This window comes from Nonomuraea sp. NPDC049421, from assembly GCF_040677005.1.
Taxonomy (GTDB): Bacteria; Actinomycetota; Actinomycetes; order Streptosporangiales; family Streptosporangiaceae; genus Nonomuraea; species Nonomuraea salmonea.
Genome location: NZ_JBFAQA010000001.1, coordinates 471,495 through 527,970 on the forward strand (window position 1 = coordinate 471,495; position 56,476 = coordinate 527,970).

The window sequence follows — 56,476 nt, forward strand, 5'->3', positions numbered from 1 at the left end:
CGCGACGCCCATGACGAGCGCGGCGCCGGTGATCCAGATGGGCTTCCTGACCCGGGTGGTGAACCAGAGCGCGACCGTGGCCGCCACCACCGCGATCGCGACGGAGACGCCGACGAGCACGCGGTCGTAGGAGACGTGGGCGGACATGTTCATCGCGTACATGCCGAGGTAGTGCATGGAGGCCACGCCGAGCCCCGTGAGCAGGCCGCCGCCCAGCAGCGCCGGCCACCGGCCGCCGCCGTAGGAGACGAGGAACAGGCCGGTGCCGACGACCACGATGGCGACCAGGGCGGAGGCCGCGGTCAGCCAGACGTCGTACTTGATCTGGGTGCCCTCCACCTGGAAGCCCATCATGGCGATGAAGTGCATGACCCAGATCCCCGTGCCGCCGATGGAGACGGCCGCGCCCAGCAGCCAGCGCACGCGTGCTCCGCCGCGTGAAGCGTGCGCCTGCGCGGTCAGCCGCAGCCCGAGCATCGAGCCCATGCAGGACATGACGTAGGCGAGCAGCGGTGTGAGCAGTCCGTAGGTGAAGTGATCCACAGCGGAGGTCATCTATCGGTCCTTGCGATTTAGGGATTCCCGGAGTTTGCCATCCCGGATGTCCTATTCGCATGGATATTGCAACTATCTGTCAAATCGCGCTGTCGGAAACATGAGAACTGCTCATAACTCTCCGGGGTGCAGGTTCCGCGCAGAGTGAGGGCAGAGTGAGGGCAGAGCGATGGCAGAGCGATGGCAGGGCGAGGGCAGGGCGAGGGCAGGGCGAGGGCAGGGCGAGGGCAGGGCGAGGGCAGGGCGAGGACGGTGAGGAGGGCGCGGCGCGGACTAAACTCGATGGGTCGCGACGTTGCCATCAACGGCCGCGTTCCCCATCTTCCCCGGAGGTTTCACCATGACGATGTCCGCCCTGGGCGAGCCGTGCGTTCTGCTCAAGCTGGGCGAGATCGTCCTCAAGGGCAAGAATCGCGAGCTGTTCGAACGCCGCCTCATCGGCAACATCCGTGACGCGCTCCAGAGCGTCGGCATCCAGGTCGACGTCCGCAGGCGGCACGGCGTGGTCGCGATCTTCCTGCCCAAGGGCGCCACCGCCGAGCAGGCCGACGCCGTCGCGGAGCGGGTCGCCGACGTGCCAGGACTGGTCTGGATCCACCGCGCCTGGCGGGTCGCCAAAGACCCCGACACCGTGCTCAAGGCCGGTCTTGAGCTGGCCGGCGAGAGCGAGGCGGCCAAGCGCGGCGCCCCCTTCGCGGTCCGCTCCCGCCGCCGCGACAAGCGCTTCCCGCTCAGCTCCAACGAGCTCGACCGGTTCGTCGGCGGCGCCATCAACGACGAGTACAACCTGCCCGTCGATCTCAAGAACCCCGAGCTGACCATCTTCATCGAGGTCGACAGGGACGAGGTGTTCGTCTTCACCGGCGGCATCCCCGGTCAGGGCGGCCTGCCGGTCGGCAGCAGCGGGCGGGCGCTCGTGCTCATGTCGGGCGGCATCGACTCGCCGGTGGCCGCCTACCGCATGATGCGGCGCGGGCTCCACGTCGACTTCCTGCACTTCTCCGGCATCCCGTTCACCACTTCCGAGTCGATCTACAAGGCGTACGCGCTGGTCAAGAAGCTCGACCGGTTCCAGGGCAAGTCGCGCCTGTGGGTGGTGCCGTTCGGCAAGGCGCAGCAGTCGATCCGCACCTCCGGCCAGGACCGCCTGGCCGTGATCGCGCAGCGGCGGCTCATGCTCAAGACCGCCGAAGAGGTCGCCCACCGCATCCGCGCCGCCGCGCTGATCACCGGCGACGCGCTCGGTCAGGTGTCGTCCCAGACGCTGGCCAACATCACCGCCCAGGACAACGCCGTCGACCTGCCGATCCTGCGGCCCCTCGTCGGGTGGGACAAGACGGAGATCATGGCCGAGGCCCGGCGCATCGGCACGCTCGAGATCTCCGAGCTGCCCGACGAGGACTGCTGCTCGCTGCTCGCGCCCAAGCGGGCCGAGACCCGGGCCAAGATCGAGGACCTCAAGCAGATCGAGAAGCGGCTCGACGCCGAGGAGCTGTGCGTCCAGCTCGCCGACTCCATCCAGGAGTACACGCTCTAAGGTCCAGGAGTACGCGCTCCGAGCCGCTCCCCGGGTCCCGCGGTGGCGGGGCCCGGGATCGCTCGGCGGGGCGTCAGGCGGTGGCCGTTGCCCGGCCTGGCGTCAGGCGATGGCTGCGGCGGAGATAGCGCCGGTGACCGTCAGGCGGTGACTTCAGGCGGTGACCGTCAGGCGGTCGCTGTCAGGCGGTCGCTGTCAGGCGGTGGCCGGGGTGGCGGTGGCGGCGGCCGTCCTGCCGAGCAGCGGCGGGAAGTCCGTCATGATCTGGGCGAGCTCGCCCAGGTCGGTGTCCACGAGCGCCTGCGGGCCGTCGCAGAGGGCCTGCTCGGGCTGCGGATGCACGTCGATGATCACGCCGTCCGCGCCCACGGCGACGGCCGCCCTGGTCAGCGGCAGCACCAGGTCGCGCCGCCCGCCCGAGTGCGACGGGTCGACGATGACCGGCAGGTGCGACAGCCGCTGCGCCACCGGCACCGCCGACACGTCGAGCGTGTTGCGGGTGGCCGTCTCGAACGTCCTGACGCCCCGCTCGCACAGCACGATGTCGAGGTTGCCGCGCTGCGCGATGTACTCGGCGGCCATCAGCCACTCCTCGATGGTGGCCGTCATGCCGCGCTTGAGCATCACCGGCCGCCCGGCCGCACCGACCGCCTGCAACAGCGCGAAGTTCTGCATGTTGCGGGTGCCGACCTGCAGCATGTCGGCGTAGGAGGCCACCAGCTCGACGTCGCGGGCGTCCACGACCTCCGTGACGATCGGCAGCCCCGTCTCCTCGCGCACGTCCGCCAGGATGCGCAGCCCCTTCTCACCGAGGCCCTGGAAGGCGTACGGGGAGGTGCGCGGCTTGAACGCACCGCCGCGCAGCAGCACCGCGCCGGCCGCCTGCGCCATCCGCGCCGCGTCGAGCGTCTGCCGGTGCGTCTCCACCGCGCACGGTCCCGCGATCAGCGTCACGGTGTCGGGACCGATGGGCACGCCGCCCACGTGCACGGTGGAACGTTCCGGATGATTCTCCCTGCTCACCAGCTTGTACGGCGTCGAGACCCGCATGACGTCCCGCACCCCGCCCATGCCGCGCAGGGCGGCGGCGTCGAGCTGCGTCACGTCGCCGACCAGGCCGACGATCGTCCTGCGCACGCCCTTGCTGACGAACGCCTCCACCCCGGCCGCCTCGACGACCGACACGATCGCCGCGAGATCGTCCGCGGTGGCCTCAGGGCCCATCACGATCACCATGTTGCCGCTCTCCTTCTCCGGAAAACACGAAAGGCCCCGGGTCCTTGAGGACCCGGGGCCTTTCGTTCGCCTGTCTGCTAGTGCAGCGTCAGATGGCGAACGGACTCGGGTCCGTCGCCATACCAAAACAGGAACGCTGCACGCATAGCCCTAAACGATAGCGCACCGCACCCGCTGCCGAGGCACGCGACGGCCGATGGCAGGATGGCCACGAGACGCGAGAGCGGTGAAGGGAGTGTTCGTGGAGGAGTCGCGCCTGCCTCCAGGCCAGTACGTCCCACGCGGCAGGCCCGTGATCCACTACGGCCGCGTGCCCGCGTTCAAGCCGGAGAGCTGGGACTTCCGGGTGTTCGGCGCGACCGCGTCGGGCGAGGAGCACTGCTTCACCTGGCCGGAGTTCGAGCGGCTGCCCCGTGACACGCGGGTCGAGGACTTCCACTGCGTCACCAAGTTCTCGCTCATGGCCAACGAATGGCGCGGCGTCACCCCGGCCACGGTCATGGCGGCCGCCCCGCCCGACCCCGGCGTGCGCCACGTCATGATCTGGGCCGAGTACGGCTACAGCGCCAACCTGCGCATGTCCGACTTCACCGCGCCAGGCACGCTGTTCGCCATGGAGTACGACGAGAAGCCGCTCAGCGCCGACCGCGGCTTCCCCGTGCGCATCGTGGTACCCCACCTGTACGCGTGGAAGAGCGTCAAGTGGGTGCGCGGCATCGAATACCTGCTGGAGGACCGCCGCGGATTCTGGGAGGAGCGCGGCTACCACAACGTCGCCGACCCGTGGCGCGAGCAGCGCTACTCCTACCAGGAAGAACCCGGCGAAGGTCCCGACTGACTTCACGCTCCGTTCGTCCCCGTACACCCTGCGTTTGCGGCTACGGTTTCCCGCATGCTGACCACCGCGTGCGTGGGGCTGGCCTGCCTGTCCTTCCTCCTGGGCCACGCGCTCGCCCGCCGCCGCCAGGCGCCGCCGCGCAGGACGGATGCGGCGACGTTCGCCACGCTGCACGTCGCCGCGATGGCCGCCCCCGCCCTGCGCGCGGGGCTCGACCGCGACTCCGCCGGCAAGGCCGTACGCCACCTGCACACTCTCCTCGGCACCAGAGCCGTCGCCCTCACCTCGGCGGACGCCGTGCTGGCCGTCGAAGGGCCGGGCGCCGATCGCGTGCTCGGCCACGCCACCGCCGCGCTGGCCGCCGGGCGGGCCCAGGTCTTCCCCGACGAGCCGTACGCGGCGGTCGTGGTGCCGCTGACCGTGGACGGCACGGTCGTCGGCACGCTGGCCGCCTTCGACGACGAGGTGAGCGCGGCGCTCGTGCGTACCGTCACCGAGGTCGCCGGCTGGGTGTCCGGCCAGCTGGAGCTCGCCGAGCTGGCCGCGTCGCGGCAGCGCGCGATGGAGGCCGAGATGCGTGCCCTGCGCGCCCAGATCTCGCCGCACTTCGTCTACAACGCGCTCACCACGATCGCCTCGTTCGTGCGGACGAACCCGCGGCGGGCCCGCGAGCTGCTGCTCGACTTCGCCGACTTCTCCCGTTACGCGCTGCGCCGCGCCCACGACTTCACCACCCTGGCCGACGAGCTGACCTGCGTCGACCGCTACCTGTTGCTGGAGCGCGCCCGCTTCGGTGACAAGCTGCGCTTCAGCATGCAGGTGGCGCCCGAGGTGCTGCCGGTGCCGGTGCCGTTCCTGTGCCTGCAGCCGCTCGTCGAGAACGCCATCAAGCACGGCATGCGCGGCCGCGGCGGCCCCGGCGAGGTGCGGGTGGTGGTGCGCGACGCCGGACCCGAGGCGCACATCACGGTCGAGGACGACGGCGCCGGCATGGACCCCGAGTGTGCCCGCCGCATGCTGGACGAGGACCCGGCCCGCGAGGGCAGCGGCATCGGCCTGGCCAACGTGGACCTGCGCATGCGGCAGATCTACGGCGACGGCTACGGGCTGGTCGTCGAGACCGCGCTGGGAGCGGGCACGAAGGTGCGGCTGCGGGTCCCCAAGTCTCTTTCTGTGGTCGAATGATTACGCTATGCTGACGTGTCTCTTGTGACCTCTGCTTTCATACGACAGCGTGGTGGACATGCTGAGAGTGCTGGCCGTCGACGACGAAGTGCCTGCTCTGGAGGAGCTCGCCTACCTGTTGCGCCAGGACGACCGCATCGAGCACGTCACGACCGCGGCCGACGGCGTCACGGCGCTGCAGGACATGGTGCAGATGATCGGCGGCGGCGAGCGGCTCGACGGGGTGTTCCTCGACATCCGGATGCCCGGCCTCGACGGGCTCGACCTCGCCCGGCTGGTCGGCGGTTTCCCCAGCCCGCCCCGGCTGGTCTTCGTCACCGCCCACGAGGAGTGCGCGGTGCAGGCGTTCGAGCTTGAGGCCGTCGACTACCTCCTCAAACCGGTCAGGGCCGAGCGTCTGTCGGAGGCCGTGCGGCGGCTTGAGGCGGCCACCTGTCCCGCGCCCGAGCCGGGGCAGGACGACGTGATCCCGGTCGAGCTGGGCGGGCGCACCCGGTTCGTGCCGCAGCAGGCGGTCTGGTTCGCCGAGGCCAAAGGTGACTACGTACGCCTGCACACCGTCGACGGCAGCTACCTCGTCCGCATGTCGCTGGCCGCTCTGGAGCGGCGCTGGTCGGACGCCGGGTTCATCCGCATCCACCGCAGCACGCTCGTCTCGGGGCGGCACGTCAGCGAGTTGCGCTTCGAGGGCGGCCGGGTGACGCTCACCGTGGGCACCGAGACCCTCCAGGTCAGCAGACGCCACAGCCGCCAGGTCCGCGACCAGCTCGTCCGCCACCACCGCGGCGCGCTCCAGTAAGGGCCCTTCGGCTCAGGCGGGCGGAGCGGTCGCGGTGGGCGTGATCGCCGGTGGGGGTGTGATGGGGGCGGTCGGGTCGGGGGAGCGGGCGGGCGTGAAGCCGGGGGTGTCAGCATCGTGTCCCGTGGGCGTTGCGGCGTGCGGCGCCGGCGCGGTGATGGTAATGATTTCCCTGGTCACCATGGGTCGGCCGGCGCGGGGGCTGGGTTGGGTGATTGTCAGGATGCATCTCCCCGGGTGACTTGCGGGCCCCCCTTGCTACCGTTCGTCGCGCCTGGATGACCGCTGGTCGTGTGACCACTCTCCGTATGGCGATGACTACAGACCGCTCAACGAGCTGTACGTGAACAGGGTTTCCCCCACAAGATCGCAACCGTAGTGTTTCGGCATCGGAAGCCATCCCGGCGCATCGGGAGGGACGAGCCGGGGGGCTCACGACAGGCTCGATGCGCCGGCTTCACCGGCGACGCGCAGGTCGCCACGGCGGCCGGGCCCTTGACCGGGGGGTAGGGCCCGACACGCCGGATCCGTGAAGGGGCGCCCGCGTGGCCGCGATTCTGGGCCCCGCGATCCGGCACGCGGGGGCGGCCGCATCGCGCGAACGGGCGCCCCTGTCACGGCCACCCCCTCCCGGGCGCGCCTATCGCGGCTACCACTCGCCCGGGCGCCTTATCCCGTTACACCCACCCCACGCCCTCAGACGGCCTCTCAGGGGTCAGCCGTCGCGGAGTTTCTTCAGCAGGGCGATGTCCTCGGCGTGTTTCGGGGCCTTGCCCGGAGTCTCGATGCAGATCGGGACGCCGGCGACCGCCGGGTGGCGCATCAGGTCGGCGAAGGGCTGGATGCCGATGTGGCCGGCGCCGATGTTCTCGTGGCGGTCCTTCTTCGAGCCGCACACGTCCTTCGAGTCGTTGGCGTGGACGAGCTTGAGCCGGCCGGGCGCGATCGCGTGGAGCGCGTCGAACGTCTCCTGCACCCCGCCCTCGGCGGCGAGGTCGTGGCCGGCGGCGAAGGCGTGGCAGGTGTCGAGGCAGACCCCGGCCCTGGGATGCCAGTCGAGGGTGGCGAGATAGGGCTCGAGGTCCTGGACGGTGGCGCACAACATGGCGCCCTGACCGGCCATCGGCTCGAGCAGCAGGTCGGGCCCGCCCTCGGGGATCTCGTCGAGCAGCGGCAGCAGATGCTCATGGAGCTGGCGCATCGCGTCGTCGCGCGGCTGCGTGACCGCCGAGCCGGTGTGCACGACCACGCCGCGCGCGCCGGTCTCGGCCCCGCGCCGCAACGTGTGGCGCACGATCGCGACGGAGTTGGCCAGCGTCTCGGGGCTGGGCGAGCCGAAGTTGACGAGATAGGGCAGGTGGATGAACGTGGGCACGCCGGAGGCGGCGAGCGCCGCGTCCTGGTCGGGCTTGCCTTCGGTGAGCGCCCAGCCACGCGGGTTGGTGACGAACACCTGGATCATCTCGGCGCCGATCTCGGCCATGTAGGACAGCCCGCCTTTGGCCAGGCCGCCCGTGACGGACACGTGCCCGCCGATCAGGGATGTTGGGGTCATGATGGCACCCAGTTTAGGGCCGCCGGCCGACACTTCCGCAGATCAGCGCCACCGCGCACGACCAGGCCCCGGCGATTGGAGCATGACACGAAAAGTGCCCGGGTTCGTGGCCGTGAGTTGGGAGTTCTGGCGGATGGACCGGGCACGGAACCGCTGTGTGTACTTCTGCTATGGCCGACCGACTCGCGAGCTTCAACGCCCGGCCCAGGGCCGAGGCCGTGGCCGACCTGCTCACCTGCTGCGCCTCCCCGGTCTTCGCCGGTGAGGTGGCGGGGCGCAGGCCGTACGGGGACCTCGACGAGCTGCTGGACGCCGCGAGCACGGCCGTGCGGGACCTCGGCTGGGACGAGGTGCTGCGGGCGCTGAGCGCCCACCCCCGCATCGGCGAGCGGCCGAAGGGGGAGGGGAGGGAGGCGTCCTGGTCGCGGCAGGAGCAGTCGGGCGTGCCCGACGCCATGCGCGCCGCGCTGGCCGGCGCCAACAGCGCCTACGAGCGCCGCTTCGGCCACGTCTACCTGGTCTGCGCCACCGGCCTAACCGGCGCGCAGCTGCTGGCCAGGCTGGAGGAGCGGCTGGCCAACGACGAGGAACGCGAGCGCGAGGTCGTCCGCGCCGAGCTGGCCGCGATCGCCCGGCTGCGGCTGGCCAAGCTGATGAAGGAGGGGGCATGAGCCTGTCCACCCACGTGCTCGACGCGGTCACCGGCCGGCCCGCCGCGGGCCTGCGCGTACGTCTCGAACAGGACGGCCGGGTGCTGGCCGAGGGCCGCACCGACGACGACGGCCGCATCAAGGGCTGGAACCCGGGCGCCGGCGTGCACCGGATCGTCTTCGACACCGGGTCGTACCTGGCGGACACGTTCTACCCCGAGGTCGTCGTCACCTTCACCGTCAGGGACCCGGCCGCGCACCACCATGTGCCGCTGCTGCTCAGCCCGTATGCCTACAGCACGTACAGAGGGAGCTAGATGGCCGTCAAGCTCGGCGTCAACCGCTACGGAAAGGCGGAGACGAGGCTCGTCCACGTGGTCAGGGACGGCCCCGTCCACCACCTCAAGGACGTCAACGTCAGCATGTCCCTGTCGGGCGACATGGAGGCCGTGCACCTGACCGGTGACAACGCCGCCGTGCTGCCCACCGACACGCAGAAGAACACCGTCTACGCCTTCGCCAGGAAGCACGGGGTGGGCCAGATCGAGGCGTTCGCGCAGCGGCTGGCCAGGCACTTCGTGGCGTCCCAGCCGGCCGTCAGGCATGCCAGGGTGGAGATCGAGGAGTACGCCTGGCGGCGGCAGGGCCCCCACTCGTTCGTCCGCGACGGCACCGAGGTGCGCACCTGCCTGGTCCACCACGACGAGGACGGCCGCACCACGGTCGTGTCGGGCCTGAAGGACCTGGTGCTGCTCAACACGACCGGCTCGGAGTTCCACGGCTTCGCGGTCGACGAGTACACCACGCTGCCGCCGACCACCGACCGCGTCCTCGCCACCGCCGTCACCGCCCGGTGGCGGCACGACGGCGACACCCCTTCGTACGCGACGTCGTACGGCGAGGTCAGGCAGGCCCTGCTGGACGCCTTCGCGCACACCCACAGCCGCTCGCTGCAGCAGACCCTGTACGCCATGGGCGAGCGCGCGATCACCACCTGCCAGTTGATCTGCGAGGTCCGCCTGGCCCTGCCCAACAAGCATCACTTCGCGGTGGACCTGTCGCCGTTCGGCCTGGACAACGACAACGAGGTCTTCCACGCCGCCGACCGTCCTTACGGGCTCATCGAGGGCAGTGTGCTGCGTGCGGACGCACCCGACGCCGGATTCGCCTGGGAGTAGACACCGATGGACTTCTTGCGCCCCACGACGTGGGAGGAGGCGCTGGCCGCCAAGGCGGACCGGCCCGACACGGTGCCCATCCAGGGCGGCACCGACGTGATGGTGGAGATCAACTTCGGCGTGCGCAGGCCGCCCGCGCTGCTCGATCTCACCGGGGTGGCCGAGCTGCGGGACTGGTCGATGACCGGGGGCATGTGCCGGCTGGGGGCCGGGGTGCCGTACGCGGTGGTCGTCGACCGGCTCGGCGACGTGCTGCCGGGGCTCGCGCAGGCCGCGCGCACGGTCGGCTCGCCGCAGATCCGCAACCGCGGCTCGGTCGGCGGGAACCTGGGCGCGGCCTCGCCGGCGGGCGACAGCCATCCGCCGCTGCTGGCCGCGGGCGCGGTGGTCGAGGTGGAGTCGCGCGAGCGCGGCGTGCGGATGATCCCGGCCACCGAGTTCTACCTGGGCGTCAAGCGCAGCGCGCTGGAGCAGGACGAGCTGATCAGGGCCGTGCACGTGCCGCCCGCCACGGGACCCCAGTACTTCTCCAAGGTCGGCACCCGCAACGCCATGGTGATCGCGGTGTGCTCGTTCGCGATCGCGCTGCACCCGGGGGAGCGGCGGGTCGGCACCGGGCTCGGCTCGGCCGCGCCCACCCCGCGCCGCGCGCTGGAGGCCGAGGAGCTGCTGGCCGCCGAGCTGGACTGGGAGTCGCCGCTCGATCCGGCGCTGGCCAGGCGGTTCGGCGAGCTGTGCGCGCGGGCCGCCGCCCCGATCGACGACGTCCGCGGCAGCGCCGCCTACCGGGTGCACGCCATCGGCGTGCTGGCCCGCCGCACGCTCGCCTGGGCGTGGACCGACCATCTGGGAAAGAGGGCCGCCTGATGCGCGTCACGTTCACCGTCAACGGCCGCGAGGAGATCGCCGAGGACGTCTGGGAGGGCGAGAGCCTGCTGTACGTGCTGCGCGAGCGCCTCGGCCTGCCCGGCTCCAAGAACGCCTGCGAGCAGGGCGAGTGCGGCTCCTGCACGGTCTACCTCGACGACGTGCCGGTCTGCTCCTGCCTGGTCGCGGCCGGGCAGGCGGAGGGGCGGCAGGTCCGTACGGTGGAGGGCCTGGCCGACGGCGACCGGCTCGACCCGGTGCAGGAGGCGTTCGCGGAGAGCGGGGCCGTGCAGTGCGGCTTCTGCACGCCCGGGCTCATCGTCCAGGCCCACGACCTGCTCGAACGCGTGCCGCGCCCGTCCGACGCGGAGATCAGGGAGGCGCTGGCGGGCAACCTGTGCCGGTGCACGGGCTACGAGAAGATCCTCGACGCGGTACGCCTGGCAGCCGGGCGCAAGGCGGCGCCGTGACGCTGATCATCGAGAACGTCCACATCGCCCCCGTCTCCGGCCCCGAGATCCCGTCCGGCTTCCTCAGGATCGACGGCGACACGATCACCGAGCTGGGCCCCGGTCAGGCACCCGACGTGCCCGGCGCCGAGCGCGTCGACGGCGCGGGCTGCCTGGCCACCCCAGGACTGGTCAACACCCACCACCACCTCTACCAGTGGGCCTCGCAGGGCCTGGCGCAGGACGCCACCTTGTTCGAGTGGCTCGGGGCGCTCTATGAGGTGTGGGCCGCGATGGACGCCGAGGTCGTCGAGGGCGCCGCCACCGCCGCGCTCGGCTGGCTGGCGCTGTCGGGCTGCACCACCTCCAGCGACCACCACTACATCTTCCCCAAGGGCAGGGGCGACCTGCTCGCCGCCGAGATCGAGGCCGCCCGCGCGATCGGGCTGCGCTTCCACCCGGCGCGCGGCTCCATGGACCGGGGACGCTCGCAGGGCGGGCTGCCGCCGGACGTCGTGGTCGAGGAGCTGGACGACATCCTGGCCGCCACCGCCGAGGCCGTGGACGCCTACCACGACCCGTCGCGCTCCTCCATGCTGCGGGTGGCGGTCGCGCCGTGCTCGCCGTTCTCCGCCAGCGGCGCGCTGATGACCGAGTCCGCCGCGCTGGCCAGGGACAAGGGCGTACGCCTGCACACCCACCTCGCCGAGACCCTCGACGAGGACGAGCACTGCCTGGAGCAGTTCGGGCTGCGGCCCGTCGACTACATGGAGAAGCTGGGCTGGCTCGGGCCCGACGTGTGGCTCGCCCACGCCGTGCACCTGAGCGACACCGACATCGCCAAGCTCGCCGCCACCCGTACCGGGACCGCCCACTGCCCCTCGTCCAACGGGCGGCTCGGCGCGGGCGTCGCGCGCGTCTCCGAGATGCTCCGGCAGGGCGCGAACGTCGGGCTCGGCGTGGACGGCAGCGCCTCGTCCGAGCTGACCCCGATGGCCGGGGAGATGCGCCAGGCGCTGCTGTTCCAGCGGGCCCGCTACGGGCCGCAGGCCCTGACCGCGCGGCAGGCGCTGGGGCTCGCCACGCTGGGCGGCGCGCGCAACCTCGGCAGGCAGGACGAGCTGGGCACGCTGGAGCCGGGCAAGCTGGCCGACGTGGTGCTGTGGCGGGCCGGCGGGCCGTTCCACGCCGCCGTCACCGACCCGGTCTGCGCGCTCGTCTTCGGGCCTCCGCCGCCGGTGGAGCTGGTGCTGGTGGGCGGCCGTACGGTGGTCGCCGGCGGCGAGCTGCGCACGGTCGCGCAGGACGCGGCAGGACGGGCGGGCGCCGATGCGCACCGGCGGCTGCTGCGGCTGGCCGGGGAGCGCGGTGTCAACGCCGCCCGGCAGGTGCACGGGGACTAGTGTGGAGATATCCGGACGAACAGGAAAGGCGGTCCCGTGTCGGCGGAATCCCCAGACGAGCGGCTGGCGCAGCTCAAGAGCACCTTCGCGGCCATCGACACCGACGGCGACGGCTACATCACCGAGGCCGAGCTGAAGCGGCACTTCCCCGACCTGCCCGCGGAGGCGCTCGGGGCGATGAGCCAGGAGGCCGACTACGACCAGGACGGCCGCTACTCCCTGGAGGAGTTCATCCGCACGCTCTCCTGACAGACAGGCTCCCGCCCGCCCGGTGTGTCAGGGCAGGGGCGGCAGGCCCTGATGGAACCGGCTTCCCCCGGCGCGTGAGGTGGGCAGGGCGGGATGTGATGATGAGTCACGCCTTCCTGCCCGCTCGCACCGGGCAGGAAGGCGTGTTCAGCACATTGTTCATCATCAGGCGGGAGTTCGTAGTGGTTCAGCACGTTCTAGTAGCCCCCGACAAATTCAAGGGGTCACTGACGGCCGCCGAGGTCGCCTCTCACGTCTCGGCGGGGCTGGGCGTGCCGACGGTCGAGCTGCCGGTCGCCGACGGCGGCGACGGCACCGTGGACGCCGCCGTGGCCGCCGGCTACAGCCGGATCACGATCGAGGTCACCGGCCCGACGGGGCAGCGGGTGCCCGCCTCGTACGCCTGGCAGCCCACCGGCACCGCCGTGGTCGAGCTGGCCGAGGCGTCCGGGTTGCGCCGCCTGCCGGGCGGCCTCGAACCGCTGACCGCCACCAGCCGCGGCACCGGCGAGCTGATCGCCGACGCCGTACGCCGCGGCGCCAAGCGCGTCGTGCTCGGCCTCGGCGGCAGCGCCTGCACCGACGGCGGCGCCGGACTGGCCCAGGCGCTCGGCGCCCGCCTCATCGACGCTGAGGGCGATGACCTGCCCCCCGGCGGCGCCGCGCTCAAGCGGCTCGACCGCATCGACATGTCCGGCTTCCTCGACGTCTCCGGTGTGGAGTTCGTGGTCGCGAGCGACGTGGACAACCCGCTGCTCGGCCCGCACGGCGCCGCCGCCGTCTACGGCCCCCAGAAGGGCGCCACGCCCGGCGACGTCGCGACCCTGGAGGCGGGACTGGCCCGCCTGGCCGCCGTCGCCACCGCCACCCACGGCCTGGTGGGCGCGGTCGAGCACGACGACGTCCCGCGCGCGATGGGCGTCGCGGGGGCGCCGGGGGCGGGTGCGGCCGGCGGGGTCGGGTTCGCGGCGCTCGCCTTCCTGCACGCCGAGCTGCGGCCGGGCATCGACTACCTGCTCGACCTGCTCGGGTTCGCCGGACACGTCGAAGGGGCCCGGCTGGTGATCACGGGGGAGGGCTCGCTGGACGAGCAGACCCTGCGCGGCAAGGCCCCGGCGGGCGTCGCGCGGGCGGCCGCGCGGGCGGGCGTGCCGGTGGTGGCCGTCTGCGGGCGCACCACGCTCTCCGAGGCCGACCTGAAGAGCGCGGGCATCGAGGCCGCGTACGCGCTGACCGACCTCGAGCCCGACACCGGCCGCTGCATGGCCGAGGCGGGCCCGCTGCTCGAACGCCTCGCGGCCAGGATCGCCGCCGAGCGGCTCCCGGAGGGCGAATGACACCGTACGACCTGGTCGTCCGATCCCGCAGGACCGTCACGCCCGAGGGCGAGCGGGCCGCGGCCGTCGCCGTACGCGGGGAGCGGATCGCCGCCCTGCACGACTACACCGCGCCGCTGGAGGCCGCCGAGGACGTCGACCTGCGCGACCTGGCGCTGCTGCCCGGCCTGGTCGACAGCCACGTCCACGTCAACGAGCCGGGCCGCACCCACTGGGAGGGCTTCGACTCCGCCACCAGGGCCGCCGCCGCGGGAGGCGTCACGACGATCGTGGACATGCCGCTCAACAGCCTGCCGCCCACGGTCAGCGCCGAGGCGCTGGAGGTCAAGCTGCGGGCCGCCGAAGGGCAGTGCCACGTGGACACCGCGTTCTGGGGCGGCGCCGTGCCAGGCAACCTCAAGGACCTGCGGCCGCTGCACGAGCGCGGGGTGCGCGGGTTCAAGTGCTTCCTGTCGCCGTCGGGGGTCGACGAGTTCCCGCCGCTGGGCGCGGGCGAGCTGCGCGCGGCGCTGACGGAGGTCGCCGGGTTCGGCGGGCTGATGGTGGTGCACGCCGAGGACCCCGCGCTGCTGGGCGAGCCCGGCGGGCCCGGCTACCGGGCGTTCCTCGACTCCCGCCCCGGCGCCGCCGAGCGCAGCGCCGTCGAGCGCGTCGTGCGGCTGGCCGCCGAGACCGGCTGCCGGGTGCACGTCCTGCACGTCTCCAGCGCCGAATGCCTCGACGTGCTGGAGGCGGCCAGGGCCGAGGGGGTCCCGGTCTCGGCGGAGACCTGCCCCCACTACCTGACGCTGGCGGCCGAGCAGGTGCCCGAGGGGGAGACGGCGTACAAGTGCTGCCCGCCCATCCGCTCCGGGCACAACCGCGACCTGCTCTGGGACGGCCTGGCCAGGGGCGTGCTGAGCTGCGTGGTGTCCGACCACTCGCCGTCCACCGCCGACCTCAAGGTGCCCGACTTCGCCGCCGCGTGGGGCGGCATCGCCTCCCTGCAGCTCGGGCTGGCCGCCGTCTGGACCGAGGCCGCGCGCAGGGGCCACCCGCTTTCTGACGTGGCCCGCTGGATGTCGGCGGCCCCCGCCGAGCTGGCCGCGCTGCCCGGCAAGGGCGCGATCGCGGCCGGGAACGACGCCGACCTCGTGGCGTTCGACCCCGAGGCCGACACCCTGATCGACGCCGCCCGCCTGCACCACAAGAACCCCGTCACCCCCTACCACGGCCGCACACTCAAGGGCGCCGTCCTGACCACCTGGCTGCGCGGCCGGCCGGTGGACGGCGCGCCGCACGGACGATTCCTGCTGGGAGCGCGATAGATGGACGACATCACCCGCCTGCCCGACCTGGCCCTGCGCACGTACGGCGGCTCGGTGGTGGCCGCGAGCGACGAGTCGTTCGCCGAGAAGGAGAGCCTGATCAGGCCGGGACGCCCCGGCTTCCTGCCGGAGACGTTCGGGAACAAGGGGCAGGTGTACGACGGCTGGGAGACCCGCCGCCGCCGCGAGCCCGGCCACGACTGGGCGCTGGTACGCCTCGGGCTGCCCGGCGTGATCCGCGGCGTGGTGATCGACACGGCCTGGTTCAAGGGCAACTATCCGCCCCGGGCGTCCGTCGAGGCCACGTCGGTGGCGGGGCATCCGTCGCCGGCCGAGGTACGCGCCGCGCCCTGGACCGAGATCGTGCCGCTGTCCGACCTCAAGGGCGACGCCGAGCACCTCTTCCCGGTGACCGACGACGCCCGCTACACCCACGTACGGCTGAACATCCACCCTGACGGCGGCGTCGCCCGGCTGCGCGTGCACGGCGAGGTACGTCCAGACCTGTCCCTCCACGACGGCCTCGGCATCGACCTCGCCGCGCTGGCCAACGGCGGCCTGGTCACCGCCTGCTCCGACGAGTTCTACTCCGCGCCCAACAACGTCATCGCCCCCGGCCTGGCCCGCCACCAGGCGGAGGGCTGGGAGACCGCGCGGCGGCGCGACGGAGGCAACGACTGGATCGTCATCAGGCTGGCCGGGCGCGGCGTCGTCAGGCTCGCCGAGATCGACACCACCAACCTGCTGTTCAACGCGCCGGGCGCGGTCGCGCTCACCGGGCTCGACGGCGACCGCGAGGTGGAGCTGCTGCCGAGGACGCGCCTGCAGCCCGACACGCCGCACCGCTTCCGCCTCGGCGCCGACACGCCGGTCACGCACGTGCGCGTGGACATCTACCCGGACGGCGGCCTGGCCCGCGTCCGCCTGCACGGCCACCTGGCCTGATGCCCAGGGCTCTGCGGGGCCCGCTTATGAGCGCCGATCCTCGCCGGGGGGAACGGTGGTCACTGCCAGAGGATGACCGTGCTGCCCGGCGGGCGCTCGCTGTTGGGCAGCGGCCGCTGGAACTGCACCACGCCGCCGTTGCCCAGCCGCTGCACCCGCACCCGGAACCCCAGCGCCTCCAGCTCCGACTTGGCGTCGTTGACGTTCTTGCCGATCACCCCGGGCACCATCGCGAACTGCTGGTCGTCGCGCGCCTCGTTGTCGCCCCTGAACCAGTCGAGGAACGGCGTCTGGCAGCGCGCCACCGTGATCATCACGGGCGCGCCCTTGTCGACCTCGGACTTGGCCTTCGGGGTCTGGGCGATGACCGTGCACGGCTCGGCGTCGTCGTCGACCTCGTTGACCTGCACCTGGAAGCCCTGCGAGCTGAGGAAGCCGGCCGCCTCGTCCTTCGGCATGCCGTTGACGTCGGGCATGGTGAGCCCGGCGCTGACGAAGATGTTGACCTTCGCGCTCTTCTTGATCTTCTCGCCGACCTGCGGCGAGGTGCGGATCACCTTGTCGCGCTCGACCTGCTGGTTGGCCTGCCGCTTGACGCTGCCGACGGTCAGCCCGGCCTTGGCGATGGCGGCGCGGGCGTCGTTGCCGTTCATGCCCGTGACGTTGGGCACCACGATGCGCTCGGGGCCGAGCGAGAGCGTCAGCGTGACCGTCGAGCCCTTGTCGAGCTCGGTGTCGGCCACCGGGTCGCTGCTCAGCACCAGGCCCTCGGCCATCTTCTCGTCGTACTGGCTCTCGCCCTTGCGCACCTTCAGCCCGGCGCCGACGAGGTCCTTCTCGGCCAGCGCCAGGTCCTTGCCGACCAGGTCGGGCACCTTCACCTGCTCGGGCAGCGAGAAGTACCACCCGGTCAGGCCCACCGCGACGACCATCACCACGGCCAGGACCGCCAGGAACCAGCTCGGCCGGAACCGGCGCTTCTCCGGCAGCTCGGCCCGCGGCTGGATCATCGTGTGGGCCGGCGCCGCCTGCGGCACCGACGGGGCCGAGGCGGCGAACGGGATGGGCCCCGACGCCGGCTGCGCGTGATAGGCCGCCGTGCTTGGGCCCGTGCCGGGCGGGTTTGTCATACGCGGCAGCACGCGGTGGGCCTCCACCGCCGCCACCAGCATCGCGGTCGCGTCGGCGGGACGGTCGTGCGGCTCGCGGGCGGTCGCGCTCGCCACCAGCGTGTCGATCAGCGGCGGCACGTCGGGATAGACCGAGGACGGCGCGGGCACGGTGTCGTGGACGTGGCGGTAGGCCACCGACATCGGGGTCTCGCCGTCGTAGGGCTGCTGCCCGGTCACCAGCTCGAACAGCATGATGCCGGCGGCGTAGACGTCGCTGCGCACGTCGGCGGCGCCGGTCATCACCTGCTCGGGCGCCATGTAGCCGATCGTGCCGATCAGCACGCCGGTGCGGGTCTGGTTGGTCGCCTCGATCGCCCTGGCCAGGCCGAAGTCGACGACCTTGACCCGGCCGTCGTCGGTCATCAGGACGTTCTCGGGCTTGACGTCGCGGTGCACCATGCCGGCCTGGTGGGCCGCGCCCAGGGCGGCCAGCACCGGGATGAGGATCTCCAGCGCCTCGCGGGCCGGCAGCCGGCCGCGCTCGCGCAGGATGTCGCGCAGGGTGCGGCCAGGGACGTATTCCATCGACAGGTAGACGACGTCGTTGTCGGTGCCCTGGTCGAAGACGTGCACCACGTTGGGGTGTGACAGGCTGGCGACCGACTTCGCCTCGCCGATGAACCTTCTGACGAACGCCGGGTCCTCGGCGAGCGAGCGGTGCATGACCTTCAGCGCGACGGTCCGGTCGAGCCGGACGTCCAGCGCGAGGTAGACGGTCGCCATACCGCCCCGGGCGATCCGGCCCTCGATGCGGTAACGCCCATCGAGGAGCCGCCCGACCAGGGGGTCCGCAGTCGTCGTGTCCACCCCGCTGAGTTTACGGGCGTTTTGCCACCGGCATGGCCCTAGCGCCCGAAACCGATGCGGAGACGTTCCCGTCCCGTGTGTAACGGCGATGCGGCAGTGGCCCCGGCGTGTCGCCGGGGCGCATGGTGACGCCGATGCCGCCGCCCGCCTGTATCGCTCCGGATCCGGGCGGGCGGCTCAGGGGGTCATCGGTGAGGAGGCCTCGGCGTAGCGGCGGCGCGGGATGCGGCCCGCCTGGGCCGCCTGCCGCCCGGCCACCACCGCGCCCTTCATGGCCGCCGCCATCAGGTCGGGCCGCTGCGCCCGCGTCACGGCCGTGGCCAGCAGCACGGCGTCACAGCCCAGCTCCATCGCCAGCGCGGCGTCGCTCGCCGTACCGATGCCGGCGTCGAGGATCACCGGGACGGACGCCGCCTCCACGATCAGCTCGATGTTGTGCGGGTTGCGGATGCCGAGCCCCGAGCCGATCGGCGCGCCGAGCGGCATCACGGCCGCGCATCCGGCCTGCTCCAGCCGCCGGGCCAGCGCCGGGTCGTCCCCGATGTACGGCAGCACCACGAACCCGTCGGCCACCAGCCGCTCCGCCGCGTCGAACGTCTCGATCGGGTCGGGCAGCAGCGTGCGCTCGTCGGCGATCACTTCGAGCTTGACCCAGTTCGTGCCCAGGGCCTCCCTGGCCAGCCGGGCCGTCAGCACGGCGTCGCCCGCGGTGAAGCAGCCCGCCGTGTTGGGCAGCACCTTGATGCCGCGCGCACGCAGCACGTCGAGCACCGAACCCCGGGCCGCGGGGTCGAGCCGCCGCATCGCCACCGTGGTCAGCTCGGTGCCGGACGCCGCCAGCGCCTGGTCCAGCACCTCCAGCGAAGGGGCGCCGCCGGTGCCCATGATGAGCCGGGAGGAGAACTTCTCGCCGGCGATGATCAGCTCATCCACCTTGCACCGCCGTCAGCACCTCCACGCGGTCACGGTCGCTGAGCGCCGTCGTCTCCCAGGCGCCGCGGGTGACCACCTCGTCGTTCACGGCCACGGCCACTCCGGTGGTGGCCGTCGTCAGCGTACGTACGGCCTGCGCCACGGTGGTGCCGTCGGCCAGCTCGTGCGCGGATCCGTTGATGGTAATAATCATGAAATTTCCCGAAATCTCCCCGGCGAGCACAGGGCCGCCAGCTCGCTCTCCTCGCCCATCAGGATGGCCGCCGTCAGCGGGGCCATCAGCACCCCGCCCCGGTGATGTCCCGTCGCGTACGTCAGCCCCGGCGTCCTCCCGGGACCGATCAACGGCAGGTTGTCGGGCGTGCCGGGACGCAGCCCCGCCACCACGTCGGCGACCTCCAGCTCGGTGACGCCGGGCACCAGCTCCCTGGCGTCGCGCAGCAGCTCGTACAGGCCGCCCGCGGTCACCCTCGTGTCGTAGCCCAGTTCCTCCTGGGTGGCGCCGACCACCAGCTCGCCGTCGCCCCGGGGGACGAGGTAGACCGGCGAGCCGTGGACGGTGCCGCGTACGCAGCGGGTGAGCAGCGGCTGCGGCGAGCGCAGGCGCATGATCTGACCCTTGACCGGCCGCACCGGCACCTCCGCCAGCTCACCGCTCCACGCCCCGGCCGCCAGCACCACCCGCTCGGCCGCCAGCACCTCACCTCCGGCTCGTCCTTCCGTGGCGGCGAGAGGTGCGGAACCGCGGCCTTCGGCAGGCACGGCGGGCGGCCCGGCGAGGCGGACACCGGTGACGGCGCCGTCCGTGCGGACCAGCTCGCTCACGCGGGCCCGCACGATGGGGACGCCGCGCCGCTCCAGGGCGGTCAGCAGCGCCGCCGTCACCCGGCGCGGGTTCACCCACGCGTCGCCCGGTGCCAGCAGCCCGCCGCGCACCGACGGGGCCAGCATCGGCTCAAGCCGCCGGCACTCGCGCCCGGTCAGCCGCTCGACCGGCAGATCCAGCTTCTCCATGAACGCGGCCAGCTCATCGAGCGCCGCCATGTCATCGGCCCCGAACGCCACATCCAGCGTCCCCTCGGCCCGCAGATCCAGCCCGCTCACCCCTTCGGGCCCAGCGGGTGGAAGGCCGGCGTCCTCGGCCAGGGCGGTGGCGAAGGCGGGCCAGCGGCGCAGGGCCGCGACGCCCAGCCGCAGCAGCGGCGCCTCGGTGTAGGTGACCTCGCTGACCGGCGCCAGCATCCCGGCGGCCGCGTGGGAGGCCCCGGAGGCGGGTGACGGGTCGACGACGGTGACCGGCCGCCCCTCGCGCGCCAGCCGCCAGGCCACGGACAGGCCGACGACCCCGCCGCCCACGATCACATCCATGATCCGCTCCCTTCGCCGGCATGATCCGGATCAGGTGTCTTGCGGTCGAAGGCCCGCTGCAGCCTTCCTCTCAGCCCGGTCACGGCCGGACTCCCGCGCGTCTTTCCGTCCACAGCCTACGGCCTCGGTGCCGGGTCCACGCACCGCCCCCGTTAAGGTCATGACCGTGGAGCATGTCGTGGTGGTGGGAGCGGGACTGTCGGGAGTGCGCACGGTGGAGGCCCTGCGCGGGCGCGGCTACGCCGGTCGCCTGACGCTGCTGGGCCAGGAGCGCCATCGCCCCTACGACCGCCCGCCGCTGTCGAAGGCGGTGCTCAAGGGCGACGCCGACACCAGCTTCATCGACACCGACCTCGAGCGGCTCCAGGTCGACTTCCGTCCAGGCGTCGCGGCGAAGTCGCTGCGCGCGGGGGTCGTGGAGACCACCGAGGGCGAGCTCGACTACGACGGCCTGGTCATCGCGACCGGCGCCGACCCCATCAGGCTGCCCGGCGACGGCCCTCAGCACGTCCTGCGCACCCTCGACGACGCCCACGAGCTGCGCGTCATGCTCGTCCCCGGCGCGCGGGTCACGGTCATCGGCGCGGGCTGGATCGGCGCCGAGGTGGCGACGGCGGCCCGCCGCGCGGGCTGCGCGGTGACGGTCATCGAGGCCGCCCGGGCCCCGCTCGCCAGCGCGATGGGCACCGAGCTGGGCGCCCGCACGATCCCCTGGTACGACGGCATCGACCTGCGCCTCGGCACCATGGTCGAGTCGGTCGACGAGGGCGGCGTCCGCCTGGTGGGCGGCGAGTTCGTCGAGTCCCACGTCGTCGTCACCGGCATCGGCGTGCGCCCGGCCGTCGAGTGGCTGGCCGACGCCGACATCGACCTGCACAACGGCGTCGTCACCGACGAGCACCTGCGCACCTCGCTGCCCGGGGTGGTCGCCGTGGGCGACTGCGCCGCCTGGTGGTCGCGCCGCTGGGGCGCCCGCCTCAGGGTCGAGCACTGGGACACCGCCATCAACGCCCCCGAGGTCGCCGCCGCGACGCTGATGGGGGAGGAGGCGGTCTACGACCCGGTGCCGTACTTCTGGTCGGAGCAGTTCGGCCACATGCTCCAATACGCCGGCCACCACGCGTCGGGCGAGCGGATCGTGCACCGGGGCGAGCCCGAGGGCAAGTGGTCGGCCGTCTGGCTCACGGCGGACGATACGCTTGCCGCGGTGCTGGCCGTGGACCGGCCGCGCGATCTCGTCCAGGGCCGGCGCATCATCGATGCGGGTCACCGGCTGGACACGGAACGCCTGGTAGATCCACAAGTGCCCCTACGAGATTGTGTTGTTTGAGCAAGGACGGCATGTGGTAGTTGTGGTTTCGTGACGCTTTCTGTTGCACAGATCGACCGGGAGACCGACCAGCTCGTCGACGAGTGGCTCACCCTCCCCGAAGTGGCCTCACGCCTCGATCTCCCGATCGGGCGGGCCAAGCAACTCCTGAAGGACCACAAGCTGCTCGGCGTACGCCGCGGCAGCGGCGGGCCACAGGTGCCCGCGGTGTTCCTCGACGGAAAGGACGTGATGAAGGGCCTGCCAGGCACGCTCACCGTGCTCCAGGACGCCGGCTACGACGACGTCGAGGCGCTGCGCTGGCTCTTCACCCCCGACGAGTCACTGCCAGGCTCGCCCATCGAGGCGATCAGGGCGGGCCGTCACACAGAGGTCAAGCGGCGTGCCCAAGCCCTCGCTTTCTGAGGCCCGCCTCTATCTCTGCACAGACGGCCGCCGCGACCGCGGCGATCTGGCGGAGTTCCTCGACGCGGTGCTGGCCGGCGGTGTGGACATCATCCAGCTGCGGGAGAAGGGCCTGGAGGCACGCGAAGAACTCGCGCTCCTCGACGTCTTCCGCGACGCCTGTGACCGGCACGGAAAACTGCTCGCCGTCAACGACCGGGCGGACATCGCCTACGCCGCCCGGCCCGACGTGCTCCACCTGGGGCAGGACGACCTTCCCGTGACTGTCGCGCGAGAGATACTCGGCGACGACGTCGTCATCGGACGGTCCACCCACTCCGCAGCCGAGGCGTCCGCCGCGGCCGTGGAGGAGGGCGTCGACTACTTCTGCTGCGGCCCGATCTGGCCGACGCCGACCAAGCCGGGCCGCCCGGCGCCTGGGCCGCCGCTGCTGCGGCACGCGGCGGCGCTCGGCACCTCGCGGCCGTGGTTCGGCATCGGCGGCATCGACCTGGGCACCCTCGACGAGGTGATGGCGTACGGCGTGAGCCGCGTGGTGGTCGTCCGCGCGATCACCGACGCCGACGACCCGGGCGCGGCCGCCGCGGAGTTCGCCAAGCGGCTGGCCGCGGGGCCGGCCCGCTGAGCCTGCGAGGCGCCCGCGCTTCCCCGCGCGGGCGCCTCCTTACCTGCGGACTCGGCTTGTCTGCGGACCTGTCTGCGGACCGGCTTTGTCTGCGGACCGGCTTTGTCCGCGGACTCGGCCTGTCCGCGGGCTCGGCGGGGTCAGGTCTTGCGGGACGTCGCCGCGATCGCCAGCTCGGTCAGCGCCTCGCGCGCCTCAGGAGTGACCGGCGCCGCGTCGAGCGTGGCCAGCGCCTGGCCGAGATAGCCGGCGATCAGGTCCTCGCACTCCTGCAGCGCGCCGGTGTCCTCGATGATGCCGCGCAGCTCCGCCACACCCTGCTCGTCCAGCCCGGGGTCGCCGAGCAGCCGGCGTACGGTGGCCGCGGCGGCGGGGGAGGCGGCGGCGAGGGTGCGGGCCACGAGCATCGTGCGCTTGCCCTCCCGCAGGTCGTCACCGGCCGGCTTGCCCGTCTGCGCCGGGTCGCCGAAGACGCCCAGGATGTCGTCGCGCAGCTGGAAGGCGATGCCGACGCGCTGGCCGTAGCCGGTGCACAGCTCGTCCATCCACGGCGCCTCCTCCCGGGCGGCGAGCACCAGGCCGAGCCGCAGCGGCTGCTCCACCGAGTATCTGCCGCTCTTGAACAGCGCCACCCGCAGCGCCGAGTCGAACGTGTTCTCCCCGGTGGCCTGCTCCAGCAGGTCGAGGTACTGGCCGCACATCAGCTCGCTGCGCATGTGGTCGTGGACGGGCCTGGCCGCCTCCAGCGCCTCGCGCGGCAGCCCGGACGTCCGCCACATCTCGCCCGACCAGAGCAGCAGCAGGTTGCCCAGCAGGATCGCCGCGCCCTCGCCGAACTGCCCGGACGAGCCGTGCCAGCCCGCCTCCTCGTGCATCGCCTGGAAGCGGCGGTGCGCCGACGGCATGCCCCTGCGCAGGTCGCTCTTGTCCATCACGTCGTCGTGCACCAGCGCGCTGGCCTGCAGCAGCTCAAGGGAGGCGGCGGCGGTGAAGACGGCGGGCACGTCGGTGCCCCCCGCACCCCGCCACCCCCAGTAGCAGAACGCGGGCCGCAGCCGCTTGCCTCCCGACAGCAACGCGTCGGCGGCCGTGCGCAGCGGCGCGAACTCGGTCTCGCCCCCGGCGGGGAGCTTCCGTTCGACGAACTCGGCGAGCGCGCGCTCCACCTGGGCGCGCAGGATCTCCATGCCGGCGGCGTCAGTGGTCATGCCTTGAGACTAGTGGCCGGGGGAGCGGGCTTCGATCTCGGCTGCGATCTCCAGGTACCGCTCTGGCCGGTGCGCGCGGAGGTTGTCGGGGTAGCCTTGTCGGCATGGCTCTTGGTCGACCCTCCATCCGGCCCGATCGCGTCCCCACGGTCCGCGACATGCTGGCCTCCGGTGCCCGGTCGTTCTCGTTCGAGTTCTTCCCGCCGAAGACCGACGAGGGCGAGCGGCAGCTGTGGCGCGCGATCAGGGAGCTCGAGTCGCTGCGGCCCACATTCGTCTCGGTGACCTACGGCGCGGGCGGCTCCACCCGCGACCGCACGGTCGACATCGTCGAGCGCATCGCCCACGACACCACCCTCACCCCCGTCGCCCACTTCACGGCCGTCAACCACTCCGTGCGCGAGCTGCGCCACCTCGTCGGCCGCTTCGCCGACGCGGGCGTGCGCAACATCCTCGCCGTACGCGGTGACCCGCCCGGCGACCCCACCGCCGACTGGGTGCCCCACCCCGACGGCGTTCTCTACGCCGAGGACCTCGTGCGGCTGATCCGGCAGTCCGGCGACTTCTGCGTGGGCGTGGCGGCCTTCCCCTACAAGCATCCGCGCTCGCCGTCCATCGAGTCCGACACCGAATACTTCGTCCGCAAGTGCCAGGCGGGCGCCGACTACGCGATCACGCAGATGTTCTTCCAGGCCGACGACTACCTGCGGCTGCGCGACCGGGTGGCGGCCAGGGGCTGTGACACGCCGATCATCCCGTGCATCATGCCGGTCACCCAGATGAGCACGATCGCCCGCTCCGAGCAGCTGTCGGGGGCGCCGTTCCCGCCCGAGGTCGCGGCCCGTTTCGAGGCGGTCAAGGACGATCCGGCGGCGGTGCGGCGGCTGGGCATCGACCACGGGGTGGAGCTGTGCCAGCGGCTGCTCGACGAGGGCGCGCCCGGCATCCACTTCATCACGTTCAACCGGTCGAGTGCGTCACGCGAGGTGTTCCAGCGCTTGGAGCCGGCGAGCCTGCCCGCGTAGAACCTGCCCGCGTAGAAATGGCCCGCCACCCGCCCGCAGGGGGACCGGGCGGGTGACGGGCAGGGGACACTAGACGGTGGGTAAAGGGTCGGCTACTTTCTGTCATGAATGGTGCCCGTGCGTCATCGCCGGTAAACCTGGGGTCACGCCGTCTTCAGCTCGCCGGGTTGCTCAGGTCAGGGGGAGGCGGCGGCCCGCGATCGCGTACTCCTCGTGGCCGCCGGGGAAGACGAACTTGGTGAGCAGGTCCATGAAGCCCATGCCGGCGTAAAGGTGGCGGGCCGCCGTGGGCTGGTCGTGGGTCGACAGGATGGCCGTACGCTCGCGACGCCCGGCGCACAGCGTCCTGATCATCTGGCGGCCGATGCCCTTGCTCTGGTAGTCGGGGTGCACGTGGATCTCGGCCAGCTCGAAGGCGTGGCCCATCCAGGCGTGTGCGGCCTCCTGGCCGATGCGGTCGGCCAGGCCGCGGACGACGACGTCGTGCCACCACTGGCCCGGCGCGCCCCTGAAGCCGTAGGCGAAGCCCACGATCCGGGGTTCCGGAGCTGCCAAATCTGGGGATGAATCACGCAATTCCGCGAAATAACACTGAAAATGGGGATATGTCGCGTGATTGCGCATGATGGTCTGGCGGCCGGTGATCTGGTCGAGAGGCGGGTTCATGGCCGCCGTGTAGATGTCGATCACCGTGTCCAGCCGTTCGGTGAACTGGGCCGGACCGGCTCCGCGAAACTCGATCACCCGTCGCACACTACTCGACGTCCACCGGCGTACCCCCGGTGATCCGCACCAGCTCGTCGAACGTCGTCGGAAAGACCGTGTGCGGGTGGCCGCCGGCCGCCCACACCACCTCGTGCTTGCTCAGCCAGTTGTCCACCAGCGTCCGCACCGGGGCGGGATGCCCGACCGGGGCCACTCCGCCGATGGGCTGGCCGGTCGCCGCCCTGACGAACTCCGGCGTGGCCCGGCGTACCCGCTCGGCGCCCGCCGTACGGGCGATCAGCTCGACGTCCACGCGGTGGGCGCCGCTGGTCAGGACGAGCAGCGGCGTGCCGTCGGCGTCGAAGATCAGGCTGTTGGCGATGGCGCCCACGTCGCAACCCAGCTGGGCCGCGGCCGCCGCGGCGGTGGGGGCCTTCTCCGGCAGGACCACGATCTCGCCGTGTGCTCCGCGTTCGCGCAGCGCGGACTCGACGACGACGGCGTTCGACGGCAACTTCTCAGGCATGGGGACACTCTAAACAGATTGGCCGCCCGATTACTCCCACAAGGGTCCTGGTGTAGGGTCCCGTGATCAGTTATGTACGGAATGTGAGAGGTGGTACCTGTGGGGTTTCCACGGCTGCCCGGGGTGGCTGCCCTCCTGACGGCCGGCGCCGTCGTCGTCTCGGGGTGCGGAACGCAGATCGCGTCACGTACGGCCGCCCCGCCCCCGAGCGGCTCCGCCGCCTCCGTCGCGCCTCCCGCGGCGGCGAAGAGCGCCCCTTCCGCCGAGCCCGAGCCCGCGGTCGAGGCGCCCCGCAAGACGTTACGGCTGGGCGCCAAGGGATCGGCGGTCAAGTGGCTGCAGAAGCGGCTGACCGAGCTCGGCTACCGGCCGGGCAAGGCCGACGGCCGCTACGGCGGCACCACGCTGGCCGCCGTGTGGGCGTTCCAGAAGGTCAACGGCATCAAGCCGACCAGCACCATCGCCCGCCGCACCTGGCAGGCGCTGGAGACGCCGAAGGCGCCCCGGGTGCTGGCCCGCAACGGCCGGCCCACCCGCGCGGAGGTCGACCTCACCAAGCAGGTCATGGTCCTGTACGTGCGCGGCAAGGTGAAGCTGATCACCCATGTGTCGTCGGGCAGCAACATCCCCTATTGCGAGACCACCACCTGGCAGGGCAGGAAGCAGCGCTTCTGCGGCTCGGCCAGCACCCCCACCGGCAACTACCGGACGACGTGGCGGGTGAGCGGGTGGCACAAGTCCTACCTCGGCCAGCTCTACAACCCCATCTTCTTCAACGGCGGCATCGCCTTCCACGGCGCGCTGTCGGTGCCCCTCCATCCCGCCTCGCACGGCTGCGTCCGCATGCCGATGAACGTCGCGGAGGAGCTGCCCGGCCTGCTCGGCAAGGGCGTGCCGGTGCACGTCAGGGGCAGGTTCCGCGGCTAGCTCCGCGCCTGGGCCGCTGAGCTCTGCGGGCTCTCCTTGCTCTCCTGGCTCTTCTTGGCCGCCGCCGCGCGCCTGCCGTCGGCGGCGGCCATCACCATGCCGGCGGCCTGCGCCAGCCCGCCGGCCAGGATGAGGTACGCCGCGTACGCCTGCCAGCCGGGCAGGCCCGCCACGAACCCGGACTGCCCGGTCAGGCCCGCCAGCGCCCTGGCCGGGTTGATCAGCGCGACGGCGAAGGCCAGCGTGTACGGCAGGACCAGCACGCCCGAGACCACCAGCAGCGCCGGGCGGCCCCTGCGCGGGCGGCGCAGCAGCAGGCCGATGACCAGGTAGGCGAGCGCCACCAGCCCGGCGAGCAGCGCCGTCAGCAGGATCATCTGCCAGGCGTCCGTGCCCGTGGACGTCATGCCCGAGTCGTCGATCGTGCCGCCCTCCCACTTGGGGTCGGCGATCTGCGCCCGCACCGCCGCGCGGACGCCCAGGTGGCCGGCACCCGCGTACGCCGCCGCCAGCACGGGGCCCAGGGCCAGCAGCACGAGCCCGGCCGGTCGCCCGATTCGCGCCATGCGCGCTCCTCTCCGCTCGTTCGGGGTTCTTGGAGACAGCCTCTCACCGGATGCCGGTGCTAGCCGAGCGCGCGCAACCCGGCCAGCGCGACCTCGCCCGCCCGCCGTACGGTGGCCATGATCTCCTCCACGGACCGGTTCTCGTCGACGTCCGTCATCACCGCCACCATGATCGCGCCGATCAGCGCGCCGACCGTCGCGCCCGCCTCGGAGAGGGTGAGCCGGTCGCGGAACGCCTCGTGCACGGCCTTGGCCAGCGTGAGCTGGCTGTCCAGCAGCACGTGCAGCGCCCGCGCCTGAAGGGACGGCACGGTCAGCACGAGCCGCGCGCGCACCGCGGCGGCGTCGAACGTGCCGGCGCCCGCGATGGCCTGCCCGATGCTGTCGTCGATGAGCTGCAGCAGCAGGTCGGCCACCGTGTCGCCGGGCCGCCTGGCGGAAAGCCGGGCCAGCGCCCTTTCGAGGCGGGCGCCGGCGTCGTAGAAGAGCACGTCCTCCTTGCTGGCGAAGTAGCTGAAGAACGTGCGCGTGGACACGTCGGCCTGTGCGGCGATCTCCGCGAGCGTCGTCTCCTCGAAGCCCTTCTCCTCGAACAGCCGCATCGCCGCCTGAATCAGCGCCTGGCGGGTGCGCTGCTTCTTGCGCTCTCGCAGTCCCTCAGCCATGGCGGCACTATAGTGCACCCGGTTATTTTTTACACTCGTTGCAAATTTTCATCCCGTGAGGTTTTCTGGAGAGGTAGCGAGGAAAGGAGCCGAACATGTCCGAAGTCACCCTGGTCACCGCTCGCCAGCGCCCGCTCGACCCCCCGGACGAGGTCACCGGCCTTCGACGGGACGGGGCGATCCACCGCATGAGATACGCCGACGGGCACCTGGGGTGGCTCGTCACCGGGTACGCAGCCGCCCGCGCGGTGCTCGCCCACCCCCACCTCAGCAACCACCCCGAGGGGCACCACCCGCCCATCGCCTCCACCCGGGCCGAACTCGCCGAACGCGGCTTCAAGCTGCCGCCCGGGTTCTTCCTGCGCATGGACGCCCCCGAGCACACCCGCTACCGCAAGCTGCTGACCGGGCAGTTCACCGTGCGGCGGATGAAGACCCTCGAACCGCGCATCGCCGAGATCACCCGCGACTGCATCGACGCCATGGAGGCCAAGGGCGGGCCGGTGGACCTGGTCGAGGAGTTCGCGCTGCCGATCCCCTCGCTGGTCATCTGCGAGCTGCTCGGGGTGCCGTACGACGACAGGGAGATGTTCCAGACGGAGTCGAAGAAGCTCTTCGACATCGAGGCGTCGGCGGACGACGCGATGGCGGCGCTGGGGCGGATCTGGGCGTACCTGCACGGGCTCATCCAGCAGAAGCGCGAGCGGCCGGCCGACGACCTGCTCAGCGGGCTCCTGGAGGGCGGTGAGCTGAACGACGACGAGCTCACCGGGGTCGGGGTGCTGCTGCTGATCGCCGGGCACGAGACGACCGCCAACATGCTGGGGCTTGGCACGTACGCGCTGCTGACCGACCCCGACCAGCTCGCCGCGCTGCGCGACGACCCCTCCCTGGTGGACAACGCCGTCGAGGAGCTGCTGCGGCACCTCACGATCATCCACCTCGGGCCCACCCGAGTGGCCAGGCAGGACGTCGAGATCGACGGCGTCACGATCAAGGCGGGCGAGACCGTCACGCTCCACCTGCCCGCCGCCAACCGCGACCCCGAGCGCTTCCCCGGCGGCGACCATCTCGACATCACCCGTCCCGCCGGCGGGCACCTCACCTTCGGCCACGGCATCCACCAGTGCCTCGGCCAGCAGCTCGCCCGCGCCGAGATGCGCATCGCGTACCCGGCACTGCTGCAGCGCCTGCCTGGCCTACGCTTGGCGGTAACACCCGAGGAGGTGCCGATGCGCTCGAAAATGTCGATATACGGGGTGCACCGCCTCCCTGTCACTTGGTAGGTCACCATGAAAATCAAGGCAGACGAATCGGTGTGCATCGGGGCGGGCATGTGCGCGCTGACGGTGCCCAAGATCTTCGACCAGAGCGAGGACGAAGGCACGGTGGTGCTGTTGCAGGACGTGCCGCCCCAGGAGCTGGAGGACGCCGTGCGCCGCGCTGTGACCCTCTGCCCGTCGGGGGCGATCTCAGTCGAGTGAGGACCACTCTCCGGACTGCCTGACAGCACCCTGGGGCGGTCTCCCGGCGGTCTCCGGGCCGTCTGACAGCATCCTGGGAGCGGCTTGCGGGCTGACACCGTCATGGGAGTGGCCTTCGGGCAGCCTGATCCCGTCATAAGGGCCGTCCACAGCGGCCCGTCACACCGTTATGCCGCCGCCGCCGCGACCTGGGTCGCGGCGGCGGTTCGCTGTGTCGCACGCCCTGCTCCCTGCGCCTTCCTGCGGCTTCTTGTGCTGTACGCCCTTCGCTTCAAGGTCATCGAACCTTTGTTCGCGAACCGGTTGACAACTGGGCGTGATCGAAATTATGTTCGATCTAGTGACGGTGAGGCTCGCGGCTCAACGTCACCAGGACCTGGTCGCGGGCCATCGCTTCCCCAAGCGAGCCCCGCGGCCAGGCTCCTCGGGCGAAGGGCACGTCCTCGTCGTCGGCGGAGACGAGTGGGCGTGTCCTGGCCGGACGGGGAGAGGGGAAGCTCCTCGTCCGGCCGGCCCGGCGGAAATGTCGGTGGCGTCTGCGATTGTTGTCACCACTGGCGGAGACGCCGGCGTCGCCCACGACTCCAAAGGAGGCGCGCAAGATGGCACCACGGCCTAGTGAAACGCCCGGGCCCCGGCTGTCGCCTGCGGTTCGGGCACACCTGACCGACTCTCGTTCCTGCCTGGCGGAGGCGAGCGCCGCTCGCACTCCCGCATCCCGCTACGTCGCCGCCCACCTGGCGGCCCTGCGCGCGGCCGCGGCCCTGCTGGCCGCCCGCCCCAGGCCCACGGAGGGCCGCAGGCGACGCCTGCGCAGCGCGTGGGAGCAGCTGCCCGAGGCCGAGCCCGCGCTGGCCGAGTGGGCCGCCTACTTCTCGATGACCGCCGCCAAGCGCGCAGCCGCCGAGGCGGGCATGGTGCGGCGGGTCAGCCAGGCCGACGCCGACGAGATCCTCGCCGAGGCCGAGACCTTCGTCTCCACCATCGAAGACCTCCTCGGCGTCCCGGGCCAGCCACAACTGCCAGTGGACGTCCCACTGGCAGGCTGACCCCCAGCCACAGGCCCTCGGGCAACCGACGCGAGTCCCCGCCTGCCCACCGCGGGGACTGACACCACGGTCACGGGCGAACACGTCCTCACCCGCCCCCAGCCACCCCCGCACCCCTCACCGGGGTATTCACGCGAGGTTCCACTTCCCCGCCGCAAGGACCGACGCCACGATCGCGGGCGAACGGCTGCGGCGAACGCGCTATGTCCCGCTCCCAGCCGCCCTCACCCCGCAACGGCGGGCAAGCCGCCACAGCATCCTGACGCCACTTCGTCGCTGCCGCCGCGTCCCGTCTCGCCGATGGCGGGCCGCGGCGTCGCGGCAGGCTGACGCCCTATCGTCGCAGGGCTCGTGTCGGGGTGCTTCCCTCCCATGTCGCCGCGCCCGCTCGCCCCGCTTGCCCCGCTTGCCCGGCTGGCGCCGCTGGCGCCCGCCCCCCCTGTCTCCCGCTTGCCCGCGCCCCGCTCGCGCCGCTTGCGCGCCCCCTGTGCCCCGCTTACCCCGCGCCCCCGCTTGCTCCGCCGAGCTTGGCCCCGCTCGGCGGGCCTCGTGTCGGCGCGTCAGTTGTGGGGCTGGGCGGTGCTTGGTTGCGTTCTGCGGGGGTTTGGGCGTGGGGAGTGGGTGACCGGTCACTTCGGGGTCTGCGTGGCTCGCATGACCGTTCTGGGGGCGTCCGGGTGGGGACCTGAGTCAGGTGAACGTGCTGAAGGCTCGCCGGGCGTCCGGCGAGCCTTCAGATGAGCGGGTGACCTCGCAAATGTGCCACCGTGGTTCCGGGCCGGTGGGGGCCGGGGTGGCCGGTCTCCTCCTGCGCAGGGTCGGAGAGGGCCTGGTCCGGCGTCGGCCTGGAACGACGGGTGGTTAGAACGATTCCACGGCCCGGCGGGCCTCGGCGTCGAGGACGCCCCAGCTGATGAGCTCCTCGGTCAGCTCGCTCGGCGACTTGTCGTAGATGACCGCCAGGGAGCGCAGGTCCTCCTGGCGGATCGACAGCACCTTGCCGTTGTAGTCACCGCGCTGGCTCTGGATGGTGGCGGCGTACCGGGCGAGTGCGCCCGCCTTCTCCTTCGGCAGCGTGGCGAGGCGCTCCAGGTCGATCACAAGCTTGGGCGTCGGCCCGAGCGGGCTGGGGGCGGCTCCGCCCGGCAGCAGCTCGGAGACGGGCACCCCGTAGAAGTCGGCAAGCTCGGCAAGCTTCTGCACGGTCACGGCGCGGTCGCCACGCTCGTACGACCCCACGACGACGGCTTTCCACCGGCCACGCGACTTCTCTTCGACTCCATGCAGGGACAGGCCCTGCTGGGTGCGGATGGCGCGGAGTCGTGCACCCAGCGACTTTGCGTACTCAGACGGCATGGTGTGGCCCCCCGGCTCTCGTATGTATCGCTCTCAGTAGATTGTGCTCCCTTGCGGCGTATGCCCGGGCCACCGGGGGGTCTGGTGCCAGGCTCGGCACCATCGGTAGCCATGGCCCTGGGTTTACCCCAGAACGCCGCGCGGTGTGGTTACGCACAGTGACGGTAAAGGGGTGGACGCCTGAGGTCAAGCTGATTGGAAAAAAGATGCCGAATCCGGTCCGGTAGGGATCGCCACATTCGCCCCTCTTGTCGCGCTGGTAACACTACTTCGTCAGAGTTTGACGAGGAATCGTCGCCTGCTCAGGGCTGCCTGGTCAGGATCATGACGGGGCAGGTCGCGGCCTTGATGATCTTGATGGAGGTGTCCCCGAGGAAGACCCTCCTGAGTGGCCCGGTGTCGCTGGAAGCGCATATGATCATCTCGCCGGGCAGCCAGGAGGTCGCGCCGAGCGCCTGCGCCACGTTGCGGCCCTCCAGCACCTCGACCTCCACGGGTGCCTGCGAGCGCCGGTGCCCGCGTGCCGCCGTGCGCAGGTCCGCCGCGGCCTGGTCGCGCAGACGTACGAGCATCTCCTCCTCGATCCGCGCCCGCCTGCCGCTGCTGAGCACCAGCGTGACCAGGCGCAGCGGCACGCCCAGCGTGGCCGCCGTCGCGGCGGCGACCTTGACGGCCTGGTCGCAGCCAGGGCCGCGCCGGTAGGCGAGCGTGATGCGGTCGAAGGCGGCGTGCGGAGTCTCGCCGAAGCCGCGCGGCGCGAGCAGGACGGGAACGGAGGAGGAGTGCAACAGCTGGTCGGCGGTGCTGCCCAAGGCGATGCGGCCCCTGCCGCCGCCCGGCGCGGGGCCGATCACCACCACGTCGGCGCCCCGCTTGCGGGCCAGCTCCACCAGGCCGCGCCCGCTGCCGCGATGGGCGGTGACGACGTAATCGGCCTCGTCGCCGGCCAGCTCGCGGGCCTGGGCGAGCGCGGTGTCGGCCTGCTCGCGCAGATACGCCAGCCAGGCGCTCTCCTCGGCCCGCGCGGGTCCCGGGGTGGAGACGGCGGGCGGCCGCACGTACGCGACCGACAGCCGGGCCCCGGCCTGGGAGGCGAGCAGGACGGCCAGCGTCAGCCCGTCGTGTCCCCGCGGCCCCGGCATGTATCCGGCCAGCACGTCGTCGAGCTTCATCAACACTCCTTGAGCGTGGATATCCCGGGCTTCAGTCCTGCGGAGGAGACGCGGCACGGTATCGCGCTGTCTCGAACATGCTCTCGGCACTTGACTGATCGCCTGGTGGAAGGTGGACCGTGGCGCAGGTCGTGAAGCGGGCCTACAAGTACCGCTTCTGTCCGGCTCCCGAGCAAGCCTCTGAGCTTGCCCGGACGTTCGGCTGCGTCCGTCTCGTCTACAACAAGGCACTCGAAGAGCGCACCCGCGCCTACGGGTTGGAGGATGGTGGTGTGCCGCTTCGAGCCCTGGTTCGACTCGCGTGAGAACAGACCATGGTGTCTTGGCTTGGATCTGTCGGCCTGGGTTTCGAAGTGGTGCTCGCTGTCGCCGGGGCGTCGTGTCAATCAGCGCACCTCGGCATTCAGCCGCGAATGGCCATAGCCGTACAGGAAGTAGCAGACCAGGCCGGCGAGCATCCACAGCCCGAAGGCCAGCCACGTCACCCCGGCGAGACCGGCCATGACCACGACGCACAGGATCGCGCCGAGCACCGGCGTGGCGGGAAAGAGCGGCGTGCGGAAGCTGCGCGGCAGCTCGGGGCTGCGGTAGCGGAGCACGAGCACGCCGACGTTGACGATGGCGAACGCGAACAGCGTGCCGATGCTGGTCGCCTCGGCGAGCTGCCCGAGCGGCACCAGCCCGGCCAGCACGGAGATGAACGCGGCCACGATCAGCGTGTTGAGCACCGGCACCTGGCGGCGCGGGTTCACCCGCTGGAAGACGCGCGGGACGAGGCCGTCGCGCGACATCGCGAACAGGATGCGGGTCTGGCCGTAGATGACGGTCAGCACGACGCTGGCGATCGCGATGACCGCGCCGAACGAGACGATCAGCCCCGGCCAGGTGGCGCCGATCGCCAGGTCGGCGATGTACGACAGGCTCGCCTCTGTGCTGTCGGGGTCGAAGTCCTGCCACGGCATCGCCCCGATCGCGGCCAGGGCCACCGCGACGTACACGACGGTGACGATGAGCAGCGACAGCAGGATCGCCAGCGGCAGGTCGCGCTTGGGGTTCCTGGCCTCCTCACCGGCGGTGGAGGCGGCGTCGAAGCCGATGTAGGAGAAGAACACCTGCGAGGCCGCCGCCGTGATGCCGGCCACGCCCATGGGCGCGAACGGCGCGAGGTTGCCGGATTCGAAGGCGGTGAACGCCACCACGCAGAAGAAGACCAGCACCGCGACCTTGACGAGCACGAAGACGGCGTTGGCCGTGGCGCTCTCGGACGCGCCGTACAGCAGCAGCCAGGTGGCCAGCAGCACGATGACGATGGCGGTGACGTTGACCACGCCGCCGTCCTGGCCGGGGGAGCGGGTGATCGCGTCGGGCAGCGTGAAGCCGAACAGCGAGCGCAGGAACGCGTTGACGTACTCGCCCCAGCCGACGGCCACGGCCGCCACCGAGACGGCGTACTCCAGCATCAGGCACCAGCCGCAGACCCAGGCCACCAGCTCGCCGAGCGTCGCGTACGCGTAGGAGTAGGACGAGCCGGACACCGGGATCGTCCCGGCGAGCTCGGCGTACGACAGTGCCGAGAACAGCGCCGTGACCGCCGCGAGCACGAACGCCAGCACCACCGCGGGCCCCGCCTTGGGCACCGCCTGCCCGAGGATCACGAAGATCCCCGTGCCCAGCGTGGCGCCCACGCTGAACAGCGTGAGCTGCCACAGCGACATCGTGCGGCGCAGCTCGCCGCCCTCACCGTGCCCGCCCTCGGCCACGATGCGGCCGGTCGGCTTGGTACGGAAGAGCCGTCGGGCCAGTGTCACGGACACCCCCCTACAGCGTGCTCGTCAGCGGCCACCTGCCGTTGGGCGTCACGATCGTTCCCGCCGTGCCGCCGAGTATGCCTTCGGCCTGGTCAAGACGGCCGATGGCGGCCATGTCACCGGTCGTCTCGACGAACCGGCAGACCGCCTCCACCTTCGGCCCCATCGACCCGGCGGGGAAGTCGAGCGCGCGCAGCTCGTGCGGCGTGGTGTGGCCGATCGGGCGCTCCTCAGGCGTGCCGAAGCCGCGCATGACGTGCGGCACGTCGGTCAGGCTGAGGAAGGCGTCGCAGTCGAGCGCCTCGGCCAGCAGCGCGGTCGTCAGGTCCTTGTCGACGACCGCCTCGACGCCGGTCAGCCGGCCGCGCTCGTCGCGGACGACGGGGATGCCGCCGCCGCCCGCGCACACCACGATCACGCCCTCGCCCATCATCCGGCGGATCAGCCGGGTCTCGACGACGCGTTGCGGGGCGGGGGAGGGCACGACGCGGCGCCAGTGGGAGCCGTCCTGCTTGACGGTCCAGCCGTGCTCGGCGGCCAGCTTCTCGGCCTCCTCCCGGTCGTAGACCTGCCCGACGAACTTGGCGGGCGCCGCGAACGCCGGATCGACGGCCGACACCAGCGTCTGCGTCACCATGGCCAGCACCTGGCGGCCGGGCAGCGCGTTCTGCAGCGCCTGCTGCATCCAGTAGCCGAGCAGGCCCTGCGTCTGCGCGCCGAGCGCGTCGAACGGGTAGGGGCCGCTCAGGCCGGGGTCGGCGGCGCTCTGCATGGCCAGCATCCCGACCTGGGGCCCGTTGCCGTGGGTGATGACCAGCTCGTGCCGTCCTGCCAGGCCCGCCAGCGTCCTGACCGCATCGCGCACGTTGGCCACCTGCGTGGCGGCGTCGGGGCGCTCGCCGCGCCGCAGCACCGCGTTGCCGCCGAGCGCCACGATGACCCGCACCTCAGCAGCCTCCCAGCGTCGCGACCATGACGGCCTTGGCCGCGTGCAGCCGGTTCTCGGCCTGGTCGAAGACGATCGAGCGGGGCGAGTCGAAGACGGCGCCGGTCACCTCCAGCGCGTCGAGCCCGGTGCGGTCGAAGATCTCGGCGCCGACCTTCGTCCGCCGGTCGTGGAAGGCCGGCAGGCAGTGCATGAACCGCACCTCCGGGTTGCCCGTCGCCCGCACCACGGCGTCGTTCACCTGGTACGGCAGCAGCAGCTTGATCCGCTCGTCCCACACCTCGGCGGGCTCGCCCAGCGACACCCACACGTCGGTGTAGAGGAAGTCCGCGCCCCTGACGCCCTCGTTCACGTCGTCGGTGACGGTGATCCTGGCCCCCGTGGCGGCGGCCACCTCCTCGGCGGGGCCCACCGCGAGCCCGGCGTCGGGCCAGAGCGCCTTGGGCGCGACCACGCGGACGTCCATGCCCGCCATCGCGCCCGTCACCAGCAGCGAGTGGCCCATGTTGTTGCGCCCGTCGCCCAGGTAGGCGAGGGCCACCTCGTTCAGCGGCCGGCCGGCGTGCTCGCTCATCGTCAGCACGTCGGCCAGCGTCTGCGTCGGGTGCCAGGAGTCGCTCAGCCCGTTCCACACCGGCACTCCGGCCAGCGCCGCCAGCTCCTCGACGTCGGCGTGGTCGCCGCCGCGGTAGAGGACGCCGTCGTACATGCGGCCCAGCACCCGCGCGGTGTCGGCGACCGACTCCTTGTGCCCGAGCTGCGAGTCCCCCGGACCGAGGTACGTCGTGTGCGCCCCCTGCTCGTGCGCCGCCACCTCGAACGCGCAGCGCGTCCGCGTCGAGGTCTTGCCGAAGACCAGCGCGACGGCGCGGCCGGTGAGCCGCGGCCGCTCGGCGCCGGCGCGTCCGGCGGCCTTGAGCCCGGCCGCCAGCTCCGCCAGCCGGCCGAACTCGCCGGGCGTGAAGTCCAGCTCCTTGAGGAAGCTGCGGTTGCGCAGATCGTCGCCCATCGGTCGGTGTTCCCCCCTAGACGGCGTCACGTTCGAGCGGGCAGCTCATGCACCGCGGCCCCCCGCGCCCCCTGCCGAGCTCGCTGCCCCTGATCGTGATCACCTCGATGCCGTTGTCGCGCAGGTAGTTGTTGGTGGTGGCGTTGCGCTCGTAGGCCACGACCACGCCGGGCTCCAGCGCCAGCCCGTTGCAGCCGTCGTCCCACTGCTCCCGCTCGGCGGCGTAGACGTCCTGGGTGGCCGTCAGGACCGTGATGTCCGGCAGGTCGAGCGCGTGCGCGATCGCCTTGTGCATGTCCTCAGGGGGGTGGTCGGTGACCTTGAGCTCCTTGGACGTCTCCCCGGGCTCGATCGTGTACGCCGGCAGCATGCCGAGGCCCGCGTACTTGGTGAACACCCCCACGTCCAGCATCGTCATCACGGTGTCGAGATGCATGAACGCCCGCGCCTTCGGCATGTCGAGCGCCACGATGCGGCTCGCCGAGCCGGCCCTGAACAGCCGCTGCGCCAGCATCTCGACCGCCTGCGGCTGGGTGCGCTCGCTCATCCCTACCAGCACCGCGCCCCGCCCGATGACCAGCACGTCGCCGCCCTCGATGGTGGCGGGCGCGGCGGCCCTGCCCGGCATCCAGCAGTGGTAGCCGCCCTGCCCCGGCCGGTTGAAGCCGTCCGCGAACGTCGGGTGGTACATGTAGACGGCCTCCATGTTGACCGTCTCCCGCATGCGGGCCTTCTTCTTCATCGCGTTGATCGACACGCCGTCGTAGATCCAGCAGGAGGTGTCGCGGGTGAACAGATGGTTGGGCAGCGGCGGCAGCACGAACCCGTCGTCGGCCGTGGTGTGGAAGGTCAGCGCCTTCGGGTCGCACCCCAGCTCGACCAGCTCCCGCTTGGTGATGCCGCCGGTCAGATACATCTGCAGGGTCGCCGAGTCCATGCCGTCGAGGGTGTTGCGCACGTCGTCGATCGCGACCGGGCCGAGCCAGCGCTCGTCCACGACGGCGTCGAGGATGTGCTTGCGCGCCTCGGGGATCTCGACGGTCTCCTGGAGCAGGTCGGACAGCAGGTGGACGCGGATGCCGCGGCTGGTGAGCACCTGCTGGAACTCCTCGTGCTCCTCTATGGCCCGCTGCACCCACAGCACGTCGTCGAAGAGGAAGGCGTCCTTGCTCGTGGGGGTCAGCCGTTTCAGTGCCAGGTCGGGCTTGTGCAGCAGGACCTGCCGCAGGTGTCCGACCTCGCTGTCCACATGAAAGGTCATCTCTGCTCTATCCCCCTCCCGGCGGCGGTACTCACGCCCGCCGGCCCGCCGCCGCGCCCGGGTCACGTGCCCCGCGCGGGCCGCTCCGACACGGGCGCGGGCCGGGAAATTACCTGATCAGGGAGATCGCGCCGCAGGGAGGGGCCTCGTGTTGTGGCTGGTAGCCCCTGGTACTGTGTGTCCCGACCAACACCCTTTTAAGACCCGTCCCGTGAGGCGGGAAAGGTGGTGAGCTTCGCCATGTCCGCAGAACCCGATACCAGGGAGCCTGCCCAGAAGGACTCCCGGGCGGTTCTCGAAGCCCCCGACATCCACCGGGCGCTGACCCGGATCGCCCACGAGATCCTCGAACGCACCAAAGGCGGCGGCGACGTCGTCCTGCTCGGCATCCCCACCCGCGGCGCCACGCTGGCGCGCCGGCTCGGCGAGCGCATCGAGCAGTTCGAGGGACTGAAGATCCCCGTCGGCTCGATCGACATCACGATGTACCGCGACGACCTGCGCCGCGGCCCCGTGCGCCCGCTCGGCCACACCGAGGTCCCCGCCGACGGCATCGACGGCAAGGTCGTCGTGCTCGTGGACGACGTCCTCTACTCCGGCCGCACCGTGCGTGCCGCGCTCGACGCGCTCAACGACATCGGCCGCCCCACGGCCGTGCAGCTCGCCACGCTGGTCGACCGCGGCCACCGCGAGCTGCCCATCCGCGCCGACTACGTCGGCAAGAACCTGCCCACCGCCAAGAGCGAGAAGGTGAAGGTCTACCTGCAGGAGACCGACGGCCGCGACGCCGTCCTGCTCATGAAGGAGGGCGCCCGGTGAAGCGGCACCTCATCTCCGCAGGCGACCTGGCCAAGGACGACGCGCTGCTCATCCTCGACACCGCCGAGGAGCTGGCGAGCGTCTCGGAACGTTCCATCAAGAAGCTGCCCACGCTGCGCGGGCGCACGGTCGTCAACCTGTTCTTCGAGGACTCCACCCGCACCAGGATCTCCTTCGAGGCGGCCGCCAAGCGGCTGTCGGCCGACGTGATCAACTTCTCGGCCAAGGGCTCCAGCGTGTCCAAGGGCGAGTCGCTCAAGGACACCGCGCTCACCCTGGAGGCCATGGGCGCCGACGCGGTCGTCATCCGCCACAGCGCCTCCGGCGCGCCGCACCGCCTGGCCAACTGGGTGCACGGCAGCGTCGTCAACGCCGGCGACGGCACCCACGAGCACCCCACCCAGGCGCTGCTCGACGCCTTCTCCATGCGCCGCCGCCTCGGCAACCTCGAGGGCCGCAAGGTCACCATCGTCGGCGACGTGCTGCACAGCAGGGTCGCCCGCTCCAACGTGCTGCTGCTCGACACCCTCGGCGCCGAGGTCACCCTCGTCGCCCCGCCCACGCTGCTGCCCGTCTCGGTCGGCAGCTGGCCGTGCGAGGTCTCCTACGACCTCGACGCGGTGCTGCCCAAGTCCGACGTGGTGATGATGCTGCGGGTGCAGAAGGAGCGGATGAACGCCGCGTACTTCCCGAGCGAGCGCGAATACTCCCGCCGCTACGGCCTCGACCGCGACCGCTTCGCCAAGATGCCGGACGACGCGATCGTCATGCACCCGGGCCCGATGAACCGGGGCATGGAGATCGCCGCCGAGGTGGCCGACTCGGCGCGCTCCACGATCGTCGAACAGGTCGCCAACGGCGTGACCATCCGCATGGCCGTCCTGTACCTGCTGCTCGGGGGAGAGACCGCATGATCATCAGAAACGTCAGGATCCTGGGCGGCGAGCCCGTGGACCTCCGCGTCGCCGACGGCGTGATCGCGGAGATCGGCACCGGGCTCCAAGGTGACGAGGCCGTCGACGGCGCCGGCGCCGTCGCGCTGCCCGGGCTCGTCGACCTGCACACCCACCTGCGCGAGCCGGGCCGCGAGGACGCCGAGACCGTCCAGACCGGCACCCAGTCGGCCGCCCGCGGCGGCTACACCGCCGTGCACGCCATGGCCAACACCTCGCCGGTCGCCGACACCGCGGGCGTGGTCGAGCAGGTGTGGCGGCTCGGCCGCGAGTTCGGCCACTGCGACGTGCACCCCGTCGGCGCCGTCACCGTCGGCCTGGAGGGCAGGCAGCTCGCCGAGCTGGGCGCGATGGCCGACTCCGCCGCCCGTGTGCGCGTCTTCTCCGACGACGGCCGCTGCGTGGACGACGCCGTGCTCATGCGCCGTGCCCTCGAATACGTCAAGGCGTTCGACGGCGTCGTCGCCCAGCACGCTCAGGAGCCCAGGCTGACCGCCGGCGCCCAGATGAACGAGGGCGTCGTCTCCGGCCGGCTCGGCCTGACCGGCTGGCCCGCCGTGGCGGAAGAGGCGATCATCGCCCGCGACTGCCTGCTGGCCGCCCACGTCGGCTCCCGGCTGCACGTCTGCCACGTCTCCACCGCCGGCTCCGTCGAGATCCTGCGCTGGGCCAAGTCCAAGGGCTGGAACGTCACCGCCGAGGTCACCCCCCACCACCTGCTGCTCACCGACGACCTCGTGGAGGAGTCGCCGGTCGGCGCCTACAACCCCATCTACAAGGTCAACCCGCCGCTGCGCACCCGCGCCGACGTCGAGGCGCTGCGCGCCGCGCTGGCCGACGGCACGATCGACATCGTGGCCACCGACCACGCGCCGCACCCGGTCGAGGACAAGGAGACCGAGTGGAGCGCGGCGGCCATGGGCATGGTCGGCCTGGAGACCGCGCTCAGCGTCGTGCAGGCCGCCATGGTGGACACGGGGCTGCTCGACTGGGCGGCCGTCGCCGAGCGCATGTCCGTCGTGCCCGCCCGCATCGGCCGCCTCGCCGGTCAGGGCAGGCCGCTCGCCGTGGGCGAGCCGGCCAACATCACGCTGTACGACCCGTCCGTACGCACCGAGGTCGACCCGTCCGCCTTCGCGTCCAAGAGCCGGAACACCCCCTACGAGGGGATGACGCTGCCCGGCCGGGTAGTGGCCACGTTCCTGCGCGGCAGGCCGACCGTACTCGAAGGGAAGCTGGTTTGAACACAGCGGTGCTCGTCCTGGAAGACGGCCGCGTCTTCCACGGATCTCCGTACGGCGCCGAAGGCGAGACGTTCGGTGAGATGGTCTTCAACACCGGCATGACCGGCTACCAGGAGACCCTGACCGACCCGTCCTACCATCGGCAGATCGTCGCCATGACGGCGCCCCACATCGGCAACACCGGCATCAACGACGAGGACCCCGAGTCGGGCCGCGTCTGGGTGGCCGGCTACGTCGTGCGCGAGCCGTCCAGGGTCGTCTCCAGCTGGCGGGCCACCCGCTCGCTCGACGACTACCTCAAGGAACAGGGCGTGGTCGGGATCGCGATCTCCGGCACCCGCGCGCTCACCCGCCACCTGCGCGAGCGCGGCGCCATGCGGGCCGGCATCTTCAGCGCGCCCGGCGCGCCGGTCGAGGAGCTGGTCGAGCGGGTCAGGCAGTCGCCCGGCATGGAGGGCGCCGACCTGGCGCGCGAGGTCGCCACCGGTGAGACGTACGTCGTGCCGGCCTTCGGCGCCAAGCGCTTCACGGTCGCGGCCGTCGACCTCGGCATCAAGGGCATGACCCCGCAGCGCATGGCCGAGCGCGGCTGCGAGGTGCACGTGCTGCCGGCCGACGCCACGTTCGAGCAGATCATGGCGGTGCGCCCCGACGGCGTGTTCTTCTCCAACGGCCCAGGCGACCCCGCAACGGCCGACGTCACCGCGCTGCGCGAGGTGCTGGAGGCCAGGGTGCCGTTCTTCGGCATCTGCTTCGGCAACCAGCTGTTCGGGCGGGCGCTCGGGCTCCCGACGTACAAGCTGCGTTACGGACACCGCGGTGTCAACCAGCCGGTCCAGGACGTGCGCACCGGCAAGGTGGAGATCTCCGCCCACAACCACGGGTTCGCGGTCGAGGCGCCGCTCGACGGGCCGTTCGAGACCCCGTTCGGGCCGGCCGAGGTCACCCACGTCAACCTCAACGACCGCTGCGTGGAGGGGCTGCGCCTCATCGACGGGCGCGCCTTCAGCGTCCAATACCACCCCGAGGCCGCCGCGGGCCCGCACGACGCTGCCTATCTTTTCGACGAATTCTGCGAGGTCATGAGCCGTGCCCAAGCGTGAGGACATCAGGTCGGTCCTGGTGATCGGCTCTGGGCCGATCGTGATCGGCCAGGCGTGCGAGTTCGACTACTCAGGCACCCAGGCGTGCCGGGTACTGCGGGCCGAGGGGTTCCGCGTCATCCTGGTCAACAGCAACCCGGCGACGATCATGACGGACCCGGAGTTCGCCGACGCCACGTACGTCGAGCCGATCACCCCCGAGTTCGTCGAGAAGATCATCGCCAAGGAGCGGCCCGACGCGCTGCTGCCCACGCTGGGCGGCCAGACCGCGCTCAACACGGCCGTGGCGCTGCACGAGTCGGGCGTGCTGGAGAAGTACGAGGTCGAGCTGATCGGCGCCGACTTCGACGCCATCCAGGCCGGCGAGAACCGCGAGCGGTTCAAGGAGATCGTCGCCAAGGTCGCCCGCGAGTACGGCCTCAACGCCGAGTCGGCCAGGTCGGCCATCTGCCACACCATGGACGAGTGCCTGGCCGCGGCCGGCGAGCTGGGCTACCCCGTCGTCGTGCGGCCCTCGTTCACGATGGGCGGCGCCGGCTCCGGCTTCGCCTACGACGAGGACGACCTGCGGCGCATCGCCGGCGCCGGGCTCGACGCGTCCCCGACCACCGAGGTGCTCCTGGAGGAGTCGATCCTCGGCTGGAAGGAGTACGAGCTGGAGGTCATGCGCGACAAGGCCGACAACGTCGTCATCGTCTGCTCCATCGAGAACATCGACCCGATGGGCGTCCACACCGGCGACAGCGTCACGGTCGCGCCCGCGCTGACCCTGACCGACCGCGAATACCAGAACATGCGCGACGTCGCCATCGCGGTCATCCGCGAGGTCGGCGTCGACACCGGCGGCTGCAACATCCAGTTCGCGGTCGATCCGCGCACAGGCCGCATGATCGTCATCGAGATGAACCCGCGGGTGTCGCGCTCGTCGGCGCTGGCCTCCAAGGCCACCGGCTTCCCGATCGCCAAGATCGCCGCCAAGCTGGCCATCGGCTACACGCTCGACGAGATCCCCAACGACATCACCAAGGAGACCCCGGCCTCCTTCGAGCCGACGCTCGACTACATCGTGGTGAAGGTGCCGCGCTTCGCGTTCGAGAAGTTCCGCGGCGCCGACCCGACGCTCACCACGCACATGAAGTCGGTCGGCGAGGCCATGGCCATCGGCCGCTCCTTCCCCGAGGCGCTGCAGAAGGCGCTGCGCTCGCTGGAGAAGAAGGACTCCTCCTTCACCTGGGCCGGCGACGTGGCGGCCAAGGACGAGCTGCTGGCCGCCTGCCGCACGCCCCACGACGGCCGCCTGCGCACGATGCAGCAGGCCATCAGGGCCGGCGCCACGCCCGATGAGCTGTACGAGGCCACCAGCGTCGACCCCTGGTTCATCGACCAGCTCTTCCTGCTGCACGAGGAGTCGGAGGCCGTCGCCCAGGCGCCCGAGCTGACCGCCGAGGTGCTCGAGCGGGCCAAGCGCCACGGGTTCAGCGACCTGCAGATCGGCGAGATCCGCGGCATCGACGAGGCCAGGGTCCGCGACCTGCGCCACGCGCTCGGGCTGCGGCCGGTCTACAACACCGTCGACACCTGCGCCGCCGAGTTCGCCGCCAAGACGCCCTACCTCTACTCGACCTACGACGAGGAGAACGAGGTCCCCTACGGCGAGCGCCGCAAGGTGATCATCCTCGGCTCCGGGCCGAACCGCATCGGCCAGGGCATCGAGTTCGACTACGCGTGCGTGCACGCCTCGTTCGAGCTGTCCAAGGCCGGGTTCGAGACCGTCATGGTCAACTGCAACCCCGAGACCGTCTCGACCGACTACGACACCTCCGACCGGCTCTACTTCGAGCCGCTCACCCTGGAGGACGTCCTGGAGGTCGTCCACGCCGAGCAGCAGACCGGCCCGGTCGCGGGTGTCATCGTGCAGCTCGGCGGGCAGACGCCGCTCGGCCTGGCCCAGGCGCTCAAGGACGCCGGCGTGCCGGTCGTCGGCACCTCACCCGAGTCGATCCACCTGGCGGAGGAGCGCGGCGCGTTCGGGCGGGTGCTGGCCGAGGCCGGGCTGCCCGCGCCGAAGCACGGCACCGCGCTGACCGTCGCCGAGGCGCGCGAGATCGCCGGCGAGATCGGCTACCCCGTGCTCGTGCGGCCCTCCTACGTGCTCGGCGGGGCCGGCATGGCCATCGTGTACGACGAGGAGACGCTCACCGGCTACATGGCGGCCCAGGAGCAGCCCGAGGGGGCCGGTCACCCGGTGCTCATCGACAAGTTCCTGGACGAGGCCATCGAGATCGACGTGGACGCGCTCTACGACGGCGAGGAGCTGTTCCTCGGCGGCGTCATGGAGCACATCGAGGAGGCCGGCATCCACTCCGGCGACTCGGCGTGCGCGCTGCCGCCCATCACGCTGGGCAGCGCCGACATCATCGCCATCAGGGAGGCCACCAGGGCCATCGCCCAGGGGGTCGGCGTGCGCGGGCTGCTCAACGTCCAGTACGCCATGTCGGCCGGCGTCCTGTACGTCCTGGAGGCCAACCCGCGCGCCAGCCGTACGGTGCCGTTCGTGTCCAAGGCCACCGCCACGCCGCTGGCCAAGGCGGCGGCCCGGGTGATGCTCGGCGCGTCGATCGCCGAGCTGCGCGCCGAGGGCATGCTGCCCGCCACGGGCGACGGCGGCACGCTGCCGCTCGACTCCTCGATCGCGGTCAAGGAGGCGGTGCTGCCGTTCAACCGGTTCAGGGGCGTGGACATCGTCCTCGGTCCCGAGATGCGCTCGACCGGCGAGGTCATGGGCATCGACGAGTTCTTCGGCATCGCCTTCGCCAAGTCGCAGGCCGGGGCCTACGGGCAGCTTCCGACCAAGGGACGCGCGTTCGTATCCGTGGCCAACAGGGACAAGCGTGCGATGATCTTCCCTGTGAAGGCGCTGGCGGATCTCGGATTCGAGATCCTCGCCACCGAGGGGACCGCCGAGGTGCTGCGCCGCAACGGCGTCCATGCCAAGATCGTGCGAAAGCACAGCGAGGGAGCGGGTCCCGGAGGTGAGCCCACGAGTGTGCAGGCCATTCTCGACGGCGAGGTCGATCTGATCGTCAACACGCCCTTCGGCAGCCCGGGGCAGTCGGGGCCGCGGCTCGACGGCTATGAGATCCGCACGGCCGCCGTGCTGCGCGGCATCCCGTGCATCACCACGGTGTCGGGGCTGGCCGCCGCGGCGGCGGGCATCCAGGCGATCGTACGCGGCGATGTGGGCGTACGGTCCCTGCAGGAGCACGCGCAGGCAATCAGGGGCTGACCCCGCCACGGGAGGTGAAGACGGCTGGCCGGTACACCGGTGCAGGTGACGGGCACGGTGCTGACGACGCGCCGGGTCGACGCCTACCATGCGCTGACGGTGGTGGCGCCCGGCATCGCCGAGCGTTACCGCCCCGGCCACTTCGTCTCCGTGGCGGTCGGCGGGGCGTACACCTCGATGGTGACGCGCCGCGCGCTGTCCATCCACGACGTGAAGTCCGACTACGGCGGCACGGTCGAGCTGGTCTTCACCACGCGCGGTCCCGGCACGGCCTGGCTCGCGGAGCGGCGCGCCCGTGACACGCTCGACCTGGTCGGGCCGCTCGGGCGGCCGTTCCCGCTGCCCCGCGACCCGGTCCACTGCGTGCTGGTCGGCGCCGAATACGGCTCGGCCGTGCTGTTCCCGCTGGCCGACGCGCTGCTGGCGCGCGGCTGCCGGGTCGACTTCGTGCTGGGGGGAGCGGGGGCCGAGCGGGTGTTCGGGGCGATGCGGGCCCGCAGGATGGCCGAGACGACCACGCTGACCACCGAGGACGGCTCGCTCGGGCTGCGCGGCAAGGTGACCGACGCGCTGCCGTCGGTGATCGCCGACACGCGGGCCGACGTCGTCTACGCCTGCGCGCCCATGGAGACGCTGCGGGCGGTGACGGCGGTGGCGATGGAGTTCGACATCCCGGTGCAGGTGGCCGTCGAGGAGGCGATGGCCTGCGGCATCGGGGTGTGCATGACGTGCGTGCTGCCCGTCATCGGCGACGACGGCTCGACCAGGATGGTCAGGGCGTGCGCCGAGGGGCCGGTGTTCCGGGGGGAGCGGGTGCGCTTCGAGGACGTGGGAACGATCCCGTTCGACGCGCTGGGCGCCCCCGGGGGCGGTGCACGACATGTCAGTTGATATGCGGACTTTTCTGGCGCACGTCGAGCTGGCGAACCCCATCACCACGGCCGCCGGCTGCGCCTCCTCCGGACGCGAGCTGGCGCAGTTCTTCGACCTGCACCGGCTCGGCGCCCTGACCACCCGCTCCATCACCATGGCGCCCCGCGCGGGCCGTCCCACGCCGCGCATGGCCGAGACGCCCTCCGGCATGCTCAACGCCGTCGGGCTGCAGGGCCCCGGCATCGACGCGTTCCTCGAACGCGAGCTGCCCTGGCTGGCCCAGCGCGGCATCAAGACCATCGTCTCCATCGGCGGCGGCACCGTCGCCGAATACTCCGAGCTGGCCCGCAGGCTCGCCGACGCGCCCGGGGTGACCGCGCTGGAGGTCAACCTCTCCTGCCCCAACATGGAGGACCGCGGGCGCGTCTTCGCCCGCGAGGGCAGCGCCGCCGCCGAGGTCATCGCCTCCGTACGCTCGATCATGCGCTACGACGTGCCCGTCGTCGCCAAGCTCGCCCCCGACGTGGCCGACATCGTCTCCGTCGCCCGCGCCTGCGTGGACGCAGGGGCCGACGCGCTGTCCATGATCAACAACCCGCTGGGCATGGCCATCGACACCGAGGCCCTGCGTCCCTCGCTCGCCGCCGTCACCGGCGGGCTGTCCGGCCCGGCCATCCTGCCGCTGGCCGTACGGTGCGTCTGGCAGGTCCACGCGGCGCTGCCCGGCGTGCCGCTGATCGGCATCGGCGGCGTGATGACCGGCAGGGACGCCTTCCAGCTGGTCCTGGCGGGCGCCTGCGTCGTCGGAGTGGGCACGGCGCTCTTCCACGACCCCTACGCCTGCCTGCGCATCGAACGCGAGCTTGAGGACCTCCTGAGGGCTCGCGGCTTCCAGCGGCTGGCCGACGCCGTCGGCCTGGCCCACCGCCCGCCGGGGAGCGCACCCCGGCACCTGTTGGTAGACACCGAGGAGAGCACGCCTTGACTCCCGAGCGCCTGGAGAGCACGTCTTGACGCCCTTGACCCCCGCACCCATCGCCGTCGCTCTCGACGCACCCGACCTGGAGACCGCCGCGCGGTGGGCCGCCCTGGTCACCCCCCACGTCAGCACCGTCAAGGTGGGCCTCGAGCTCTACCTGCGCTACGGGCCCGACGTCATCGCCTCCGTGCGCGGCGCCAGCGGCGTACGCGTCTTCCTCGACCTCAAGCTGCACGACATCCCCAACACCGTCGCCGGTGCCGCCAAGGCCGTGGGGCGGCTGCGGCCCTCGATCCTCACCGTGCACGCCGCCGGCGGGCCCGCGATGATCAGGGCGGCCGTCGAGTGCGCGCCGCACACCCAGATCGCCGCCGTCACCGTGCTCACCTCGCTGACCGAGGCCGATCTCGAGCGCATCGGGATCGCCGGTCCGGCCGACGACGCCGTACGCCGGTTGGCAGCGCTGTCGGTCGAGGCGGGCGCCACCGCGCTGGTGTGCTCGCCCAACGAGGTCGCGAGCGTACGCGCCGAGGTCGGCGACGGCATCACGCTCATCACGCCCGGCGTGCGGCCCACGGGCGCCGACACCCAGGACCAGAAGCGCGTGGCCACCCCGGAGCAGGCGCTCGCCGACGGCGCGGACCTGCTCGTGATCGGCCGGCCCATCACGGGCTCGCCCGACCCGGGAGCGGCGGCCGCCGCGATCGCCGCCTCGCTGCGCCGCGCGTCCTGACGCCGCGCGTCCTGACGCGCGTCGTCAGGCCGGGCGCCGCTCGCTGACGCGGCGTCGCCGCACAGGGGGCATGGTGACGGCCTGTGAGCACAGGGCGCCGAGGGCGCGGGAGTGCCCCGCTGACAAGATCATAAGGCATCCGTGCGAGCCGCGCGCAAGATCGCCGGAATGGTTTCGGCCCAGGTGTGGCAGGGGTTTCGGACATCGGAGGGTGGCTCGGACTTGATCACCGTTGCGTTTCGCGACACCGGCGCGAGCCGACGCGTGTAGGCGGATGTGAGGGCGATTTGATCAGCGCAAGGTGATTTTACGATCACGGACAGTGATGAAGTGGATTTTGTCGCGAGAGAAACCGCTCTTGACGTTGCTTAGGGGGCGATGACCAGCTAGTTTCCCTTCCCGTCCGAGTACATCGACAGAAATTCGAGGTGACCCGGCGTGGCTCTTCCTCCCCTGACCCCTGAGCAGCGCGCCGCAGCCCTGGAGAAGGCTGCCAAGGCCCGTAAAGAGCGTGCCGAGGTCAAGAACCGGCTCAAGCATGGCGCGGTTTCTCTGGCTGAGGTGCTCAAGGATGGGCAGACCGACGACGTCATCGGCAAGATGAAGGTCTCGGCTTTGTTGGAATCGCTCCCCGGCGTGGGCAAGGTCCGCGCCAAGCAGCTCATGGAGCGGCTTGCCATCGCCGAGTCCCGCCGCGTGCGGGGTCTCGGCGCGAACCAGAGGGCCTCCCTCGAGCGCGAGTTCGGTGGCAACGAGAGCTAATCTCTGTTCCACACGGAAACGCGGGTTCAACGGGGGGTAGGAAGTGACCGAGAGGTCCTGGTCCGGCGATGTCAGTGCCCACGAGGCGGTCGGGCCAGGAGCGGAGGTCGGTTTCCTGCCCTTGAGCGAGCGGCGGCTGACGGTCCTTTCAGGGCCGTCGGGCGTCGGCAAGTCCACGGTAGTCGCCGAGCTCCGGCGGGCACACCCCAAGGTGTGGCTGTCGGTCTCGGTGACCACCAGGAGGCCCCGGCCCGGCGAGGTGCACGGGGTCCACTACTTCTTCGTCGACGGCGCCGAGTTCGACCGGCTGGTCGAGGCGGGCGAGCTGCTGGAGTGGGCGGAGTTCGCCGGCAACCGCTACGGCACCCCACGCGAGCCGGTGCTGAAGAAGCTCGCCGAGGGCGTGCCCACCCTGCTCGAGATCGACCTCGAAGGCGCCAGGCAGGTGCGCAGGAGCATGCCGGAGGCGCTGCTGGTCTTCCTGGCCCCGCCCTCGTGGGAGGAGCTGGAGAAGCGGCTGCGCGGGCGCGGCACCGAGCCTGAAGAGGTCATCGCCCGGCGGCTGGAGGCCGGGCGCATCGAGATGGCCGCCGAGGACGAGTTCGACCTCACGCTCGTCAACACGAACGTCCAAGACGTGTGCCATCGGCTGATAGCCTTGATGACTGACCCTCAGGGGGTCACGACAACCACCAACCGAGAGGTCTGACAATCGTGGCAGGCACCACCCCGGCCGCGGAGGGCATCACCAACCCGCCGATCGACGCGCTGCTCGACATCGTCGACAGCAAATACTCCCTGGTGATCATGGGCGCCAAGCGCGCTCGCCAGATCAACGCCTACTACTCCCAGCTCGGCGAGGGCCTGCTGGAATACGTGGGCCCCCTGGTCGAGACGCACGCCCAGGAAAAGCCGCTGTCCATCGCGCTGCGTGAGGTCTCCGAGGGCCTGCTCAACGCCGAGCCCATCGAAGGCGCGGTCTGACCCCTTCGATGAAGGTCGTCCTGGGCGTCAGCGGCGGCATCGCCGCTTACAAGGCGTGTGAGCTGCTGCGCCTGTTCACCGAGTCGGGGCACGAGGTGCGGGTCGTGCCGACCCGCGAGGCGCTGAAGTTCGTGGGCGCGCCCACCTGGGCCGCCCTGTCGGGCAACCCGGTCTCGGCCGAGGTGTGGGACGACGTCCACGAGGTGCCCCACGTACGCATCGGCAAGGGCGCCGACCTCGTCGTGGTCGCGCCCGCCACCGCCGACGTGCTCGCCAAGGCCGCCCACGGGCTGGCCGGCGACCTCCTCACCAACACGCTGCTGACGGCCACCTGCCCGGTCGTGTTCGCGCCCGCGATGCACACCGAGATGTGGCAGCACCCCGCCACCCGCGCCAACGTCGCCACGTTGCGCTCGCGGGGCGCCGTCGTGATCGACCCTGCCTCCGGGCGGCTCACCGGTGCCGACACCGGTCCCGGGCGGTTGCCCGACCCCGGCGAGATCTTCCAGGTCTGCCTGCGGGTCGCCAAGGGGCGGCCGCTCGACCTCGCAGGGCGCAAGGTCGTCGTCTCCGCCGGCGGCACCCGCGAGGCCATCGACCCGGTCCGCTACATCGGCAACCGCTCGTCGGGGCTGCAGGGCTACGCGCTGGCCCGCACCGCCGTCGCTCGGGGGGCCGAGGTGACGCTCGTGGCGGCCAACGTCTCGCTGCCCGACCCCGCGGGGGCCGTCGTCGTACGCGTGGAGTCGGCGGCCGAGCTGCGCGACGCGGTGCTTTCCGCGTCCGCCGACGCCGACGTGGTCGTGATGGCCGCCGCGGTCGCCGACTTCCGGCCCGCCGCGCGCCACGACACCAAGATCAAGAAAACGGACGGCGAACCCGAGGCCATCCACCTCGTCAAGAACCCCGACATCCTCGCGGAGCTGGGCGACCGCCGCCGCCATACCAGGTCAGGCCCGCCCACCGCATCCGGGACGCCCGCTGAGGGCGGCTCGTCTGTCGCGTCCGGGACGCCTGCTGAGGGCGGTTCTTCTGCCGCGTCCTGGGCGCCCTCTGAAGGCGGGTCGCCTGTTGAGGCGACGGCTGGGGGTGGCTCTTCTGCCGCGGCCAGGACGTCTGCCGTGGCCGGGACGTCGGCCGGGGGCGAGTCGCCTCATGCGGCCGGGGTGTCGGCTGACAGCGGCTCGACCGCTTCCGCAGGGTCACCTGCTTCTGGCGGGTCGCCTTCTTCGTCCGCTTCGGCTGAGGTGGCGGCTCCGGGGGCGGAGGCCGTGGTCGGCTCACGTGGCGGGGCTTCCTCGGGGACCGATGGAGCTGATGGCGGGGCGGCCGGTGGGGGTGCGGCGCGTGAAGCGGTGCGGCCCTCGGATGGCGCGCCCTCTGAGCTGGCTGAGCTGGTCAGGGGCGACACGCCCGGGATCGGCGCGGGCCAGGAAAAAGCGGCAGGTCATGGTGCCGGGCCGCAGGTGATCGTCGGATTCGCCGCCGAGACGCACGACGTGCTCGCCAACGGGCAGGCCAAACTGGCCCGCAAGGGCTGCGATCTGCTGGTCGTCAACCAGGTCGGCGAGGGGCTGGCCTTCGGCACGGCCGACAACGCGGCCACGGTGCTGGTGGCCGGCGGAGAGCCGGTCGAAGTGCCGTTCGGCCCCAAGGAAGACCTCGCCGACACCGTCTGGGACCTGGTCGCCACCCGCCTCTCCTGACGCCTGCGGGCTGGCGGTCGCCTCCGGCCTCTCCTGCCCTTTACGGGTCGGCGGTCGCCCCGGCCCCTCCTGAACCCACCGGCCCTCGCCCTTCCGGGGCCGGTGATCGCCCTCTTGCCTCTGCTGCACCGCCCGCGGCCGCTGGGCCGGGTGTGGGCCTGGCCTGCTCTCGCTGACTTGACTGCCCGCCGCCCGCCCTCGCTGACTTGACTGCCCGCCGCCCGCCCTCGCTGACTTGACTGCCCGCCGCCCGCCCTCGCTGACTTGACTGCCCGCCGCCCGCCCTCGCTTCTGTGGCGGTGGGTGGTCGCCTTCCGCCTTTCCCCGACCACTCTGGCGCGCCCTCGGCCTCCTGGGTCTGGGGGGACCGGCGAGGCTATGGAGACGGGGAATGGGATGTCGGGGTTGTAGGGCGTACAAAGTGTGCAGATCCCACTACTCGATCACCTGTTGCAACACCCCCGCACGCCTGCGGATACTTGGGGCGAAGGGGGATGGAATGCCGGTGGGTTCCGCTGTTAGAGATCGTTGTAGGACGCTGCTGGGTGACCAAGGGGAGATTCATTACCTCTTTCCCGCCTTCTCCTCGGGGCCGGCGGGGACGGGGAACTTTCTGATCGTGGTCACGCGTGCGGCCATCTCCGTGCTGGCGACGAGGACGCTGAGGACCGACCGTCCCGTGTCGGTGTTCGCGGAGTTTCCGCGGCACACGAGGCTCGGCCCCATCCTGCCGGGCAACGCTCTCGAGCTTGGCTCGATGGTGTTCGAGTTTGATGAGGAGTACGCGGCGGTGATCTCGGCTGCGGACGCGGAGATCTTCGCGCCGGAGACGCTGCCGCCCGACCCTTTACCCGAACTGTGATGGGAGACAGATCGTGGACGGTTTCGCCGCAGGGCACCAGGTAGGGCTAGACTTCGGCGAGGCCCGGCCATGCCCATTGGTCCCGGGCCTCAAATCCGTCAGCAGCCGCTGCATGAGGAGCCACTGAGTTGTCACGTCGCCTGTTCACCTCCGAGTCGGTCACCGAGGGCCACCCGGACAAGATCGCCGACCAGATCAGTGACGCGATTCTCGACGCCATGCTCAAAGACGACCCCAAGAGCCGGGTCGCGGTCGAGACGATGATCACTACCGGCCAGGTCCACGTCGCAGGCGAGGTCACGACTGAGACCTACGTCGACATCCCCGGCGTCATCCGGGAGAAGATCCTGGAGATCGGCTACGACGCCTCCCACAAGGGCTTCGACGGCGCCTCGTGCGGCGTGTCGGTGTCCATCGGCGCGCAGTCGCCCGACATCGCCCAGGGTGTCGACGACGCCTACGAGCACCGGGTGGTCGGTGACGGCGACGAGCTGGACCGCCAGGGCGCCGGTGACCAGGGCCTCATGTTCGGTTTCGCCTGCCGCGAGACGCCCGAGCTGATGCCGCTGCCGATCACGCTGGCCCACCGGCTGGCCCAGCGCCTGTCCGAGGTGCGCAAGTCGGGCACGGTGCCCTACCTGCGCCCCGACGGCAAGACGCAGGTCACGATCGAGTACGACGGCGACACGCCGGTCCGCCTCGACACCGTGGTCGTCTCCACGCAGCACGCGGCCGAGATCGACCTCAAGGAGATGCTGACCCCCGACATCAAGGAGCACGTGGTCGACCCCGTGCTCGCCGACCTCGAGCTCGACACCGAGGGCTACCGCCTGCTGGTCAACCCGACCGGCCGCTTCGAGATCGGCGGCCCGATGGGCGACGCCGGGCTCACCGGCCGGAAGATCATCATCGACACCTACGGCGGCATGGCCCGTCACGGTGGCGGTGCGTTCTCCGGCAAGGACCCGTCCAAGGTCGACCGTTCCGCCGCCTACGCCATGCGGTGGGTGGCCAAGAACGTCGTGGCCGCCGGCCTGGCCGACCGGTGCGAGGTGCAGGTGGCGTACGCGATCGGCAAGGCTCAGCCGGTCGGTCTGTTCGTCGAGTGCTTCGGCACCGAGAAGCTGGCGGTGGAGAAGATCCAGGAGGCCGTGCTGCAGGTCTTCGACCTGCGTCCTGCCGCGATCATCCGCGACCTCGACCTGCTGCGCCCGATCTACTCCGAGACCGCCGCCTACGGGCACTTCGGCCGCGAGGGCTTCTCCTGGGAGTCCACCGACCGCGCCGAGGCCCTGAGGACCGCCGCCGGTCTCTGACCCCTCACCGGCCGGCCGTCACGCCGCCGGCCGTTCGCTGCGAGCCGATCGGTGCCGCCCGCCTCTCTCAGGGACGCGGGCGGCACCGCTCGGTGTTTTTCGTGCCGCCGGACAGCGAGGCGGCCCGCGCACGCCCGGCACACGTCGTCATGGCGAAGTCCCCGCGTGCGTCTCGGGTGTGCCGGACGGGCCGGCGTTCCGGTGGGGTGGTCATGGCCGGGGGTCTGGTAGACGTTGTTCGTGACCGACTCCTCCGACGACGCCCTCCTGCCGCTCGAAGCCGTGCGGCCCCCGGCGTCCGAGAAGGACACCAGGGGAGCGGTGCTCCCCGCCCCCGACAACCCCGTGGCCAGGGTGGTCGTCGACAGCCCGCTGCCGCACCTCGACCGGCCCTTCGACTACCTTGTCCCGGCCAAGCTGCACGAGACGGCCGAGCCCGGCGTGCGCGTGCGGGTGCGCTTCGCGGGCAAGCTCATCGACGGTTTCCTCCTCGACCGTGTCCCCAAAAGCGACCACGAGGGCCGGCTCACCCCCCTCGAACGCGTCGTGTCACCCGAGCGCGTCCTCACCCCCGAGATCGCCGGCCTGGCCAGGGCCGTGGCCGACCGTTACGCGGGCACCCTGACCGACGTGCTGCGCCTGGCCGTCCCGCCCCGGCACGCCAGGGCGGAAGGCGAGGAGCCCAAGACCGTCCCGCCGCAGGAGCGCCCGCAGGCGCCCGCCCCGAGCGCCTGGGACGCGTACCCGGCAGGTCCCTCCTTCCTCGCCGCCCTGCGTGACGGCCGCGCACCGCGGGCCGTGTGGTCGGCGCTGCCCGGCGCCACCGGCTGGGCGGACCCGATCGCCGAAGCCGTGCGGGCCACCCTCGACGGCGGCAGGGGAGCGGTCGTCGTGGTCCCCGACGGCAAGGACGTCGCGCTGGCCGACGCCGCGTTCCTGCGCCTGCTCGGCCCCGGCGCCCACGTGGCGCTCACCGCGGACCTCGGCCCCGCCGAGCGTTACCGGCGGTGGCTGCGGCTGCTCAGAGGCGAGGTACGCGCGGTGGTGGGCACCAGGGCCGCCATGTTCGCGCCGGTCGCCGAGCTGGGCCTGGTGGCCGTCTGGGACGACGGCGACGACCTGCACGCCGAGCGGCTTGCCCCCTACCCGCACGCCCGCGAGGTGCTCGGGCTGCGCGCCCACCGGGCGAGCGCGGGCATGCTGATCGGCGGCTACGCGCGTACCGCCGAGGCCACCCAGCTCGTCGCGAGCGGCTGGGCCAGGCCGATCGTGGCGGCCCGTACGACGATCAGGAGCCTCGCCCCGCGCGTACGCCCGGCGGGCGAGGACGCCGAGCTGGCCAAAGACCAGGCCGCCCGGCAGGCCCGGCTGCCCAGCATCGCCTGGCGGGCCCTGCGCCACGGCCTGGACAGCGGCCCCGTGCTGGTTCAGGTGCCGAGGCGCGGCTACCTGCCCGCGCTGGCCTGCCGCCACTGCCGTGCCCCGGCCCGCTGCGTCCTGCCGCCTACCAGGAGCACCCAGGACGTCCCGCCGCACGGGCAGGGCACGTTCCCGGCGCAGCAGGCCGCGCCGCCGCTCGGCACCACCATGCAGGAGACCGCTCGGCAGGCGGGTGAGGCGGTCGCGGGGCCGCGGTGCCACGGGCCGCTCGCGCTGCGCGGCGGGCACGCGGCGCCCTACTGCCGCTGGTGCGGCCGGGTCGACGCCGACTGGCGCTGCCCGTCCTGCGGCAGCCCCAGGCTGCGCGCGGTGGTCACCGGCGCCAGGCGGACCGCGGAGGAGCTGGGCAGGGCGTTCCCCTCCGTGCAGGTGCGCACGTCGGGCAGGGACGGCGTGCTGGCCACGGTGCCCGCCGCCCGCGCCCTGGTCGTCGCCACCCCCGGGGCGGAACCGGTGGCGGAGGGCGGCTACACGGCCGCGGTGCTGCTGGACGGCTGGGCCCTGCTCGGGCGGGCCGACCTGCGGGCGGGGGAGGAGACCGTACGCCGCTGGATGAACGCCGCCGCGCTGCTGCGTCCCGGGGCCGAGCTGGTGGTGCTGGGCGACGCGGCGCTGCCGGCCGTACAGGCGCTGCTGCGCTGGGACCCGGTCACCCACGCCGAGCGCGAACTGGCCGACCGGGCCGAGCTGGGGTTCCCGCCGGCGGTACGGATGGCCACGCTCACCGGCCCGGCCAGCGCGGTCAGGCAGATGATCGACGAGGCCCGCCTGCCGTCCGACGCCCAGGTGCTCGGCCCCGTACCGGTCGATGACGACGGACAGGAACGCGCCATGATCAGGGTGCCCAGGGCGGGCGGCGCGGCGCTGTCGGCGGCGCTCAAGGGCGCCAGCGGCGTACGCGCGGCGCGCAAGACGCCGGATGTCGTGAGGGTGAGTGTCGACCCCCTCGACCTGATTTAGCCCGTTTCCCCGATTCGCT

General features: G+C 71.8%; 55 protein-coding genes, 1 pseudogene and 1 riboswitch (1 of these 57 running past the window's edge). Of the genes and pseudogenes, 38 read left to right on the forward strand and 18 right to left on the reverse strand.

Features of this window, described 5'->3' with window-relative positions:
* Positions 1-555, reverse strand: the 5' portion of a protein-coding gene (locus tag AB0K18_RS02165; RefSeq protein ID WP_364908568.1) for an MHYT domain-containing protein. 441 nt of this gene lie to the left of the window's left edge; 555 of the gene's 996 nt are visible here — the first part of the coding sequence; its start codon is at positions 553-555; the stop codon falls past the left edge of the window.
* Positions 556-895: 340 nt separating this feature from the next.
* Between AB0K18_RS02165 and thiI the strand changes: the two genes are divergently transcribed.
* Complete coding sequence (gene thiI, locus AB0K18_RS02170) at positions 896-2,092, forward strand: tRNA uracil 4-sulfurtransferase ThiI (RefSeq protein WP_364908570.1); 1,197 nt, start codon at positions 896-898, stop codon at positions 2,090-2,092.
* A gap of 195 nt (positions 2,093-2,287) precedes the next feature.
* On the opposite strand, the gene aroF is transcribed toward thiI, so the two are convergent.
* A complete protein-coding gene (aroF, locus tag AB0K18_RS02175; RefSeq protein ID WP_364908573.1) occupies positions 2,288-3,328 on the reverse strand; it encodes a 3-deoxy-7-phosphoheptulonate synthase in 1,041 nt (346 codons plus the stop codon).
* A 241-nt stretch (positions 3,329-3,569) separates the two neighbouring features.
* Between aroF and AB0K18_RS02180 the strand changes: the two genes are divergently transcribed.
* Genes AB0K18_RS02180 through AB0K18_RS02190 form a run of 3 tightly spaced genes read left to right on the forward strand, consistent with a single transcriptional unit; the run spans position 3,570 to position 6,150 of the window.
* On the forward strand, positions 3,570-4,166 hold the full coding sequence (locus AB0K18_RS02180) for a molybdopterin-dependent oxidoreductase (protein ID WP_364908576.1): 597 nt from the start codon (positions 3,570-3,572) through the stop codon (positions 4,164-4,166).
* A gap of 54 nt (positions 4,167-4,220) precedes the next feature.
* Complete coding sequence (locus AB0K18_RS02185) at positions 4,221-5,351, forward strand: histidine kinase (RefSeq protein WP_364908579.1); 1,131 nt, start codon at positions 4,221-4,223, stop codon at positions 5,349-5,351.
* Positions 5,352-5,409: 58 nt separating this feature from the next.
* The gene (locus AB0K18_RS02190) at positions 5,410-6,150 is read left to right on the forward strand and encodes a LytTR family DNA-binding domain-containing protein (protein ID WP_364908582.1); all 741 of its coding nucleotides are present in this window, start codon (positions 5,410-5,412) and stop codon (positions 6,148-6,150) included.
* Between the two features lie 715 nt (positions 6,151-6,865).
* On the opposite strand, the gene AB0K18_RS02195 is transcribed toward AB0K18_RS02190, so the two are convergent.
* A complete protein-coding gene (locus AB0K18_RS02195) occupies positions 6,866-7,705 on the reverse strand; it encodes a deoxyribonuclease IV (RefSeq protein ID WP_364908585.1) in 840 nt (279 codons plus the stop codon).
* 170 nt (positions 7,706-7,875) lie between these two features.
* Here AB0K18_RS02195 and uraD point away from each other — a divergent pair, with 170 nt between their 5' ends.
* The 10 genes from uraD (at position 7,876) to alc (ending at position 16,090) form a co-directional block, all read left to right on the forward strand.
* Positions 7,876-8,376, forward strand: coding sequence for a 2-oxo-4-hydroxy-4-carboxy-5-ureidoimidazoline decarboxylase (gene uraD, locus AB0K18_RS02200; protein ID WP_364908588.1), 501 nt, complete (start codon positions 7,876-7,878; stop codon positions 8,374-8,376).
* Complete coding sequence (uraH, locus tag AB0K18_RS02205) at positions 8,373-8,672, forward strand: hydroxyisourate hydrolase (protein WP_364908590.1); 300 nt, start codon at positions 8,373-8,375, stop codon at positions 8,670-8,672. Before uraD ends, uraH begins: the two co-directional genes overlap by 4 nt.
* Positions 8,673-9,533 (forward strand): factor-independent urate hydroxylase, encoded by an 861-nt coding sequence (gene pucL / locus AB0K18_RS02210; RefSeq protein WP_364908593.1) that lies wholly within the window; start codon positions 8,673-8,675, stop codon positions 9,531-9,533. It begins immediately after the preceding gene.
* Between the two features lie 6 nt (positions 9,534-9,539).
* Positions 9,540-10,400: an FAD binding domain-containing protein gene (locus AB0K18_RS02215; protein WP_364908595.1), complete on the forward strand. Its 861-nt coding sequence runs from the start codon at positions 9,540-9,542 to the stop codon at positions 10,398-10,400.
* A complete protein-coding gene (locus AB0K18_RS02220; RefSeq protein WP_364908597.1) occupies positions 10,400-10,870 on the forward strand; it encodes a (2Fe-2S)-binding protein in 471 nt (156 codons plus the stop codon). Before AB0K18_RS02215 ends, AB0K18_RS02220 begins: the two co-directional genes overlap by 1 nt.
* Positions 10,867-12,252 (forward strand): 8-oxoguanine deaminase, encoded by a 1,386-nt coding sequence (locus AB0K18_RS02225; protein ID WP_364908600.1) that lies wholly within the window; start codon positions 10,867-10,869, stop codon positions 12,250-12,252. Before AB0K18_RS02220 ends, AB0K18_RS02225 begins: the two co-directional genes overlap by 4 nt.
* A 36-nt stretch (positions 12,253-12,288) precedes the next feature.
* Positions 12,289-12,501, forward strand: coding sequence for an EF-hand domain-containing protein (locus AB0K18_RS02230; RefSeq protein ID WP_345401168.1), 213 nt, complete (start codon positions 12,289-12,291; stop codon positions 12,499-12,501).
* Positions 12,502-12,599: 98 nt separating this feature from the next.
* Entirely contained in the window at positions 12,600-13,838 is a 1,239-nt protein-coding gene (locus AB0K18_RS02235) for a glycerate kinase (RefSeq protein WP_364908602.1), read from the forward strand.
* Positions 13,835-15,145 carry an allantoinase AllB gene (gene allB / locus AB0K18_RS02240; protein ID WP_364908604.1) on the forward strand — a complete coding sequence of 437 codons (1,311 nt, stop codon included), beginning with the start codon at positions 13,835-13,837 and terminating at the stop codon, positions 15,143-15,145. The genes AB0K18_RS02235 and allB overlap by 4 nt, the downstream gene beginning before the upstream one ends.
* Positions 15,146-16,090 (forward strand): allantoicase, encoded by a 945-nt coding sequence (gene alc / locus AB0K18_RS02245; protein ID WP_364908607.1) that lies wholly within the window; start codon positions 15,146-15,148, stop codon positions 16,088-16,090.
* A gap of 59 nt (positions 16,091-16,149) precedes the next feature.
* On the opposite strand, the gene pknB is transcribed toward alc, so the two are convergent.
* From pknB to AB0K18_RS02265, 4 genes are all read right to left on the reverse strand, one after another.
* A complete protein-coding gene (gene pknB, locus AB0K18_RS02250) occupies positions 16,150-18,069 on the reverse strand; it encodes a Stk1 family PASTA domain-containing Ser/Thr kinase (RefSeq protein ID WP_364908610.1) in 1,920 nt (639 codons plus the stop codon).
* Positions 18,070-18,246: 177 nt separating this feature from the next.
* Positions 18,247-18,954: a thiazole synthase gene (locus AB0K18_RS02255; protein WP_364909167.1), complete on the reverse strand. Its 708-nt coding sequence runs from the start codon at positions 18,952-18,954 to the stop codon at positions 18,247-18,249.
* Between the two features lie 40 nt (positions 18,955-18,994).
* Positions 18,995-19,195 (reverse strand): sulfur carrier protein ThiS, encoded by a 201-nt coding sequence (gene thiS, locus AB0K18_RS02260; protein ID WP_345401180.1) that lies wholly within the window; start codon positions 19,193-19,195, stop codon positions 18,995-18,997.
* Positions 19,192-20,370, reverse strand: coding sequence for an FAD-dependent oxidoreductase (locus AB0K18_RS02265; protein WP_364908613.1), 1,179 nt, complete (start codon positions 20,368-20,370; stop codon positions 19,192-19,194). Before AB0K18_RS02265 ends, thiS begins: the two co-directional genes overlap by 4 nt.
* A riboswitch (TPP riboswitch) is annotated at positions 20,361-20,477 on the reverse strand. (Overlaps the previous gene by 10 nt.)
* A gap of 53 nt (positions 20,478-20,530) precedes the next feature.
* Here AB0K18_RS02265 and AB0K18_RS02270 point away from each other — a divergent pair.
* Genes AB0K18_RS02270 through thiE form a run of 3 tightly spaced genes read left to right on the forward strand, consistent with a single transcriptional unit; the run spans position 20,531 to position 22,730 of the window.
* Positions 20,531-21,700: an FAD-dependent oxidoreductase gene (locus tag AB0K18_RS02270; RefSeq protein ID WP_364908616.1), complete on the forward strand. Its 1,170-nt coding sequence runs from the start codon at positions 20,531-20,533 to the stop codon at positions 21,698-21,700.
* A gap of 30 nt (positions 21,701-21,730) precedes the next feature.
* Entirely contained in the window at positions 21,731-22,105 is a 375-nt protein-coding gene (locus tag AB0K18_RS02275; protein ID WP_355429466.1) for an Rv2175c family DNA-binding protein, read from the forward strand.
* Positions 22,083-22,730: a thiamine phosphate synthase gene (thiE, locus tag AB0K18_RS02280; protein WP_364908618.1), complete on the forward strand. Its 648-nt coding sequence runs from the start codon at positions 22,083-22,085 to the stop codon at positions 22,728-22,730. The genes AB0K18_RS02275 and thiE overlap by 23 nt, the downstream gene beginning before the upstream one ends.
* A 140-nt stretch (positions 22,731-22,870) precedes the next feature.
* Here thiE and AB0K18_RS02285 read toward each other — a convergent pair whose 3' ends face one another.
* Positions 22,871-23,938: a polyprenyl synthetase family protein gene (locus AB0K18_RS02285; protein WP_364908621.1), complete on the reverse strand. Its 1,068-nt coding sequence runs from the start codon at positions 23,936-23,938 to the stop codon at positions 22,871-22,873.
* Positions 23,939-24,042: 104 nt separating this feature from the next.
* On the opposite strand from AB0K18_RS02285, the gene metF reads away from it, so the two are divergent.
* Entirely contained in the window at positions 24,043-24,963 is a 921-nt protein-coding gene (gene metF, locus AB0K18_RS02290; protein ID WP_364908624.1) for a methylenetetrahydrofolate reductase [NAD(P)H], read from the forward strand.
* Between the two features lie 171 nt (positions 24,964-25,134).
* On the opposite strand, the gene AB0K18_RS02295 is transcribed toward metF, so the two are convergent.
* Together AB0K18_RS02295 and AB0K18_RS02300 are read right to left on the reverse strand one after the other, a co-directional pair.
* On the reverse strand, positions 25,135-25,707 hold the full coding sequence (locus AB0K18_RS02295) for a GNAT family N-acetyltransferase (RefSeq protein ID WP_364908627.1): 573 nt from the start codon (positions 25,705-25,707) through the stop codon (positions 25,135-25,137).
* A 10-nt stretch (positions 25,708-25,717) separates the two neighbouring features.
* Entirely contained in the window at positions 25,718-26,194 is a 477-nt protein-coding gene (locus AB0K18_RS02300) for a YbaK/EbsC family protein (RefSeq protein WP_364908629.1), read from the reverse strand.
* Positions 26,195-26,293: 99 nt separating this feature from the next.
* On the opposite strand from AB0K18_RS02300, the gene AB0K18_RS02305 reads away from it, so the two are divergent.
* The gene (locus tag AB0K18_RS02305) at positions 26,294-27,121 is read left to right on the forward strand and encodes a L,D-transpeptidase family protein (RefSeq protein WP_364908632.1); all 828 of its coding nucleotides are present in this window, start codon (positions 26,294-26,296) and stop codon (positions 27,119-27,121) included.
* Here the strand turns inward: AB0K18_RS02305 and AB0K18_RS02310 are convergent.
* Together AB0K18_RS02310 and AB0K18_RS02315 are read right to left on the reverse strand one after the other, a co-directional pair.
* Positions 27,118-27,687, reverse strand: coding sequence for a hypothetical protein (locus AB0K18_RS02310; protein ID WP_364908634.1), 570 nt, complete (start codon positions 27,685-27,687; stop codon positions 27,118-27,120). The genes AB0K18_RS02305 and AB0K18_RS02310 overlap by 4 nt on opposite strands.
* A gap of 59 nt (positions 27,688-27,746) precedes the next feature.
* A complete protein-coding gene (locus AB0K18_RS02315; protein ID WP_364908637.1) occupies positions 27,747-28,352 on the reverse strand; it encodes a helix-turn-helix domain-containing protein in 606 nt (201 codons plus the stop codon).
* Positions 28,353-28,447: 95 nt separating this feature from the next.
* Between AB0K18_RS02315 and AB0K18_RS02320 the strand changes: the two genes are divergently transcribed.
* The 3 genes from AB0K18_RS02320 to AB0K18_RS02330 all read left to right on the forward strand — a co-directional run bounded on the left by AB0K18_RS02320 (position 28,448) and on the right by AB0K18_RS02330 (position 30,885).
* Entirely contained in the window at positions 28,448-29,638 is a 1,191-nt protein-coding gene (locus AB0K18_RS02320; RefSeq protein WP_364908640.1) for a cytochrome P450, read from the forward strand.
* Between the two features lie 6 nt (positions 29,639-29,644).
* A complete protein-coding gene (locus AB0K18_RS02325) occupies positions 29,645-29,836 on the forward strand; it encodes a ferredoxin (protein ID WP_355429495.1) in 192 nt (63 codons plus the stop codon).
* Between the two features lie 602 nt (positions 29,837-30,438).
* Entirely contained in the window at positions 30,439-30,885 is a 447-nt protein-coding gene (locus tag AB0K18_RS02330) for an SAV_6107 family HEPN domain-containing protein (protein ID WP_364908642.1), read from the forward strand.
* Between the two features lie 861 nt (positions 30,886-31,746).
* Here AB0K18_RS02330 and AB0K18_RS02335 read toward each other — a convergent pair.
* Together AB0K18_RS02335 and AB0K18_RS02340 are read right to left on the reverse strand one after the other, a co-directional pair.
* Positions 31,747-32,241, reverse strand: coding sequence for a transcriptional regulator (locus AB0K18_RS02335; RefSeq protein ID WP_026214021.1), 495 nt, complete (start codon positions 32,239-32,241; stop codon positions 31,747-31,749).
* 302 nt (positions 32,242-32,543) lie between these two features.
* Positions 32,544-33,413, reverse strand: coding sequence for a universal stress protein (locus AB0K18_RS02340; RefSeq protein ID WP_364908645.1), 870 nt, complete (start codon positions 33,411-33,413; stop codon positions 32,544-32,546).
* A 119-nt stretch (positions 33,414-33,532) separates the two neighbouring features.
* Between AB0K18_RS02340 and AB0K18_RS02345 the strand changes: the two are divergent.
* Positions 33,533-33,667 (forward strand): annotated as a pseudogene (locus AB0K18_RS02345) (helix-turn-helix domain-containing protein); the annotation flags it as partial.
* Positions 33,668-33,799: 132 nt separating this feature from the next.
* Here the strand turns inward: AB0K18_RS02345 and AB0K18_RS02350 are convergent.
* From AB0K18_RS02350 to AB0K18_RS02365, 4 genes are read right to left on the reverse strand one after another with little or no spacing between them, the layout of a single operon-like run.
* Positions 33,800-35,221 (reverse strand): amino acid permease, encoded by a 1,422-nt coding sequence (locus AB0K18_RS02350; protein WP_364908648.1) that lies wholly within the window; start codon positions 35,219-35,221, stop codon positions 33,800-33,802.
* 10 nt (positions 35,222-35,231) lie between these two features.
* Positions 35,232-36,167, reverse strand: coding sequence for a carbamate kinase (locus AB0K18_RS02355; protein ID WP_364908651.1), 936 nt, complete (start codon positions 36,165-36,167; stop codon positions 35,232-35,234).
* 1 nt (position 36,168) lies between these two features.
* Complete coding sequence (gene argF, locus AB0K18_RS02360; RefSeq protein ID WP_364908654.1) at positions 36,169-37,176, reverse strand: ornithine carbamoyltransferase; 1,008 nt, start codon at positions 37,174-37,176, stop codon at positions 36,169-36,171.
* Positions 37,177-37,192: 16 nt separating this feature from the next.
* Entirely contained in the window at positions 37,193-38,437 is a 1,245-nt protein-coding gene (locus AB0K18_RS02365) for an arginine deiminase (RefSeq protein WP_364908657.1), read from the reverse strand.
* Positions 38,438-38,677: 240 nt separating this feature from the next.
* Between AB0K18_RS02365 and pyrR the strand changes: the two genes are divergently transcribed.
* The 15 genes from pyrR (at position 38,678) to AB0K18_RS02440 (ending at position 56,457) form a co-directional block, all read left to right on the forward strand.
* Positions 38,678-39,256 carry a bifunctional pyr operon transcriptional regulator/uracil phosphoribosyltransferase PyrR gene (gene pyrR / locus AB0K18_RS02370; protein WP_364908660.1) on the forward strand — a complete coding sequence of 193 codons (579 nt, stop codon included), beginning with the start codon at positions 38,678-38,680 and terminating at the stop codon, positions 39,254-39,256.
* Positions 39,253-40,170 carry an aspartate carbamoyltransferase catalytic subunit gene (locus AB0K18_RS02375; protein WP_364365914.1) on the forward strand — a complete coding sequence of 306 codons (918 nt, stop codon included), beginning with the start codon at positions 39,253-39,255 and terminating at the stop codon, positions 40,168-40,170. Before pyrR ends, AB0K18_RS02375 begins: the two co-directional genes overlap by 4 nt.
* Entirely contained in the window at positions 40,167-41,453 is a 1,287-nt protein-coding gene (locus AB0K18_RS02380) for a dihydroorotase (RefSeq protein WP_364908664.1), read from the forward strand. The genes AB0K18_RS02375 and AB0K18_RS02380 overlap by 4 nt, the downstream gene beginning before the upstream one ends.
* On the forward strand, positions 41,450-42,556 hold the full coding sequence (gene carA, locus AB0K18_RS02385; protein WP_364908666.1) for a glutamine-hydrolyzing carbamoyl-phosphate synthase small subunit: 1,107 nt from the start codon (positions 41,450-41,452) through the stop codon (positions 42,554-42,556). Before AB0K18_RS02380 ends, carA begins: the two co-directional genes overlap by 4 nt.
* Positions 42,543-45,842, forward strand: a complete 3,300-nt coding sequence (gene carB / locus AB0K18_RS02390) for a carbamoyl-phosphate synthase large subunit (protein WP_364908669.1) — start codon at positions 42,543-42,545, stop codon at positions 45,840-45,842. Before carA ends, carB begins: the two co-directional genes overlap by 14 nt.
* A 39-nt stretch (positions 45,843-45,881) precedes the next feature.
* Positions 45,882-46,733, forward strand: coding sequence for a dihydroorotate dehydrogenase electron transfer subunit (locus AB0K18_RS02395; RefSeq protein ID WP_364365924.1), 852 nt, complete (start codon positions 45,882-45,884; stop codon positions 46,731-46,733).
* Positions 46,723-47,700 (forward strand): dihydroorotate dehydrogenase, encoded by a 978-nt coding sequence (locus AB0K18_RS02400; RefSeq protein ID WP_355420560.1) that lies wholly within the window; start codon positions 46,723-46,725, stop codon positions 47,698-47,700. The genes AB0K18_RS02395 and AB0K18_RS02400 overlap by 11 nt, the downstream gene beginning before the upstream one ends.
* A 34-nt stretch (positions 47,701-47,734) precedes the next feature.
* Positions 47,735-48,427: an orotidine-5'-phosphate decarboxylase gene (gene pyrF, locus AB0K18_RS02405; RefSeq protein WP_364909170.1), complete on the forward strand. Its 693-nt coding sequence runs from the start codon at positions 47,735-47,737 to the stop codon at positions 48,425-48,427.
* Positions 48,428-48,865: 438 nt separating this feature from the next.
* The gene (gene mihF, locus AB0K18_RS02410) at positions 48,866-49,189 is read left to right on the forward strand and encodes an integration host factor, actinobacterial type (RefSeq protein ID WP_020541698.1); all 324 of its coding nucleotides are present in this window, start codon (positions 48,866-48,868) and stop codon (positions 49,187-49,189) included.
* A gap of 115 nt (positions 49,190-49,304) precedes the next feature.
* Positions 49,305-49,898, forward strand: coding sequence for a guanylate kinase (gene gmk / locus AB0K18_RS02415; RefSeq protein ID WP_364909172.1), 594 nt, complete (start codon positions 49,305-49,307; stop codon positions 49,896-49,898).
* Between the two features lie 5 nt (positions 49,899-49,903).
* Positions 49,904-50,173, forward strand: coding sequence for a DNA-directed RNA polymerase subunit omega (gene rpoZ / locus AB0K18_RS02420; protein WP_043638590.1), 270 nt, complete (start codon positions 49,904-49,906; stop codon positions 50,171-50,173).
* A gap of 8 nt (positions 50,174-50,181) precedes the next feature.
* The gene (gene coaBC / locus AB0K18_RS02425) at positions 50,182-51,879 is read left to right on the forward strand and encodes a bifunctional phosphopantothenoylcysteine decarboxylase/phosphopantothenate--cysteine ligase CoaBC (RefSeq protein ID WP_364908673.1); all 1,698 of its coding nucleotides are present in this window, start codon (positions 50,182-50,184) and stop codon (positions 51,877-51,879) included.
* A gap of 499 nt (positions 51,880-52,378) precedes the next feature.
* Positions 52,379-52,741: a hypothetical protein gene (locus AB0K18_RS02430; protein ID WP_364564142.1), complete on the forward strand. Its 363-nt coding sequence runs from the start codon at positions 52,379-52,381 to the stop codon at positions 52,739-52,741.
* Positions 52,742-52,869: 128 nt separating this feature from the next.
* The gene (gene metK, locus AB0K18_RS02435; protein WP_345401234.1) at positions 52,870-54,057 is read left to right on the forward strand and encodes a methionine adenosyltransferase; all 1,188 of its coding nucleotides are present in this window, start codon (positions 52,870-52,872) and stop codon (positions 54,055-54,057) included.
* A 240-nt stretch (positions 54,058-54,297) separates the two neighbouring features.
* Positions 54,298-56,457: a primosomal protein N' gene (locus AB0K18_RS02440; RefSeq protein ID WP_364908677.1), complete on the forward strand. Its 2,160-nt coding sequence runs from the start codon at positions 54,298-54,300 to the stop codon at positions 56,455-56,457.
* The last annotated feature ends 19 nt before the right edge of the window (positions 56,458-56,476 follow it).

Bases quoted from the DNA above. Each gene is read 5' to 3' on its own strand.
- AB0K18_RS02310 (WP_364908634.1), bottom strand. From the start codon at position 27,687: ATGGCGCGAATCGGGCGACCGGCCGGGCTCGTGCTGCTGGCCCTGGGC.
- AB0K18_RS02320 (WP_364908640.1), top strand. From the start codon at position 28,448: ATGTCCGAAGTCACCCTGGTCACCGCTCGCCAGCGCCCGCTCGACCCC.
- alc (WP_364908607.1), top strand. From the start codon at position 15,146: ATGGACGACATCACCCGCCTGCCCGACCTGGCCCTGCGCACGTACGGC.
- metF (WP_364908624.1), top strand. From the start codon at position 24,043: ATGGCTCTTGGTCGACCCTCCATCCGGCCCGATCGCGTCCCCACGGTC.
- thiI (WP_364908570.1), top strand. From the start codon at position 896: ATGACGATGTCCGCCCTGGGCGAGCCGTGCGTTCTGCTCAAGCTGGGC.
- AB0K18_RS02380 (WP_364908664.1), top strand. From the start codon at position 40,167: ATGATCATCAGAAACGTCAGGATCCTGGGCGGCGAGCCCGTGGACCTC.
- uraH (WP_364908590.1), top strand. From the start codon at position 8,373: ATGAGCCTGTCCACCCACGTGCTCGACGCGGTCACCGGCCGGCCCGCC.
- pyrR (WP_364908660.1), top strand. From the start codon at position 38,678: ATGTCCGCAGAACCCGATACCAGGGAGCCTGCCCAGAAGGACTCCCGG.
- AB0K18_RS02325 (WP_355429495.1), top strand. From the start codon at position 29,645: ATGAAAATCAAGGCAGACGAATCGGTGTGCATCGGGGCGGGCATGTGC.
- AB0K18_RS02190 (WP_364908582.1), top strand. From the start codon at position 5,410: ATGCTGAGAGTGCTGGCCGTCGACGACGAAGTGCCTGCTCTGGAGGAG.
- AB0K18_RS02430 (WP_364564142.1), top strand. From the start codon at position 52,379: ATGCCGGTGGGTTCCGCTGTTAGAGATCGTTGTAGGACGCTGCTGGGT.
- AB0K18_RS02400 (WP_355420560.1), top strand. From the start codon at position 46,723: ATGTCAGTTGATATGCGGACTTTTCTGGCGCACGTCGAGCTGGCGAAC.
- thiS (WP_345401180.1), bottom strand. From the start codon at position 19,195: ATGATTATTACCATCAACGGATCCGCGCACGAGCTGGCCGACGGCACC.
- AB0K18_RS02335 (WP_026214021.1), bottom strand. From the start codon at position 32,241: ATGCCGTCTGAGTACGCAAAGTCGCTGGGTGCACGACTCCGCGCCATC.
- AB0K18_RS02215 (WP_364908595.1), top strand. From the start codon at position 9,540: ATGGACTTCTTGCGCCCCACGACGTGGGAGGAGGCGCTGGCCGCCAAG.
- AB0K18_RS02235 (WP_364908602.1), top strand. From the start codon at position 12,600: ATGATGAGTCACGCCTTCCTGCCCGCTCGCACCGGGCAGGAAGGCGTG.
- aroF (WP_364908573.1), bottom strand. From the start codon at position 3,328: ATGGTGATCGTGATGGGCCCTGAGGCCACCGCGGACGATCTCGCGGCG.
- uraD (WP_364908588.1), top strand. From the start codon at position 7,876: ATGGCCGACCGACTCGCGAGCTTCAACGCCCGGCCCAGGGCCGAGGCC.
- AB0K18_RS02340 (WP_364908645.1), bottom strand. From the start codon at position 33,413: ATGAAGCTCGACGACGTGCTGGCCGGATACATGCCGGGGCCGCGGGGA.
- AB0K18_RS02365 (WP_364908657.1), bottom strand. From the start codon at position 38,437: ATGACCTTTCATGTGGACAGCGAGGTCGGACACCTGCGGCAGGTCCTG.
- AB0K18_RS02270 (WP_364908616.1), top strand. From the start codon at position 20,531: ATGACCGTGGAGCATGTCGTGGTGGTGGGAGCGGGACTGTCGGGAGTG.
- AB0K18_RS02285 (WP_364908621.1), bottom strand. From the start codon at position 23,938: ATGACCACTGACGCCGCCGGCATGGAGATCCTGCGCGCCCAGGTGGAG.
- allB (WP_364908604.1), top strand. From the start codon at position 13,835: ATGACACCGTACGACCTGGTCGTCCGATCCCGCAGGACCGTCACGCCC.
- AB0K18_RS02185 (WP_364908579.1), top strand. From the start codon at position 4,221: ATGCTGACCACCGCGTGCGTGGGGCTGGCCTGCCTGTCCTTCCTCCTG.
- AB0K18_RS02220 (WP_364908597.1), top strand. From the start codon at position 10,400: ATGCGCGTCACGTTCACCGTCAACGGCCGCGAGGAGATCGCCGAGGAC.
- AB0K18_RS02265 (WP_364908613.1), bottom strand. From the start codon at position 20,370: ATGGATGTGATCGTGGGCGGCGGGGTCGTCGGCCTGTCCGTGGCCTGG.
- pucL (WP_364908593.1), top strand. From the start codon at position 8,673: ATGGCCGTCAAGCTCGGCGTCAACCGCTACGGAAAGGCGGAGACGAGG.
- AB0K18_RS02330 (WP_364908642.1), top strand. From the start codon at position 30,439: ATGGCACCACGGCCTAGTGAAACGCCCGGGCCCCGGCTGTCGCCTGCG.
- AB0K18_RS02255 (WP_364909167.1), bottom strand. From the start codon at position 18,954: ATGGGCACCGGCGGCGCCCCTTCGCTGGAGGTGCTGGACCAGGCGCTG.
- coaBC (WP_364908673.1), top strand. From the start codon at position 50,182: ATGAAGGTCGTCCTGGGCGTCAGCGGCGGCATCGCCGCTTACAAGGCG.
- AB0K18_RS02300 (WP_364908629.1), bottom strand. From the start codon at position 26,194: ATGCCTGAGAAGTTGCCGTCGAACGCCGTCGTCGTCGAGTCCGCGCTG.
- argF (WP_364908654.1), bottom strand. From the start codon at position 37,176: ATGGGCGACGATCTGCGCAACCGCAGCTTCCTCAAGGAGCTGGACTTC.
- AB0K18_RS02315 (WP_364908637.1), bottom strand. From the start codon at position 28,352: ATGGCTGAGGGACTGCGAGAGCGCAAGAAGCAGCGCACCCGCCAGGCG.
- AB0K18_RS02195 (WP_364908585.1), bottom strand. From the start codon at position 7,705: ATGACCCCAACATCCCTGATCGGCGGGCACGTGTCCGTCACGGGCGGC.